General features: G+C 29.1%; 57 protein-coding genes (1 of these 57 running past the window's edge). 29 read left to right on the forward strand and 28 right to left on the reverse strand.

Annotated elements, in window-relative coordinates; all coding sequences use genetic code 11:
* Positions 1-166: 166 nt before the first annotated feature.
* Together metK and J418_RS16580 are read left to right on the forward strand one after the other, a co-directional pair.
* Positions 167-1,363 (forward strand): methionine adenosyltransferase, encoded by a 1,197-nt coding sequence (gene metK, locus J418_RS0107275; protein ID WP_017750459.1) that lies wholly within the window; start codon positions 167-169, stop codon positions 1,361-1,363.
* A 568-nt stretch (positions 1,364-1,931) separates the two neighbouring features.
* Positions 1,932-2,090 carry a hypothetical protein gene (locus J418_RS16580; protein ID WP_017750461.1) on the forward strand — a complete coding sequence of 53 codons (159 nt, stop codon included), beginning with the start codon at positions 1,932-1,934 and terminating at the stop codon, positions 2,088-2,090.
* A gap of 241 nt (positions 2,091-2,331) precedes the next feature.
* Here the strand turns inward: J418_RS16580 and J418_RS0107290 are convergent, their stop codons facing one another.
* Entirely contained in the window at positions 2,332-2,562 is a 231-nt protein-coding gene (locus J418_RS0107290; protein WP_017750462.1) for a hypothetical protein, read from the reverse strand.
* A gap of 5 nt (positions 2,563-2,567) precedes the next feature.
* A complete protein-coding gene (locus tag J418_RS16935) occupies positions 2,568-2,702 on the reverse strand; it encodes a hypothetical protein (RefSeq protein WP_017750463.1) in 135 nt (44 codons plus the stop codon).
* A gap of 974 nt (positions 2,703-3,676) precedes the next feature.
* On the opposite strand from J418_RS16935, the gene J418_RS0107300 reads away from it, so the two are divergent.
* From J418_RS0107300 to J418_RS0107310, 3 genes are all read left to right on the forward strand, one after another.
* Positions 3,677-4,972, forward strand: coding sequence for a cation:dicarboxylate symporter family transporter (locus tag J418_RS0107300; RefSeq protein WP_017750464.1), 1,296 nt, complete (start codon positions 3,677-3,679; stop codon positions 4,970-4,972).
* 134 nt (positions 4,973-5,106) lie between these two features.
* Complete coding sequence (locus J418_RS0107305; protein ID WP_017750465.1) at positions 5,107-6,078, forward strand: ROK family protein; 972 nt, start codon at positions 5,107-5,109, stop codon at positions 6,076-6,078.
* 28 nt (positions 6,079-6,106) lie between these two features.
* Positions 6,107-6,442, forward strand: a complete 336-nt coding sequence (locus J418_RS0107310; RefSeq protein WP_017750466.1) for a YnfA family protein — start codon at positions 6,107-6,109, stop codon at positions 6,440-6,442.
* 56 nt (positions 6,443-6,498) lie between these two features.
* Here the strand turns inward: J418_RS0107310 and J418_RS0107315 are convergent, their stop codons facing one another.
* On the reverse strand, positions 6,499-6,828 hold the full coding sequence (locus J418_RS0107315; protein WP_017750467.1) for a hypothetical protein: 330 nt from the start codon (positions 6,826-6,828) through the stop codon (positions 6,499-6,501).
* Positions 6,829-6,955: 127 nt separating this feature from the next.
* On the opposite strand from J418_RS0107315, the gene J418_RS0107320 reads away from it, so the two are divergent.
* The 3 genes from J418_RS0107320 to J418_RS0107330 all read left to right on the forward strand — a co-directional run bounded on the left by J418_RS0107320 (position 6,956) and on the right by J418_RS0107330 (position 10,380).
* Entirely contained in the window at positions 6,956-7,873 is a 918-nt protein-coding gene (locus J418_RS0107320; protein WP_026093839.1) for a patatin-like phospholipase family protein, read from the forward strand.
* A 79-nt stretch (positions 7,874-7,952) separates the two neighbouring features.
* Positions 7,953-9,371 carry a cysteine--tRNA ligase gene (gene cysS, locus J418_RS0107325; protein WP_017895256.1) on the forward strand — a complete coding sequence of 473 codons (1,419 nt, stop codon included), beginning with the start codon at positions 7,953-7,955 and terminating at the stop codon, positions 9,369-9,371.
* A gap of 139 nt (positions 9,372-9,510) precedes the next feature.
* The gene (locus tag J418_RS0107330) at positions 9,511-10,380 is read left to right on the forward strand and encodes a potassium channel family protein (RefSeq protein ID WP_017750470.1); all 870 of its coding nucleotides are present in this window, start codon (positions 9,511-9,513) and stop codon (positions 10,378-10,380) included.
* 15 nt (positions 10,381-10,395) lie between these two features.
* Here J418_RS0107330 and J418_RS0107335 read toward each other — a convergent pair whose 3' ends face one another.
* Positions 10,396-11,154, reverse strand: a complete 759-nt coding sequence (locus J418_RS0107335; protein WP_017750471.1) for a tRNA threonylcarbamoyladenosine dehydratase — start codon at positions 11,152-11,154, stop codon at positions 10,396-10,398.
* Between the two features lie 257 nt (positions 11,155-11,411).
* Between J418_RS0107335 and J418_RS0107340 the strand changes: the two genes are divergently transcribed.
* The 8 genes from J418_RS0107340 to J418_RS0107375 all read left to right on the forward strand — a co-directional run bounded on the left by J418_RS0107340 (position 11,412) and on the right by J418_RS0107375 (position 19,980).
* On the forward strand, positions 11,412-12,824 hold the full coding sequence (locus tag J418_RS0107340) for a glycosyltransferase family 2 protein (protein ID WP_026093840.1): 1,413 nt from the start codon (positions 11,412-11,414) through the stop codon (positions 12,822-12,824).
* A gap of 85 nt (positions 12,825-12,909) precedes the next feature.
* Positions 12,910-13,617, forward strand: coding sequence for a pseudouridine synthase (locus tag J418_RS0107345; RefSeq protein WP_017753298.1), 708 nt, complete (start codon positions 12,910-12,912; stop codon positions 13,615-13,617).
* Between the two features lie 141 nt (positions 13,618-13,758).
* A complete protein-coding gene (locus J418_RS0107350) occupies positions 13,759-14,634 on the forward strand; it encodes a MurR/RpiR family transcriptional regulator (RefSeq protein ID WP_017753299.1) in 876 nt (291 codons plus the stop codon).
* Positions 14,635-14,718: 84 nt separating this feature from the next.
* Positions 14,719-15,948 (forward strand): BaiN/RdsA family NAD(P)/FAD-dependent oxidoreductase, encoded by a 1,230-nt coding sequence (locus J418_RS0107355; protein WP_017895257.1) that lies wholly within the window; start codon positions 14,719-14,721, stop codon positions 15,946-15,948.
* Positions 15,945-16,313 (forward strand): chorismate mutase, encoded by a 369-nt coding sequence (gene aroH, locus J418_RS0107360; RefSeq protein ID WP_017753301.1) that lies wholly within the window; start codon positions 15,945-15,947, stop codon positions 16,311-16,313. The genes J418_RS0107355 and aroH overlap by 4 nt, the downstream gene beginning before the upstream one ends.
* A gap of 74 nt (positions 16,314-16,387) precedes the next feature.
* The gene (gene cmk / locus J418_RS0107365; protein WP_182915953.1) at positions 16,388-17,080 is read left to right on the forward strand and encodes a (d)CMP kinase; all 693 of its coding nucleotides are present in this window, start codon (positions 16,388-16,390) and stop codon (positions 17,078-17,080) included.
* Positions 17,081-17,089: 9 nt separating this feature from the next.
* Positions 17,090-19,006: a bifunctional 4-hydroxy-3-methylbut-2-enyl diphosphate reductase/30S ribosomal protein S1 gene (locus J418_RS0107370; RefSeq protein WP_017895258.1), complete on the forward strand. Its 1,917-nt coding sequence runs from the start codon at positions 17,090-17,092 to the stop codon at positions 19,004-19,006.
* A gap of 107 nt (positions 19,007-19,113) precedes the next feature.
* Entirely contained in the window at positions 19,114-19,980 is an 867-nt protein-coding gene (locus J418_RS0107375) for a GNAT family N-acetyltransferase (RefSeq protein ID WP_017753304.1), read from the forward strand.
* A 71-nt stretch (positions 19,981-20,051) separates the two neighbouring features.
* Here the strand turns inward: J418_RS0107375 and J418_RS16585 are convergent, their stop codons facing one another.
* The gene (locus tag J418_RS16585; protein WP_017753305.1) at positions 20,052-20,210 is read right to left on the reverse strand and encodes a hypothetical protein; all 159 of its coding nucleotides are present in this window, start codon (positions 20,208-20,210) and stop codon (positions 20,052-20,054) included.
* 215 nt (positions 20,211-20,425) lie between these two features.
* On the opposite strand from J418_RS16585, the gene miaB reads away from it, so the two are divergent.
* The 6 genes from miaB to J418_RS0107410 all read left to right on the forward strand — a co-directional run bounded on the left by miaB (position 20,426) and on the right by J418_RS0107410 (position 28,946).
* Positions 20,426-21,748, forward strand: a complete 1,323-nt coding sequence (miaB, locus tag J418_RS0107385; RefSeq protein ID WP_017895259.1) for a tRNA (N6-isopentenyl adenosine(37)-C2)-methylthiotransferase MiaB — start codon at positions 20,426-20,428, stop codon at positions 21,746-21,748.
* 30 nt (positions 21,749-21,778) lie between these two features.
* Positions 21,779-24,388 carry a DNA mismatch repair protein MutS gene (gene mutS / locus J418_RS0107390; RefSeq protein WP_017753307.1) on the forward strand — a complete coding sequence of 870 codons (2,610 nt, stop codon included), beginning with the start codon at positions 21,779-21,781 and terminating at the stop codon, positions 24,386-24,388.
* Positions 24,389-24,407: 19 nt separating this feature from the next.
* Positions 24,408-26,261 carry a DNA mismatch repair endonuclease MutL gene (gene mutL / locus J418_RS0107395; protein ID WP_017895260.1) on the forward strand — a complete coding sequence of 618 codons (1,854 nt, stop codon included), beginning with the start codon at positions 24,408-24,410 and terminating at the stop codon, positions 26,259-26,261.
* Positions 26,262-26,286: 25 nt separating this feature from the next.
* Positions 26,287-27,234 (forward strand): tRNA (adenosine(37)-N6)-dimethylallyltransferase MiaA, encoded by a 948-nt coding sequence (gene miaA / locus J418_RS0107400; RefSeq protein ID WP_017753309.1) that lies wholly within the window; start codon positions 26,287-26,289, stop codon positions 27,232-27,234.
* 109 nt (positions 27,235-27,343) lie between these two features.
* Positions 27,344-27,586, forward strand: coding sequence for an RNA chaperone Hfq (gene hfq / locus J418_RS0107405; RefSeq protein WP_017753310.1), 243 nt, complete (start codon positions 27,344-27,346; stop codon positions 27,584-27,586).
* Between the two features lie 76 nt (positions 27,587-27,662).
* The gene (locus J418_RS0107410) at positions 27,663-28,946 is read left to right on the forward strand and encodes a methionine gamma-lyase family protein (protein ID WP_017753311.1); all 1,284 of its coding nucleotides are present in this window, start codon (positions 27,663-27,665) and stop codon (positions 28,944-28,946) included.
* A 9-nt stretch (positions 28,947-28,955) separates the two neighbouring features.
* On the opposite strand, the gene lexA is transcribed toward J418_RS0107410, so the two are convergent.
* On the reverse strand, positions 28,956-29,564 hold the full coding sequence (gene lexA / locus J418_RS0107415; RefSeq protein ID WP_017753312.1) for a transcriptional repressor LexA: 609 nt from the start codon (positions 29,562-29,564) through the stop codon (positions 28,956-28,958).
* 143 nt (positions 29,565-29,707) lie between these two features.
* On the opposite strand from lexA, the gene J418_RS0107420 reads away from it, so the two are divergent.
* On the forward strand, positions 29,708-30,178 hold the full coding sequence (locus J418_RS0107420; RefSeq protein ID WP_017895261.1) for a hypothetical protein: 471 nt from the start codon (positions 29,708-29,710) through the stop codon (positions 30,176-30,178).
* Between the two features lie 32 nt (positions 30,179-30,210).
* On the opposite strand, the gene J418_RS0107425 is transcribed toward J418_RS0107420, so the two are convergent.
* The gene (locus tag J418_RS0107425; protein ID WP_017895262.1) at positions 30,211-31,212 is read right to left on the reverse strand and encodes a tyrosine recombinase XerC; all 1,002 of its coding nucleotides are present in this window, start codon (positions 31,210-31,212) and stop codon (positions 30,211-30,213) included.
* Between the two features lie 700 nt (positions 31,213-31,912).
* Here J418_RS0107425 and J418_RS0107430 point away from each other — a divergent pair.
* The 4 genes from J418_RS0107430 to J418_RS0107445 all read left to right on the forward strand — a co-directional run bounded on the left by J418_RS0107430 (position 31,913) and on the right by J418_RS0107445 (position 35,910).
* A complete protein-coding gene (locus J418_RS0107430) occupies positions 31,913-32,812 on the forward strand; it encodes an acyl-CoA dehydratase activase-related protein (RefSeq protein WP_017753315.1) in 900 nt (299 codons plus the stop codon).
* Complete coding sequence (locus J418_RS0107435) at positions 32,809-33,906, forward strand: acyl-CoA dehydratase activase-related protein (RefSeq protein ID WP_017753316.1); 1,098 nt, start codon at positions 32,809-32,811, stop codon at positions 33,904-33,906. The genes J418_RS0107430 and J418_RS0107435 overlap by 4 nt, the downstream gene beginning before the upstream one ends.
* On the forward strand, positions 33,887-34,855 hold the full coding sequence (locus tag J418_RS0107440; protein ID WP_017753317.1) for an acyl-CoA dehydratase activase: 969 nt from the start codon (positions 33,887-33,889) through the stop codon (positions 34,853-34,855). The genes J418_RS0107435 and J418_RS0107440 overlap by 20 nt, the downstream gene beginning before the upstream one ends.
* A gap of 197 nt (positions 34,856-35,052) precedes the next feature.
* Entirely contained in the window at positions 35,053-35,910 is an 858-nt protein-coding gene (locus J418_RS0107445) for a YitT family protein (RefSeq protein ID WP_017753318.1), read from the forward strand.
* A 74-nt stretch (positions 35,911-35,984) separates the two neighbouring features.
* Here J418_RS0107445 and J418_RS0107450 read toward each other — a convergent pair whose 3' ends face one another.
* The 21 genes from J418_RS0107450 to J418_RS0107550 all read right to left on the reverse strand — a co-directional run bounded on the left by J418_RS0107450 (position 35,985) and on the right by J418_RS0107550 (position 56,025).
* Positions 35,985-36,206, reverse strand: coding sequence for a DUF3006 domain-containing protein (locus J418_RS0107450; RefSeq protein WP_017753319.1), 222 nt, complete (start codon positions 36,204-36,206; stop codon positions 35,985-35,987).
* 88 nt (positions 36,207-36,294) lie between these two features.
* Positions 36,295-37,080, reverse strand: coding sequence for an SDR family NAD(P)-dependent oxidoreductase (locus J418_RS0107455; RefSeq protein WP_023625246.1), 786 nt, complete (start codon positions 37,078-37,080; stop codon positions 36,295-36,297).
* An 83-nt stretch (positions 37,081-37,163) separates the two neighbouring features.
* The gene (locus J418_RS0107460; RefSeq protein ID WP_017753321.1) at positions 37,164-37,682 is read right to left on the reverse strand and encodes a DinB family protein; all 519 of its coding nucleotides are present in this window, start codon (positions 37,680-37,682) and stop codon (positions 37,164-37,166) included.
* A 200-nt stretch (positions 37,683-37,882) separates the two neighbouring features.
* The gene (gene trpA / locus J418_RS0107465; protein WP_017751600.1) at positions 37,883-38,671 is read right to left on the reverse strand and encodes a tryptophan synthase subunit alpha; all 789 of its coding nucleotides are present in this window, start codon (positions 38,669-38,671) and stop codon (positions 37,883-37,885) included.
* On the reverse strand, positions 38,664-39,845 hold the full coding sequence (gene trpB, locus J418_RS0107470) for a tryptophan synthase subunit beta (protein ID WP_017751599.1): 1,182 nt from the start codon (positions 39,843-39,845) through the stop codon (positions 38,664-38,666). Before trpB ends, trpA begins: the two co-directional genes overlap by 8 nt.
* On the reverse strand, positions 39,842-40,441 hold the full coding sequence (locus J418_RS0107475) for a phosphoribosylanthranilate isomerase (RefSeq protein ID WP_017751598.1): 600 nt from the start codon (positions 40,439-40,441) through the stop codon (positions 39,842-39,844). The genes trpB and J418_RS0107475 overlap by 4 nt, the downstream gene beginning before the upstream one ends.
* 24 nt (positions 40,442-40,465) lie before the next feature.
* Positions 40,466-41,254, reverse strand: a complete 789-nt coding sequence (gene trpC / locus J418_RS0107480; protein ID WP_017751597.1) for an indole-3-glycerol phosphate synthase TrpC — start codon at positions 41,252-41,254, stop codon at positions 40,466-40,468.
* Between the two features lie 5 nt (positions 41,255-41,259).
* On the reverse strand, positions 41,260-42,270 hold the full coding sequence (gene trpD, locus J418_RS0107485) for an anthranilate phosphoribosyltransferase (protein WP_017895263.1): 1,011 nt from the start codon (positions 42,268-42,270) through the stop codon (positions 41,260-41,262).
* A complete protein-coding gene (locus J418_RS0107490; RefSeq protein ID WP_017751595.1) occupies positions 42,260-42,841 on the reverse strand; it encodes an anthranilate synthase component II in 582 nt (193 codons plus the stop codon). The genes trpD and J418_RS0107490 overlap by 11 nt, the downstream gene beginning before the upstream one ends.
* Positions 42,842-44,272 carry an anthranilate synthase component I gene (gene trpE, locus J418_RS0107495; RefSeq protein ID WP_017751594.1) on the reverse strand — a complete coding sequence of 477 codons (1,431 nt, stop codon included), beginning with the start codon at positions 44,270-44,272 and terminating at the stop codon, positions 42,842-42,844.
* A 444-nt stretch (positions 44,273-44,716) separates the two neighbouring features.
* Positions 44,717-45,070 carry a stage V sporulation protein AE gene (gene spoVAE / locus J418_RS0107500; RefSeq protein WP_017751593.1) on the reverse strand — a complete coding sequence of 118 codons (354 nt, stop codon included), beginning with the start codon at positions 45,068-45,070 and terminating at the stop codon, positions 44,717-44,719.
* Between the two features lie 32 nt (positions 45,071-45,102).
* Complete coding sequence (gene spoVAD, locus J418_RS0107505) at positions 45,103-46,104, reverse strand: stage V sporulation protein AD (protein ID WP_017751592.1); 1,002 nt, start codon at positions 46,102-46,104, stop codon at positions 45,103-45,105.
* A gap of 1 nt (position 46,105) precedes the next feature.
* A complete protein-coding gene (spoVAC, locus tag J418_RS0107510) occupies positions 46,106-46,585 on the reverse strand; it encodes a stage V sporulation protein AC (protein WP_017751591.1) in 480 nt (159 codons plus the stop codon).
* Positions 46,586-46,732: 147 nt separating this feature from the next.
* On the reverse strand, positions 46,733-48,148 hold the full coding sequence (locus J418_RS0107515) for an FAD-binding oxidoreductase (protein WP_017751590.1): 1,416 nt from the start codon (positions 48,146-48,148) through the stop codon (positions 46,733-46,735).
* 49 nt (positions 48,149-48,197) lie between these two features.
* On the reverse strand, positions 48,198-49,409 hold the full coding sequence (locus J418_RS0107520; RefSeq protein ID WP_017751589.1) for an electron transfer flavoprotein subunit alpha: 1,212 nt from the start codon (positions 49,407-49,409) through the stop codon (positions 48,198-48,200).
* 56 nt (positions 49,410-49,465) lie between these two features.
* Positions 49,466-50,254 carry an electron transfer flavoprotein subunit beta/FixA family protein gene (locus tag J418_RS0107525; RefSeq protein ID WP_017751588.1) on the reverse strand — a complete coding sequence of 263 codons (789 nt, stop codon included), beginning with the start codon at positions 50,252-50,254 and terminating at the stop codon, positions 49,466-49,468.
* A gap of 57 nt (positions 50,255-50,311) precedes the next feature.
* On the reverse strand, positions 50,312-51,586 hold the full coding sequence (gene larA / locus J418_RS0107530) for a nickel-dependent lactate racemase (RefSeq protein WP_017751587.1): 1,275 nt from the start codon (positions 51,584-51,586) through the stop codon (positions 50,312-50,314).
* Positions 51,587-51,625: 39 nt separating this feature from the next.
* A complete protein-coding gene (locus J418_RS0107535; protein ID WP_017751586.1) occupies positions 51,626-53,152 on the reverse strand; it encodes an L-lactate permease in 1,527 nt (508 codons plus the stop codon).
* 676 nt (positions 53,153-53,828) lie between these two features.
* Positions 53,829-54,536: a FadR/GntR family transcriptional regulator gene (locus J418_RS0107540; protein ID WP_017751585.1), complete on the reverse strand. Its 708-nt coding sequence runs from the start codon at positions 54,534-54,536 to the stop codon at positions 53,829-53,831.
* Positions 54,537-54,557: 21 nt separating this feature from the next.
* Entirely contained in the window at positions 54,558-55,202 is a 645-nt protein-coding gene (locus J418_RS0107545) for a ribonuclease H-like domain-containing protein (protein ID WP_017895264.1), read from the reverse strand.
* Between the two features lie 97 nt (positions 55,203-55,299).
* Positions 55,300-56,025: an HAD-IB family hydrolase gene (locus J418_RS0107550; RefSeq protein ID WP_017751583.1), complete on the reverse strand. Its 726-nt coding sequence runs from the start codon at positions 56,023-56,025 to the stop codon at positions 55,300-55,302.
* 176 nt (positions 56,026-56,201) lie between these two features.
* Here J418_RS0107550 and J418_RS0107555 point away from each other — a divergent pair, with 176 nt between their 5' ends.
* Both J418_RS0107555 and feoB read left to right on the forward strand, forming a co-directional pair.
* Positions 56,202-56,423: a FeoA family protein gene (locus J418_RS0107555; protein WP_017751582.1), complete on the forward strand. Its 222-nt coding sequence runs from the start codon at positions 56,202-56,204 to the stop codon at positions 56,421-56,423.
* Positions 56,424-56,548: 125 nt separating this feature from the next.
* Positions 56,549-57,671, forward strand: the 5' portion of a protein-coding gene (gene feoB / locus J418_RS0107560) for a ferrous iron transport protein B (RefSeq protein ID WP_017895265.1). It continues 641 nt past the right edge of the window; the window shows 1,123 of its 1,764 coding nt (coding positions 1-1,123); its start codon is at positions 56,549-56,551; the stop codon falls past the right edge of the window.

Below are 57,671 nucleotides of genomic sequence, written 5' to 3' on the forward strand. Positions count from 1 at the left end.
TCAAGCACTTGCAAAAATTTGATAATATTAAATATGCTAATTTAACTAGATAAAATATGTTAGATAGGGGATAGGGGTATTAAAATAAACTTCCTGTGATTTGATTTTATACAGGAAGTTTATTAACAAAATCTGTTTAATAAGAATGAAAAGGAGATGGATAAAAATGAGTAAGTTATTCACATCAGAATCAGTTACAGAGGGACATCCTGACAAGATTTGTGACCAGATATCAGATGCAGTACTGGATGCTATTCTTGAGCAGGATAAAAATGGAAGAGTGGCGTGTGAGACAGTTGTAAATACGGGACTTGTACTTTTGGTAGGGGAGATATCAACTAAAGCTTATGTAGATATACCAAAAATAGTGAGAAAAACAATAAGTGATATAGGATATAATCATTCAAGATTTGGTTTTGATGCATCCAACTGTGCAGTAATAACATCAATAGATGAACAGTCTTCAGATATTGCACTAGGAGTTGATGAATCACTTGAATCCAAAACAGGCGAAAAGGACAATATTGAAGCAATAGGAGCAGGAGATCAAGGCATGGTATTTGGATTTGCAACGAATGAAACAGAAGAATATCTACCTCTACCGATAGCTCTGGCACACAAACTTTCAAGAAAACTTGCAGAAGTAAGAAAAAATGGATCCATACCATATCTTGGGCCGGACGGAAAGACTCAGGTAACAGTAGAATATGAAGAAAATAAACCTGTAAGAGTAGATACTGTGCTTATATCTTCACAGCATGAAGACGGAATAAGCCATGACAAAATTGAAAGAGACATAATAGACAAAGTTATTAAAGCAACATTACCAGAAAAATTTATAAATTCTGCTACAAAGTATATTGTCAATCCAACGGGAAGATTTGTAAAAGGAGGACCTGAAGCTGATTCGGGACTTACAGGAAGAAAAATAATAGTGGACACTTATGGAGGATATGGCAGACATGGAGGAGGAGCATTTTCAGGGAAAGATCCAACTAAGGTTGACAGATCAGGAGCCTATGCAGCAAGATGGGTGGCAAAGAATCTAGTAGCAGCAGGAATAGCAGATAAAATTGAAGTTGAAATAGCATATGCAATAGGAGTAGCAAGACCAGTATCCATAAGTATAGATACTTTTGGTACAAGCAAGATAAGTGATGAAAAAATAGTAGAAACTATAAACAAGATATTTGATTTGAGACCGGCTGCAATTATAAGGGATCTTGATTTGAGAAGACCTATATATAAGAGTACTGCCGCATATGGACACTTTGGAAGAACTGACATAGATCTTCCATGGGAGAAGCTTGACAAAGTTGATGAAATAAAAAAAGAATTGAGCAATGATGTTGTATATTCTTGATTAAAATTTAAGAAAAAGAAATAGAAACAAGCTTAACCTAAAATAATCTTGTTTCTATTTCAAATAAAAAACTCAACCTCTGGTATATCCAGTCAGTTACTTCTAGTTTTAGTATATTTAGTTGGTATTACACTGCCTCTAGTATATCTAGTCAGCAATTTAAATAGATTATATAACAACAAACTGCAGTATTGTCCATAATATATAATTACAAACTATACTGCAGTAATATGTTTTTAAATATTTAACATAGTATTTGATATATACATACAACAACAGTAACTTTGTAATTCAGGGATGATTATGTTATTTTTTGAATAAAGTACTATATTTATTTTTTTCATTTTAACATCCCTCCCTTAAATAATGTAGTGTATAATTTATATACATAAAGAGGCTAAATTTTATATACTAATAAAATTTAGCCTCTAGTTTTTCTAGTCAACTATTATATACTTATATAATAGTTTAAATTAATCAGAATGTCAATATTAAAATTTACAGTGATTTGCTTATTTGATTGGACTTTATAAAATTTACACATAAATTATAATAAAGGATAAAGAATATGCCAGGTTTTTTAGAAAAAGATAACTTAATTAGAAAGCAGCTAGAACAATATTTGAAGTATTTTGAAAATAAAAGTATAAGTATAGAAAGTAAATTGTTGTTTTATGATAAAGAGATATTCTATAAAAAGGATATAAGTATAATAGATTCAATTTAAAAAGATAATAAATTTGAATTGAAATTAGATTTCGTAAAAAAGCTGTACTAAGGATGTTTGCTGAGGATTATAAAGCTATTTCATTGTACGGAAGTAGCTTTTTATTTTATGATTATTATTAATGAAGTTTGCTGTTGTAGTATTTTGTTAAATTAAAAAGCAAAGCACCTAGAAGTAAGTGCCTTGCCATTACTGAATAAAGAAATTGAGGGATTTCTTTATTGAATCATTAAAAAATTATCTATGTTATTATTAGCAACAACAGCAAACGGGAGCATTGTTCATACACATTACAGCATTTTTGTATTATTTTGCACATCATATTATCTCCACTAGTCCATGTCATCATCATATTGCATTCAATCATTTTTATACCGTTCATCATCATTGAGATACTTGTCATTTCACCACTCAACATTGAGCAAAGATTTTGCATCATTGCAACAGCAGTTTCATCTTTAGTCGTACACATAATTTTCATTCCATTTTCATAGTTGCACGTGGAATCATCATCATGTTCATCTGTGACATGGGCATTGACATATCCATACCTATATTGTTATTCATCATCACTCCTTTTCCCATCATCATATTCATTTTTGTCATTTCCAATTTTAATTTCTTCTAAAAATTTAATTGATTTGAAGTATAGTACTTTTCTTACCTCTAGTGTATCCAGTCAGTATACGTTATACTTCGATTATTTATTTTCTTCTTAAGTACAATTTACCTCTAGTATGTCTAGCAGGTCATCTCTAGTATATTTAGTTAATGTAATATTATACTTTTCTATTATTTATTTCATAGACTAAAAATATAATTACCTCTGGTATATCCAGTAGGCTATCTCTAGTTTCTCTAGTCGATAATATCATACTTTTTATATCGTTAAGCCTCTAGATTTTCTAGTCAGCCGTTTTAATTCAAACATAAAAAACTGCAGCAACATTTATATTCATAAAATATAAATACTACTACAGTTAGATGATAAATTTACAACAACACATACAACAACTACAATCATTTTTTTTGCTCATATATATTTTAACTGATAACATATACGTACACCTCCATACAAAATAATTATAGTTTAATTTCTCATGACTTTATTATATGTAATTTTAAAATTTATGTCAAATATAAGATTTCTGTAAATCTTATACTATATATTTATATTGGGACATTAATTTTGATTTAAATCTTAAAGCTTTTTTATTCTGTATATATAGACACTTTTTAGATAAAGAAGAATATCTTAAGCCAATATATTAAAAATGAATAAACGAGTTTAATTCTATTTAATGATTTATCAGAAAATTATGTATTAACAATAATTTGATTAAATATATGAGTGTTAAAAAATAATATTTATAATTTTTAGTAGTATTCTGTAGTTTTCAATAGTTTAAATAGTAATATTAGATTATATAACTTCTAACATATGATTGATTGAATAAATAATACAAATAACTTTCAAAATATACATAGAAGATCAAATTGGAAATTTGAACCACAATGCAATGATAAAATGAAAGTATTTCAATATGTAATTTTAAATTTTTATATATAATGGAAGGAAATGTAATATGAAAAAAATTAAATTTGGATTAGCAACTAAAATTATAATTGGATTAGTACTTGGTATTATAGTTGGAGCAGTATTTTATGGGAATCCTAATGTATCCACCTATCTTCAACCTATAGGAGATATATTTCTAAGACTTATAAAGATGATAGTAATTCCAATAGTTTTTTCATGTCTTGTAGTAGGTGTAGCCGGAGTAGGGGATATGAAACAGCTTGGAAAATTAGGTGTGAAATCAATAGTATATTTTGAGATAATGAGTACAATTGCAATAATAGTTGGTTTGTTAATAGCAAACATATTTCATCCAGGTACAGGTATAAATATGAATGGACTTTCTAAATCAAATATAAGTGGTTTTGTAAATACTGCAAAGACAGTATCACATAATGGATTTAAAGATACTATTGTTGGAATAGTTCCAGATAATTTATTTACTTCACTTAGTAATGGAGACATGCTTCCAATAATATTTTTTGCAGTAATATTCGGACTTGGAGTTGCTGCAATAGGAGAGAAAGGTAAACCTATACTCAAATTAGCAGAAGGAATTTCAGAAGCTATGTTCTGGGTAACGAATCAAATAATGAAAACTGCACCTATTGGTGTTTTTGCACTTATTGGAGTAACTGTATCTAAATTTGGATTACAATCCTTAATTCCACTTGGAAAATTAGTCATAACAGTCTATGGAAGTATGATCTTATTTGTTATTATAATTATGGGAATAGTTGCAAAGTTATTTGGAAATAATATAATTCATATAATTAAAGTGTTAAAAGATGAACTCATATTGGCATATACTACATCCAGTTCAGAAACTGTTTTGCCTAGAATTATGACTAAGATGGAGAAATATGGATGCCCATCCTCTATAGCATCTTTTGTAGTTCCCACAGGATATTCGTTTAATTTAGATGGATCTACACTATATGAAGCAATTGCTGCTTTGTTTATAGCACAAATGTATGGAATTCATCTATCTTTGTTTGCACAGATAAATCTTGTAATAGTACTTATGATAACCTCGAAGGGGATAGCAGGAGTTCCTGGAGTATCTTTTGTAGTACTTTTAGCCACATTAGGAAGTATTGGTATTCCAGTAGAAGGATTGGCATTTATAGCTGGCATCGATCGTATTTTAGATATGGCTAGAACTGCAGTAAACGTAGTTGGAAATTCTTTGGCTGTTGTAGTTGTTTCTAAATGGGAAGGAATTTATGATGATGAAAAAGGACGCAAATACTTAAAATCTTTATCTGAACAAAAAACTGAGTATGTAGTTGGTCAAGAATAATAGATTTAAATATTACCTATAAAAATATATTTTTATAGGTAATATTTTTTATATAAAATACTAATTATGATATAATATTAATGAATTTTGTTTAGGTTAGTTATAGATATTAAATTATGATTTGGAGGAAATATATGAAAAAATATGTTATAGGAATTGATCTAGGAGGAACTAAAATAAGCGTTGCTTCCTCAGACCTGGCAGGAAATATAATTTATAAAAAAACAGTTCCAACAAATGCAAGTGAAGGTGAGAATAAAATATTAGATAGAATTATATCTCTTGTAGATGATACCCTGAAAAAATCTAATTTGACCAATGAAGATATACTATGTATAGGTATAGGTTCACCTGGACCTTTGGATACTAAAAAAGGAACAATTATAACTACTCCCAATCTTCCATTTAAAAATTTTGATTTAGTTAAACCAATAAAGGACAGGTTCAATATACATACGGTTTTAGATAATGATGGTAATGTAGCTGCCATAGGAGAGCATGAGTTTGGTGCAGGAAAAGGCACGAGAAATATGGTATTTATAACAGTTTCTACAGGTATAGGTGGAGGGGCTGTATTAAATGGTCAAATATATAGAGGAAATACTAGTAATGCACTTGAAATTGGACATGTAACCTTAGAAAAAGATGGAGTAAAATGTAATTGTGGAAATTGTGGATGTGTAGAATCTTTAGCATCTGGTACAGCAATAGCAAGATCGGCAACTAAAGCTGTTGAAGAGGCAAAATCAAGAGGGGATAAAACTTCATTATATAAATATGATAACATAACTTCAAAAGAAGTTTTTGATGAAGCAAAGAATGGAGATAAATTGGCACTAGATGTAATAAATAAAGCTTTAAATTATCTTGGAATATTCATAGCTAATATAATGAATGTATTTGATCCTGAAGTTATAATAATAGGTGGAGGAGTTTCTAAAGCTGGAAGTATGGTATTTGACAAAATTAGAGAAATTGCCTCTAAAAGAAGCTTTACTACTATATATGAAAATACAAAAATTGTTCCTGCAAAACTTGGTGGAGATGCAGGAATTATAGGTGCAGTAGCACTTGCTATTACTGAAGGAAAAATATTTATAAAATAATATATATTATAGTTGGTGATTATATTAAATGTATATTATAAAATCAATGATTTATTTTATAATGGCTGGAGTTTGTGAAATAGGTGGAGGATATCTTATATGGTTATGGCTTAGAGATGGCAGGAGTTTTTGGCATGGTATTTTTGGAGCAGTGGTACTAATAATTTATGGTATAATACCAACCTTTCAACCTAAAAATGTTAATTTCGGTAAGGTATATGCTGCATATGGTGGAATCTTTATAGCACTTTCGATATTGTGGGGTTGGAAGGTGGATAAAGTGATTCCAGACAAGTTTGATATATTAGGTGGAGTAATTGCAATCTTGGGAGTTATTATAATAATGTATTTTCCTAGAAACTAGCTATAAAAGTAAATAATTTAAAAAAGGTAATGAATTCTAGTGAATTCATTACCTTTTTAATGTGATATTATTCCACCTGTTTCATATATAAGATTTTTTAACATGTCTATTTTTTCCTCTGAATCTGTATTTATTACTACCTTATAATTGGAATTCAATACATCATTGAGGCTCCCCATACCATCACCTACATTATTGGAAATATATGAACTATTAGAAAAGGAATGTGAGCTTGCTATTGCATCTGAAAAATTATAGTTATAATTTTCAAAATCTATATATTTATCGTTTAAATCAACCGCCGAATCATTGAAACCGGCATTTTTAAATTGATCTACAGCACTGTTTGCATTTTTAATTCCATTATAATAAACTTCAATTCTCATAAAAACACCTCTTTATTTTTTCTTTATATAGTATCTCTCAACTTTTTAAATAATATACATTTTAGGAGTAGATTTATATTTTTATTTACATATTTATATATTGATGGATATAAAAAGAGGTGATTTTATGAAAATAGATGTAGTCTTTGAGGGAGGAGGAGTAAAAGGTATTGGATTAATTGGAGCCATATGCTGTTTTGAAGATTATGGATATGAATTCAATATGTTAGCAGGAACTTCAGCAGGTTCAATAATAGCAGCACTTCTCGCAGTTGGGTACACAGGAAGAGAATTGAAGTCAATAATGTTAGAATTAGATTATAATATGTTTTTTAAAAAGAAATCACTTTATCATATGAATATAATAAAAAAATCTATTAATTTATTCAAAGATAAGGGTATATATTCAGGAGATCAATTCGAAAATTATATAAATAAACTTATTTTAAAAAAGGGTAAAAGTACATTTAAAGATATAGAAATAGAAGGTGTGTCACCGCTTAAAATAATTGCTTCAGATGTAACTGAAAAAAATATTTTAATACTTCCAGATGATTTAATTAAGTACGGAATAAATCCTATGGATTTTGAAATATCTAAGGCAATTAGAATGAGTATAAGTATACCTTTTTATTTTAAACCTGTAAAATTTTATCATAATGGTGGATGTAGTTATGTAGTAGACGGTGGAATATTAAGCAATTTTCCTATATGGATATTTGATACGGATATAAAACCTGTGAGACCAACTATCGGATTTAAATTAGTAGATGTAAATAAAAAATATACTTCTTCTCCAAGGATGGATTTTATATCATATTTATTTGATATCATAGGTACTATGATAGATAAAAATGAAGAAATATATGTTAAAGATAAGGATGCAGTAAGAACTGTGTTTATTCCAACACTTGGAGTAAAAACTACAGATTTCAATATATCTAAAGATATGAAAATAAAACTATTTAATTCTGGATATAAAAGTGCAAAAAAGTTTTTGAAATTTTGGAACTTTGATAAATATATAAGAAAATATTATATGTAAACTTGTTGAATTATTCTATTAATATGATATTATCTATAATAAGGGTTTTTATGGTATGCCTAGCGAGGAGGAAATTAATATGGATTTTTATATTTATGATACTATGACTAGAAAAAAGGCTAAATTTGTTCCATTGGAAAAAGGAAAAGTAAAAATGTATACTTGCGGCCCTACAGTTTATAATTATGCTCATATAGGTAATTTAAGAACTTATATATTTGAAGATATATTAAAAAAGTCTTTGGAATATTTTGGATACAAGGTAAAACATGCTATGAATATAACAGATGTAGGACACCTTGAATCAGATGCAGATACTGGTGAAGATAAAATGGAACTTGGAGCAAAACGTGAAAATAAAAGTGTATGGGAAATTGCTAAATTTTATGAAAATGCCTTTTTTAGAGATTGTGAAAAGCTTCATATAAAGAAGCCTGATATAATATGCAAAGCTACAGACAACATACATGATATGATCAAAATGATTAAGATTTTGCAAAATAAGGGATATACTTATATATCAAATGGCAATGTATATTATTCAATTGATAAATTTAAAGATTATAATAAGTTGGCCAATTTAAGTATGAATGAGCTAGAAGCAGGAAGCAGGGTTGAAATAGATAAGGGAAAGAAAAATCCAATGGATTTTGTACTTTGGTTTACTAATTCAAAATTTAAAAATCAGATAATGCAGTGGGACTCACCATGGGGAAGAGGATTTCCAGGATGGCACGTTGAATGTTCAGCAATGTCTATGAAATATTTAGGAGATAGAATAGACATACACTGTGGTGGAGTAGATCATATACCTGTACATCATACTAATGAAATAGCTCAATCAGAAGGTGTGGTAGGTCACAAATGGGTTAATTACTGGATGCATGGTGAATTTCTCGTATTAAGTAATGGAAAGATGTCTAAATCAAAAGGAGATTTTTTAACTGTATCCAGTATTGAGGATAAAGGATTTTCAGGATTGGATTATAGGTATTTTTGCCTTCAATCAAGATATAGAAAACAGCTTTTATTTAATTTTGATGCGTTAAAAGATGCAGCGCTTTCTTATAAAAAATTAAAGGATAAGGTTTCAAATATAATTTTAAAGTCTAAACAAGATAAGTATAATGAAATAGATGAAAATATAATTGAATATTATAAAGAGAAGTTTTCTAAGCAGATTGGGGATGACTTAAATACTCCAAATGCATTTACAATTCTTCAGGAAGTCATAAAGACAGATAAGTTATCAAATATGGAGAAGAAAATATTAATAGAAAGTTTTGATAATGTTTTTTCTCTTGAACTTGTAAACCATAAAAACAGTAAAAATAGTGAGGTAGATGAAATAATTATAAATAAATTAATTGAAGATAGGAACCTGGCAAGAAAGTCTAAAAATTGGGTTGAAGCCGATACAATAAGAGATAAACTTAATTCCATGAATATAGAGTTGATTGATTTAAAAGATGGAACCAAATGGAGAATAAAAAATTAATGTTAAAAAAACGGGATGTTATAGTAGTTAAACATTCCGTTTTTTTAATCTAATAAAATAATATTAATTTTTAGAATACTATAGATAATAATATAATAAAATCATTGTATAGAGATAAAATAATAAACTTGGAGTATATATGAGGATATATAAAAAACATAATTGTGTGTATTTATTACTATATGTATATATATTTGTATTAATATTTTTTGGAATTATATATTGGAATATAGCTAATCATTCACGGGGAGAATTTTTTATATTCCAAAATGATATAAATTTAGATACAAAGACAGCTATGTTCAAGAAAAAAATGCACATAAAATTTTATAGTAAGGATTTAAATGACAGTATAAAAAAATTGATTATTTCAGAGGAATATAAGAGACCTATTGTAAAACTAAATATATTAAACAATTCTATATATGATAAGGCTACTTTTGTATTTGACAGAGTTCTTGGAGACAATTGGGCAAACTACTATTATTTGATTATGGCAAGTAAAGGAATTACTCATATGAGTATAATGGACATGGGAGAAAATAAGCTAAATGGAGCTTTTGATAGCCATAAAATAAAAATATGTTTTTATAAATTAAAAGATGATAAAGAAGATAAGTTTTCAAGTTATAAAAAAAATTATTCAAGAAAACTTAAGAAGATAAATACCATATATATATGGGTAAACAATTATAGCATAATAAATAAAGAACATTTTGAAGATGTATATTATTATTACCCAATAAATTTTTATTTTCAGGAACTTATAAAAAATTCTATTTGTTTTCCAGATGAAAGTCCATTTATATTGAGACAAGTATCTGGTGGAAACTTTACATATCCAATATGGAATTTTATATATTTTAGTGCAGTTACTATAACTACTCTTGGATATGGTGACATACTTCCAAATTCAACTTCAGTACGTATAATAGTTATGATAGAAACTGTGTGTGGAGTTATTATAACAGGAGTGCTTACATCATGTATATTTTTAGATAAGAAATAGCAGCAAGGTATACTGCTATTTCTTATCTATTATGGACTTGATTACTTCTCCACCTATTATCATACCAGCTACAGGTGGTACAAAAGAAATACTTGCAGGAATTTGACGTTTAGCTAGACATTTTTTTGAACCACCTACACATACACAGCCTTCTCTACAGGTTACAACTTCATCTATTTTAGGCTTTTGAGGAATTTCCTCAGAATATAATACTTTTAAATTCTTTATACCACGTTTTTTGAGTTCACGCCTCATGACTTTAGCTAATGGGCATATTTTAGTTTTATATATATCCTCTATTTTAAACATTGTTGGATCTAATTTATTCCCTGTTCCCATACAACTTATTATATCTATATTATGAGCTTTACACCACATAATAAGAGATATTTTAGATGATATTGTATCTATGGCATCTATTACATAATTCGTGTTCTTAGGTATAATACTATCTATATTATCTTCTCTTACAAAAGTTTGATAAGTTTCTATATTACAATTTGGATTTATATCCAATATTCTTTCTTTTAACACTTGAACTTTAGGTTTGCCTATGGTTTTAAAGTTAGCTTGTATTTGTCTATTTATATTTGTTAAGCAAACAGTATCATCATCTACTATTACTATATGGCCTATTCCACCTCTAGCTACAGCTTCTAGTGAAAAACTGCCAACACCTCCAAGTCCAAATATAACCACTGTGCTCTCCTGTAATTTTTTTAAAGCATTTTTACCAATTAATAGTTCAGTTCTTGAAAATAAATGCTGTTTCATTTCAAAATTTAAATCTCCTTTCCATATAAACATACTATATTATAATACCACAATACTATAAATTTCAAAGTAAATCTAATATATTAAAATTCTAATAAAATATGAATAATTGGATAAATTAATACTATATATTGAAGTGAAAGAAAATTTAAAATTTATATATTTTACAGTGCTATAATATATAGTAATAACTAAAAAATTGTGTTAATATTATTATGACAATTTAAATAGAGAATATAAAGGGAAGGATTTTTATGATGAAAGAAGTTATTCATTATACTACAGCTATTTTTCAAATAGGCGTATTTATAGTAATGGTTTATTATTTAATACTTTCTTTATTTGGAATTTACAAAAAAAAGGATGAGGGGGCTAAGAACTGTCCACCTAAGAAGACTTTCGCTCTTCTGGTTGCAGCACATAATGAAGAAATGGTTGTTGGCAAAATAGTGGAAAGCCTACAAAATATTGAGTATCCTAAAGATATGTACGATATTTTTGTTATTGCAGATAATTGTACTGATAAAACTGCCGATATAGCAAGAAAATATGGTGTAAATGTCTGTGAAAGAAAAGTTCCAGATAAAAGAGGAAAAGGATACGCTTTAGAGTGGATGTTCAACAAAATATTTAAAATGGACAAAGCTTACGACGCTGTAGGTATTTTTGATGCAGATAATCTTGTATCAAAAAATTTTTTAAATGAAATGAATTATAAACTTTTAAAAGGATACAAAGTAGTTCAAGGTTACATAGATAGCAAGAACCCAGATGATTCTTGGATAACTGAGTCCTATTCTATATCGTTTTGGACGGTAAATAGATTATTTCAACTTGGAAGAGCAAACCTTGGTCTTTCAAATCAAATTGGCGGCACTGGTTTTTGTATAGAAACAACTATTCTTAAAGAACTAGGATGGGGAGTTACATGCCTTGCAGATGATCTGGAGTTTACAAGCAAGCTTGTTTTAAATGGACATAAAGTTGGCTGGGCTCATAATGCAATTGTATATGATGAAAAGCCGCTTACGTTAAAACAATCATGGAATCAAAGAAAAAGGTGGATGCAAGGTTTCGCAGATGTAGCATCAAGATTTTTCTTCAAGCTTATAAAAAAATCCATAAAAGATAGAAGTTTTACTGCATTAGATTGTGCTCTTTATACGATACAACCACTAGCAACACTTCTTATGGGATTAGCTGCATTTTTAACATTAATTCAAAATAACAATGAACATGGTCTAAATATATTTGTAATAAATCAATTATTTACTCAGAATGCAACTACAAAAATTTTATGGCAAGTATTTAGCATTTCACAATTTTTGTTGACTCCTTTTATAATGGTTTTAGAAAACAAACTATCAAAGAAGATGCTTTTGGTATTCGCACTGTACTCACTTAATGTAGTAGTTTTATCTCATATATACGAATCTCCTACTCTATATCAGGTTATTATAGGAAATGCAGTTTATATAGGTATATTTATAATAGCATTAGGTATAATTGGAAGAAAGAAATCAATTAAATTATTTGTATGGTATCTTTTGTATGGAATATACACTTTAACTTGGATACCAATTACGATACAAGGTATCTTGGACAAGAATAATAAAGAATGGAGTCATACAAAACACATTAGACAAATAGGAATTCAAGATGTAGAATAAGCATAAAAGAGTTGATTGATATTCTCATAATTAGGAGAAAGTTGATCAACTCTTTTATTAATAACTTTATTGTGTAGGTGATAAAATGATAGAAAGATTACAAAAATATATGGCTCACTGTGGAGTGGCTTCTAGAAGAAAATGTGAGTACATTATATTGCAAGGTAGGGTTAGAGTAAATGGTCAAGTTATAGACAAATTAGGGTTTAAAGTTGATACTGAGAATGATTTAGTAATGTTGGACAACAATAATATAGTTCCGGAACAGAAAAAAGTATATATAGCTTTGAATAAACCTGAAGGATATGTATCAACTGTAAGAGATGAAAAGAATAGGAAGACTATACTTGATTTAGTGAAGGTAGATGAAAGAATTTATCCAATAGGAAGATTGGATTATGATACATCAGGTTTAATATTACTTACTAATGATGGAGATATATACAATAAGATAATTCATCCTAAATCTGAAAAAAACAAAGTATATATAGCGGAAGTTTCAGGGGTGATATCTAATGAAGATATTAATAAATTTGAAAATGGATTGAATATAGGTAACTATATAACAAGCAAGGCAAGTTTAAAAATACTGAGATTGAATAATAATAGTTCTGTTGTAAATATAATAATACATGAGGGAAAAAACAGACAAATACGAAAGATGTGTAAAATTATAGGACATCAAGTTATAACTCTTAAGAGGATAAAAATAGGCAAAATAGAGCTTGGCAATCTTAAAAAAGGTGAATGGAGGTATTTGACAGATACTGAAATAAAATATATTTCTATGTAAAAAATATATACATATTAGATATTATGTAAATTAAAAATAAAAGTAAACAAAATGAAAGTTAAGTTGATAATATGTTCAATAAATGTTAAAATGAAATAAAAGTTGCATAAAAATGGAGGTAAGAGAAAGGGCTGAATATATATGGAAGATGTAAATAATATAGATTTAATGAGAACTATTCAAATTAAATTTCCAAGACTGAGTAAAGGCCAGAAGTTAATAGCGGAATACATATTAAAGCATTATGATAAAGCGGCATTTATGACTGCTGCTAAATTAGGTGTAAGTGTAGGTGTAAGTGAATCTACAGTAGTTAGATTTGCAAATGAACTTGGATTTTCTGGATATCCAAAATTGCAAAAAGCTCTCCAAGAACTTATAAAAAATAAATTAACTACAGTACAGAGAATTGAACTTTCCAATGATATAGTAAGTCAGGAAAGCCCTTTAAAAGGTGTTTTGAAATCGGATATGGAAAACATACGGGCAACTTTGGAAAAGATAAACCATAAAACTTTTGATGATTTAATTAATAGTATATTCAAGGCAAAAAAAATATATATAATTGGACTTAGAAGTTCTACTGCAATTGCAGACTTTTTAGGATTTTATTTAAATCTTATATTGGATAATGTAAAAGTTGTAGGATACGGTATAAGTGATATATTTGAGCAGATGATAAATTTGACTGAAGATGATCTTGTAATTGGAATAGGATTTCCAAGATATGCTGCTAGAACTATAGAATCTTTAACTTTTGCCAAGAGCAGGGGAGCAGAGGTAGCTGCAATAACAGATAGTTTGCTTTCTCCATTGGCATCTGCAGCTGATTATACATTGATAGCTCAAAGTAACATGGCCTCTTTTGTAGACTCTCTAGTTGCACCTTTAAGTGTAATAAATGCACTTATAGTTTCAGTAGGTCTTAAAGAAAAAGAAAAAATATCATCTACATTTGCTGATTTAGAAAATATATGGCAGGAGTACCAGGTTTACTCATTTAGAGAAGGAAATTAATTAAAATATATATAAATTTTTTTATTTTATATAAGTTGCTATATTCAGTAGTAATTAAATTAAAAGAAGTAGGATTGATATATCATGTCAAAAAAAGTAGTAGTAATTGGAGGAGGACCAGCTGGAATGATGGCTTCTATAGAAGCTTCAGAAAAGTTCGACACTATATTGCTAGAGAAAAATGAAAAACTAGGTAAAAAAATGTACATATCAGGAAAAGGACGTTGTAATGTTACTAATGCAAAAGATATAAGTGAGTTTTTCGATTATATCCCAGGTAATCCTAATTTCTTATATAGTGCTCTTTATAGCTTTACTAATCAGAATACAATAGATTTTTTTAATAAATTAAATGTTAAACTAAAAGTAGAACGAGGGGACAGAGTATTTCCAGTATCTGATAAATCTTCTGACATAATTAAAGCTATGGAACAGAAAATTAATGAGAATAAAGTAAATGTAATTCTAAATTCACATGTAAAAAAATTAATATGTAGAAATAATCATATAGATTCACTACAACTTTGGAATGGAAAAAATATAAAGGGTGATTATTTTATATTGGCAACAGGTGGAAAATCATATCCTCAAACAGGTTCCAGTGGTGAAGGATACAATATGGCAGAGAGTGTAGGTCATACGGTAACTGAAATAAATCCAGCACTTGTTCCTATAGAAGTTCAAGAAGAATGGATAAGAGACCTTCAAGGCTTATCTTTAAAAAATGTTACACTTGACATAATAGATTCAAATAAAAAAATATTATATAGTGAATTTGGAGAAATGCTCTTTACTCATTTTGGGATATCAGGACCTATAGTTTTAAGTAGTAGTAGAGTAATATCAAAATTTGAGGAATTATGGGTATTAATAGATTTAAAGCCTGCTCTTTCCAATGATGAATTGGATAAAAGGATACAAAAAGATTTTAACAAATATTGCAATAAGGACTTTAAAAATTCTTTAGATGACCTTTTACCGAAAAAGATTATACCAATTGTCATATATAGATGTCATATAAATCCTGACAAAAAAGTGAATTCAATAACAAAACTGGAGAGACATAATCTAGTTGATTGCATAAAAAAATTTACATTGTCCATAAAAGGATTAAGGCCCATAGAGGAAGCTATAGTCACCTCTGGTGGGATAAGTGTAAAGGAAATTGATCCATCTACAATGCAATCAAAATTGATTGATAATTTATATTTTGCTGGTGAGATTATAGATGTAGATGGATATACTGGAGGATTTAATATACAAATTGCATTATCCACTGGATTTAGTGCAGGAAATGGAGTAAAAAGAATATGATAGCATTAAGAGGAGCTACAACTATTGAAAACAATTCAATAACTGATATTAAAGATGCTTCTATTGAATTGTTTTCGCAGATTTTAAAAAAAAATAATATTAAATTACAAAAAATAATATCTATAGAGATTTCTTGTACAAAGGATATTACTAAAGCATATCCTGGAAAATTTATAAGAGAATATTTTAAATTAGACAAAGTTGCTATAATGCACTTTAATGAAATGGAAGTTGAGGAAAATTTAAAAGGGTTTATTCCACTTTGTATAAGGTTTCTTTTATTGGTGGATGAAGATATAGATAAAAAAGAGTTTGTATATTTAAATAATGCAAAAAAATTAAGAATAGATTTGTTAAATGAATAATGGCATAAAATAAAGGATTTTATCATTTTTTATAGAATAGTATATAGGATAATAAACCTTTAACATTTCCTTTGATGAGAGGAGAGAATTCTAAATTGAATATATCTGTAGCAATAGATGGACCAGCAGCTGCGGGAAAAAGTACTATAGCTAGTTTAATAGCTAAAAAATTTGAACTTATGTACATAAATACAGGGTCTATGTATAGAGCAATTACATTAATATGTATGAAAAATAATATTCCATATCAAAATGTAGAGAAAGTAGTTAGTATTATCAAAAATTTAGATATGTATTTTAATAATAATAGATTGATAATTAATGGAAAAGATATAGAAGATGAAATAAGAAGCTTAGATGTAACTAATAATGTATCAAATTATGCTGCTATTAGAGAAGTAAGAGATATCCTTGTATCTATCCAGAAAAATATGGCATATAAATATAATGTGGTTATGGATGGAAGAGATATAGGTACTGTAGTTTTGAAAAATTCTCCATTGAAATTTTTTTTAACAGCAACTGCAGAAGCTAGAGCCAGGAGAAGATATAATGAATTAAACAAAAATGGCATTTTAGTAGAATATAATGACATATTAAATGATATACTAAAAAGAGATTATATAGATTCAAACAGAAAGGAATCACCATTAAAAAGAGCTGATGATTCTATAGAAATAGATTCATCTGATCTCTCAATTGAGGAAGTTGTGAATATCATATCAAATCATATAAAAGAATACATAGCAAGTTTATGTAGCAATTAAGGTGATAAAATGAAAGTCATATTAGCAGATAATGCTGGATTTTGCTTTGGAGTAAAAAGAGCTGTAGATGAAGTATTAAACGCAAAGAATAAATATGAAAATAATAATATTTATACTTTAGGTCCTTTAATTCATAACAATGATGTAGTAAATAAGTTAAAGGGTAAAAATATATATCCCATAAAATTAGAGGACATAAACAATTTAGACAAAAATGATGTACTTATAATACGTTCTCATGGAGTACCAAAGGACATATTCGATTCTTTATGTAAGAAGGGAATAACAGTAATTAACGCTACTTGTCCATATGTATTAAATATACAGCAGAAGGTTCAAAAATATAGTAAATTGGGTTATTCTATACTTATAGTTGGAGACAGAAATCATCCTGAAGTTATAGGAATAAATGGATGGTGTGAAAATACTGCCATCATATCAAAAAATGGAATGGATTTAATAGATATTCCAAATAGAGTTTGTGTAGTTTCACAAACTACAGAGAAACAAATGAACTTTGAGAAAGTATTAAATGTAGTTATAAAGAATTGTAAGGAATTTATAGCATTTAATACTATATGCAGTGCTACAGAAGCAAGACAGAAGTCTGTAGAATTATTGTCAAAGAAAGTTGATATGATGGTAGTTATAGGTGGAAAAAATAGTTCTAATACTACTAAGCTGTATGAGATATGTAAAATCAATTGTAATAATACAATACACGTTGAAAATTCAGGAGAAATACCTGATAATATAATTCATTCAAAGAAAGTAAAAATTATAGGTGTTACAGCAGGAGCTTCAACACCAGATTGGATAATAAAGGAGGCAATTTTAAAAATGAGTGATGACAAAAATCTAGAATCAAATGAACAGTTATCTTATATGGATGCAAATGATAAACAGATAATATTAGGTGAAAAGGTAACAGGAAAAGTAATATCTGTAAATGAAAAAGAGGTATTTTTAAATATAGGATATAAGTCAGATGGAATATTACCTAAATCAGAAGTTACAAAAGCTGAAAATCAAGATTTAGAGCAATTGATTCAACCTGGAGATGAATTGGAAGTAAAGGTAATAAGAAGACAAAATGAAGATGGTTATGTAGTTTTATCAAAGTTAGAGCTTGAAAGAGAAAATGCATATAAAGAGTTAAAAGAGGCAAGTGAAAACAATGAAATATTAAAAGTAAAAATAAAAGAAGCTGTAAAAGGTGGTCTTGTTGCAAACTATAAAGGTGCAAGAGTATTTATACCTGCATCTCATGTAGAATTGTATCATGTTAATGATCTTTCAATATATGCAGACAAGGAATTAGATATAAACATAATAGAATTTAAATCAGAAAGAAAAGGTACTAGAGTTGTAGGATCAAGAAGAGATATATTGAGAAAAGAAAAAGAAAAACAGGAAGAATCTACATGGAATACCCTTGAAAAAGATAGTACTGTAGAAGGAGAAGTTAAGAGATTGACTAATTTTGGTGCATTTGTAGATGTACAAGGAGTAGATGGACTTTTGCATGTTTCTGAATTGTCATGGGGAAGAGTTTCTAAACCTAGTGATATTCTAAAGGCCGGTGACAAGGTAAAAGTTTATATACTTGATGTAGATAAAGAAAAGAAAAAATTATCACTTTCAATTAAAAAACTTCAGGAGAATCCTTGGACAAATGCAGATATAAAATATCCAGTTGGTAGTGTAGTTTTAGGAAAAGTTGTTAGGTTTGCAAGTTTTGGTGCATTTGTAGAATTGGAACCTGGTGTTGATGCACTGGTTCACATATCGCAGATAAGTCATAAAAGAATAGAGAAACCAGAAGATGTTCTGGAAGTCGGCCAAGAAGTAAAATCAAAGATATTGGAAGTAAACAAAGATGATGAAAAAATAGCATTGAGTATAAAAGAAGTAGATGAGCTTTAATTTTACAATTATATTTATAAGATAATTTAGGTAAAATGCGTGTAGATATAAATACATTATTGGTGCACGCATTTTTTATATAAAGTTATATTTATGGGGAATAGCATATGTATGAGTGTGTAGGATTAGTAAAAAAAAATTTAAGCTATTTTAAAAAATTAAATGATAAAAGAACTTTATTTAATCCATTAAATAAAGATTTTTTTGAGAATTATTATAATTATAATTTTGCAAAACAAATTCTAATGAGAAGAAAAATAAAACTTATAAAAAGTAATTTAAATTATATAGGATATATATGGACTGATATTATAGATAAAAAAATATGTTATATAAATTCTATGAACATTATAAGTAGTAGTGATAAGGATTATTCATCATATAAATATCTAATAAACTTTGTAAAAAAAAATTTACATATGATTTATATGTGCCAAAAAAAAAATAATAATTTTGAAATATTAACATCAATAGGTTTTAATAAAAAAGAGGGAACTTTGATCTTCAATATGGAACTTCATAATGACATTTCTACAATTATTAAAAACAATATAAATTTTCATGTCCTTAAAAGGGGTGTAGATGAACAAATACGCTGCGATATACAAAATAAGGTTTTTGAAGATGAAGGAAGAATACCTCTAACTTTAGAAGATATATATTATGATGAACTTCAAAATTATTATTATGATAATGGTGCCATTTTTATAAAAAAGGATAAAGAATATATAGGATATGGTCAAATTATAATAGAAAATAAAACGACTCCTGTAGTAGTTAACTTTGGAATAATAAAAAAATATAGAGGAAATGGATACAGTAAACTTCTTTTAACATATTTAATTAAAATAAGCTATTTAAAAGGTTTCCAAAATATAAAAATAAAAGTTAAAAGTTCTAATTATATAGCAGTTAATTTATATAAATCAATGGGATTTAAAATACAAAATGAAATATATAATTGGGAACTTTAATAATGATTATATAAGTAACTTATAGAGTATACTAAATGAATTTTTGAATTTAATATACTCTAATTTTCGAATTAATATTTTATAATATTTTCTGTGGGTATATGAATAGATTTTAATTCAAATATACTTGAGGATTTTATTTGTTTAAAATAGGATCTATCACATATGCAATTAGCTCTTAGTTTATTAATACTTTCTTTTGAATTTCCTATGTCTTTTATATCGTACATATTAAAAACCTCCTTAGAAAAAGGTTTCCCTGAAATAATAATTTTTATACAAGATGTATTATACTTATAAAATAGACGTAATATTTATTATGTAAATTAAAGATAAAAGTAAAATAAACAACAAAGTTATAAATTATATAATATTTACACTTATACTTATTAACGATATAATTGTATAGTAAAAATACTACAAATATAAGCATTGGAGATTTAAAATGAATACAAAAAATTTTTTTATAGAAACATGGGGATGTCAGATGAATGAAGAGGATTCTGAAAAACTATCCGGTATGCTTAAAAGTATAGGATATACAAAAACGACACAAAAAGATACAGCCGATATTATAATATTTAATACATGTTGTGTCAGGGAAAATGCAGAACTCAAAGTATATGGCAACTTGGGAATGCTTAGAAAATTAAAAAAGAATAATCCTGAACTTATAATAGCTGTGTGCGGATGCATGATGCAGCAAAAAAATATGGCAAAAGATATAATAAAGAGATTTCCTTTTGTAGATATAATATTTGGTACTCACAATGCCTATAAGTTTCCTGAATACTTAAATAGAGTAAGATATGGAGAAAAATCTATAATTGAAATACAAAACAAAGAAGATGGAATTGTAGAAGGAATACCTATAGACAGAGAAAGTAATATTAAGGGATTTGTAACTATAATGTATGGTTGTAATAATTTTTGTACCTATTGTATAGTACCTTACGTTAGAGGAAGAGAGAGAAGCAGATTACCTGAAAATATAGAAAATGAAATAAAATCCATGGTAGAAAAAGGTTATAAAGAAATAACTTTACTTGGTCAAAATGTAAACTCATACGGCAAAAATCTTAATCCAAAGGTAAGTTTTGCACAATTATTGAGAAGAATTAATAATATAGATGGCATTGAAAGAATAAGGTTTATGACTCCACATCCTAAAGATTTTACAGATGATGTAATAGAAGCCATAAAACAATGTGATAAAATATGTGAACATATTCATCTTCCAGTACAATCAGGTTCTACTCGCATTTTGAAGAAAATGAATAGAAATTACTCAAAAGAACAATATTTAAAGGTGGTAGACAAAATAAAAAGGTCCATTCCCAATGTGGCTATAACTACAGATATAATTGTAGGATTTCCTGGAGAAACTGAATTGGATTTTGAAGAAACTTTGGATTTGGCAAAAAAAGTACAATATGATTCTGCATTTACTTTTATATATTCAAAGAGAAAAGGTACACCTGCTGATGAAATGGGAGAACAGATATCAGATGATATAAAACATGAAAGATTCAATCGATTGGTTGATGTAATAAACAACTCCTCTGCTAAAAACAATAAACTTTATTTGGGAAAATCAGAAGAAGTTCTTGTAGAAGGCTTGAGTAAAAATGACAACACTAAATTAATGGGAAGAACTAGAACAGGCAAACTAGTTAATTTTTTAGGAAACAGTGATAATATAGGCAAGTTGACTAATGTACATATAAACAGTACAAATTCATTTTCACTTTCTGGAGAAGAAGTATAATAAAATTTTATATTTTAAGGGGGAATAATAATGTCATTAACTCCTATGATGCAGCAGTACTTAGAGGTAAAAGATCAATATAAAGACTGTATATTATTTTTCAGGTTGGGAGATTTTTATGAGATGTTTTTTGAAGATGCCAAAACAGCTTCAAAAGAACTGGAATTAGTACTGACAGGAAGAGATTGCGGACTTAGAGAAAGAGCCCCTATGTGTGGTATACCTTATCATGCTGCAGAAAATTATATAGGCAGACTTATAAATAAAGGATATAAAATAGCCATATGTGAGCAGTTAGAAGATCCATCTGAGGCAAAAGGAATAGTAAAAAGGGGAATTATAAAGGTTATAACTCCAGGTACATATACTAACTCTTCATTTCTAAATGAAAATCAAAATAATTATATAGCAAGTTTTTATATAAATTCAGAAAATAATACATTTTCCATATGTTTTTCAGATGTATCTACTGGAGAATTTAACTGTACGGAAGCAACCTTAAATATATCAACTGTTTTAGATGAAATATCAAAATACAATCCTAAAGAAATATTAATACAAAAAGAGATTGACGTTAAACTATATAGTAGAATAAAAGAAGTATTTAGTTTATCTATTACTAAATTAGGAAAAGATTATTTTTCTTACGAAGATTCACTTGAAATTTTAAATAACCAATTTATTGATTTGTCAGTTAAAGATTATAGTAAAACTACAATAATCTGCTGTGGATCACTTTTAAAATACATAATAGATACTCAAAAAACATCTCTTTCACATATAAATAAACTTAATTATTATAATATAATTGACTATATGTTCATAGATGCAAATTCAAGAATGAATTTAGAACTTACTGAAAGTTTAAAAGAAAAAAGAAAAAAGGGATCACTTTTATGGATACTTGATAAAACAAATACGGCGATGGGTGGAAGACAAATTAGAAAATGGGTAGAACAACCTCTCATAAACAAAAAAGAAATAGAGAAAAGACTTAATTCGGTAGAAGAACTTTTAAATAATATATCTATACATGAAGATTTAAAGGATTCATTAAAGAATATATATGATATAGAAAGATTAGTTGGTAAGATATCTTCTAAAAGTGTAAATGCAAAAGAGTTAATTTCACTAAAAAAATCTATAGAAAAAATACCTTCTGTGAAATCTATAATATCCAATTTTAAAAGTCCGCTTCTTTCAGATATGTATAAAAATCTAGATGAACTAACTGACATTTATAGTCTTTTGGATAAAGCTATTTCAGAAGAACCTCCGATATCAGTAAAAGAAGGTAACCTAATAAAAAAGGGATTTAATGATCAAATAGATCAACTTAAAGATATTAAATCCAATGGCAAAAAATGGCTGGCATCACTTGAAAACGAGGAAAAACAGAAAACTGGAATAAAATCTTTAAAGATAGGCTATAACAAAGTTTTTGGATATTATATTGAAGTAACTAAAAGTAATTTAGACTTAATACCGACTGAAAGATATATAAGAAAGCAGACACTTACAAATTCAGAGAGATATATAACTCCAGAACTCAAAGCTATGGAAGATAAAATATTAACTGCCGAAGATAAACTTATAAGTCTTGAATATACTATTTTTGTAAGTGTCAGAGAAAAGATAGAAGAACAGACAGATAGAATGCAAAATACCGCAAGAATAATAGCAGAACTTGATTGCTTAAGTTCTCTTGCATCAGTAGCATTAGAAAATGATTATTGTAAGCCGCAGATAACTTCGTCAGATGAACTCTCCATAAATGATGGAAGACATCCTGTAGTTGAAAGGATGATTGAAAATGGAAATTTTGTATCCAATGATATAAATATGGATACAAATGATAATCAACTGTTACTTATAACAGGTCCTAATATGGCAGGTAAATCTACATATATGAGACAAACAGCTCTTATTGTGATAATGGCGCAAATAGGAAGTTTCATACCCGCTAAAAGTGCAAAAATATCTATTTGTGATAAGATATTCACAAGAATAGGGGCTTCGGATGATTTAGCATCAGGAAAAAGTACTTTTATGGTAGAAATGTGGGAAGTATCCAACATACTTAAAAATGCAACTCCTAAGAGTCTTGTGCTTCTAGATGAAGTTGGCAGGGGAACTAGTACATATGATGGATTAAGCATCGCCTGGGCTGTAATAGAGCATATTTGCAATAATACTAAATTAAAATGTAAAACATTATTCGCAACTCATTATCATGAATTAACAAAATTAGAAAAAACTATACATGGTATTAAAAATTATTCTGTAGCAGTAAAAGAAATGGATGGAGAGGTAATATTTCTTAGAAAGATTATACCTGGTGGTGCAGATCAATCCTATGGTATTGAAGTGGCAAAGCTTGCAGGATTACCTGCTAAGGTTATAAATAGGGCTAAAGAAATCTTAAATGACTTGAAAAGTGAAAAACATAGTGATAAAAGCGAAATTTGTGTTGACAAGGAAATTAAAGAGAACTATAAACCTACAATGCAAATAAATATAGAAGATTTACAAAAACAAAATATACTAAGAGATATAGCTGATATAGATATACTGAATATGACTCCTATGGATGGATTTAATAAGTTATATGATATAATAAAGAAAGTAAAATCCATGTAAAACAAAGGAATGATATATCATGAAAAGAATAAATTTATTGGATATTACAACTTCAAATAAGATTGCTGCTGGAGAAGTGGTTGAAAAACCTTCTTCAGTTGTTAAGGAATTAGTTGAGAATGCTATAGATTCAGGTGCTAAAAATATAACTATTGAAATATCAGATGGTGGAAAAAAACTTATACGAATAATAGATGATGGATCCGGAATACATCCCGATGATATAAAAAAGGCCTTTCTTCCTCATTCTACTAGTAAAATAAAAAGCATAGAGGATATATCTAAAATAAATACCATGGGATTTAGAGGAGAGGCACTTGCAAGCATTGCTTCTGTATCAAAAGTAACCCTTAAAAGTAGAATAACAGGATATGACTATGGCAGGAAGATATCTATATATGGTGGAAAATTAAATAAAATTGAAGATACTGCATGTAATTTAGGAACTACAGTTGAAGTGGAAGATTTATTTTTCAATGTACCTGCAAGGCAAAAATTTTTGAAATCCAGCAGTAGAGAGACTGCCTACGTTTCAGATATAATTCTAAGATTATCCCTTGCAAATACTGATATTTCTTTTAGGTTGTTTAGCAATGGAAAAAAATCAATTAATACTTTTGGTACGGGACATCTTATTGATACTATAAGGTGTCTTTATGGTAAAAATATATATGAAAATATTACACCAATAGAAAAACACAGTGATATAGCTTCAGTATCTGGATATATAGGTAATTCAGAAATTAGCAGGGGAAGTAGAAATAATCAAAGTATATTTGTGAATAAAAGATATATAAAGGATAAATCCATAACAGCAGCTGTAGAAAGAGCCTTTAAATCATTTTTAACTATAAATAAATTTCCCTTTTTTATAATATTTTTAGATATATTTCCTGAATTCATAGATGTAAATGTTCATCCATCCAAGTTGGAAATAAAATTTACTGACTCCCGAATGATATTTAAGTTTATATTTGATGCAGTACATGAATCTCTTAGAGAAAGTCTTAAAGATTCATTTACAATAGATACTGAATATGATTCTGAAAAAGCTAAAATCAGAGAAGAACTAGTTCAATTGCCAATAGATCTAAAACCAGCTGAAGATGCTTTAGATAAAATTGAGAATTATAAAAATGTAACAAAGGTAAAAGAGCAACCAATACATGCATATAGAGAATCAAATAAAGGATTAGATTATAGCTATAATAAAATAGATGAAATTCCTGAAGAAGTTTCAAAAGAAGACAGAGAACTAAGTAGAGAAAATTCGGAAACTGTCAAAGAGCCTAAATTTCCCAAACTTAGAATTATAGGACAGTTTAATAATACATATATAATAGGAGAGGCATTAAATACACTGTTTTTAATAGATCAACATGCTGCACATGAAAAAATATTATTTGAAAAATATAAAAATGAGATAAAAAATAGTAATGTTATTTCTCAATTATTAATATCCCCTATAGTAATAGAATTAAAAAATTATGACTATTCCTGTTATATAGAAAATAAAGATGTATTTAAAAATACAGGATTTAATATAGATATATTTGGTGATAATACAATAAGTATAAGGGAAGTGCCAATAATACTAGGGAAACCAAACATTAAAAATTTATTTATAGATATACTAGACAATTTAAAAAATATGGGTTCAGGAGAAACATGGGAAGTAAAATATTATCATATTGCTACTATGGCATGTAAAGCTGCAATAAAAGCACATGATAAATTATCTCAAATTGAAATGGAAGATTTAATCGAAAAATTAAGATATATTGAAGATCCTTTTAATTGTCCACATGGAAGACCTACTATAATAAAATTTACAACAACAGATTTAGAAAAGAAATTTAAAAGAATACAGTAATATTAATTAAACCTATGGAGGTAAAATGAAAGATTTGTTTATACTGGCAGGGCCTACAGCTGTAGGAAAAACTGATATATCGATAAAACTGGCAAAAAAATTAAATGGTGAGATAATATCTGCAGATTCTATGCAGATTTATAAATATATGGACATAGGATCAGCTAAAATTACAAAATCAGAAATGTGTGGAATTAACCATCATATGATTGATATAGTTGAACCAGACGAAAGCTTCAATGTATCAAAATATAAAAATATTGCCTTGAATTGTATACAGAAAATATATAATAATAAAAAACTTCCTATGCTTGTAGGAGGAACAGGACTTTATATAAATTCTCTCATATTCAATTATAATTTTACTGAAGCAAAAGTTGATGAAAATTATAGAAAACATCTGGAATGTCTAGCTAATGAAAAGGGAAAGGATTATGTTCACAGTCTTTTAAAAGAAGTAGATGGAGATTCATATGAAAAATTATATCCAAATGACTTGAAGAGAGTAATAAGAGCTCTTGAGGTTTATAAACTTACTGGTAAACCTATAGGAAAATTCAATAAAAATACAAATCAATATGATATTCCTTTTAAAATATATTATTTTGTATTGAATATGGACAGAGATAAACTCTATGAAAAAATAAACAGGCGTGTAGATATAATGATGTCAAATGGATTAATAGATGAGGTAAAAAAGTTAAAATCAATGGGATATGATATGTCCATACAATCCATGAAGGGAATTGGATATAAGGAAATCTTAAATTATCTAGATGGAAAAATGTCTTTAGATTCTACTGTTGACCTAATCAAAAAAAATAGTAGACATTATGCTAAAAGACAACTTACATGGTTTAGAAAAGATACTAGAGTAAACTGGGTAAATAAAGATGAATTTAAAAATGATGATGCTGTAATAGATTATATAATCAATAAATTTGCTACTATATCAAACTTGTATAAAAGTTAAATACTGGTATAATATAATTATATTATTTGTAAAGAGTTTCAAAATTCTTGAAGGAATTTTGTTATATTCATAGAATTATATATATATAAGCAACGGAGGGAGAAAAAATATGAGCAAGCCAATAAATAATTTGCAGGATATATTTTTAAATGGAGCAAGAAAAAATAGAGCTTCAGTAATAATATACTTGACCAACGGTTTTCAAATCAAAGGAAATGTAAAGGGCTTTGATAATTTTACGGTTATATTGGATTCGGATGGCAAACAACTTATGATATATAAACATGCCATTTCAACTATTACACCTTTAAAACCAATTTTATTCAACAACATACAAGATGGTGAAGTATAAGAAGGGGTGGGCAATTGCCTATTCCTTTTTTATATGTTACTATAATATTTGATTTATAAATTTGGAGGTAATAAATTTGTTGGACATAACTAAACAAAAGCTTAAAGATACATATAAAATAAATGATAAAGCAATTAATTTATATGAAAGGGCATTTGATGATGTAAAGGATCAATTTGAATATTATGACAATATAAGAGAATACAATCAGATTAAAGTATTAAATGCAATGCAGAAAGAGAAGATAAGTGAATCTCATTTTACTAACTCATCGGGATATGGTTATGATGATATAGGAAGAGATGCTCTTGACAGAGTATATGCTGATATATTTAATGCTGAGAGTGCTATTGTAAGGCCTCATTTTGTAAATGGTACTCACGCCCTTGGTTGTGCATTATTTGGCAATTTGAGAACAGGAGATACACTTATTTCAGTGTGTGGAAAACCATATGACACTCTTCATGGAATAATAGGTATAAATGGAGATGACAATATAGGGTCTCTAAGAGAATATGGTGTTAATTATGAACAGGTGGATTTAAATGAAGACGGAACTATAGACTTTGACTCTATAGAAAGTCATTTGAAAAATAATAAATCTATAAAATTAGTACATATACAAAGATCTACAGGTTATGGATGGAGAAAAGCACTTCTAATATCTGAAATTAAAAATATTATCGATGTTGTAAAAAAGATAAATCCTAATGTAATATGCCTTGTTGACAATTGCTATGGTGAATTTATAGATACTAAAGAACCAACAGATGTTGGAGCAGATCTAGCAGCCGGTTCCCTTATAAAAAACATAGGGGGTGGAATAGCTCCTACTGGTGGTTATATAGTAGGAAAGAAAGAATATGTTACTCAAGCATCTTATAGATTAACTGTACCAGGAATAGGCGGAGAGTGTGGATCAACTTTTGGCGTTATGAGACTTTTGTATCAAGGATTATTTTTTGCGCCTCATGTATCTATAGAAGCTTTAAAGGGTGCTTTATTGTGTTCTAGAATTATGGAACTTGCAGGATTTTCCGTACTTCCTAAATATACGGATAAAAGAAGTGATATAATTCAGGCAATTAAATTTAATGATAAAGAAAAATTAATAAAATTTTGCAAGGGTATACAAAAAGGCTCACCTGTAGATTCATTTGTAGAATGTGAGCCTTGGGATATGCCAGGATATTCCGATCAGGTTATAATGGCAGCAGGTGCTTTTATTCAAGGATCATCCATAGAATTATCAGCTGATGCTCCTATAAGGAAGCCGTATATAGCCTATCTGCAGGGAGGACTCACTTTTGATCATGCCAAAATAGGAATACTTATAGCACTTTCCAATATATATAATTAATTGGAATAATCAATATCTTCTATATATACCAACTAATTTTCCAATAATAGTGCAATCAGGTACTATTATTGGATCCATTGTCTTATTTTCCGGTTGGAGCCTAATATGGTCTTCTTCTTTAAAGAACCTCTTTAAAGTAGCATCATTTCCAATCAAAGCTGCCACTATGTCTCCGTTATTAGCAGAATTATTCTGTTCCAATATAGCAAAGTCTTCATCTAGAATTCCTACGTCCACCATACTTTCTCCATGAATTTTCAGCATAAAAAGTTGATTCGTATTTTTTACATAATCTATGGGAAGTGGAAATGTATCTTCAATATTTTCTACAGCCAATATCGGAGTTCCAGCTGCTATAGTACCTATAATAGGTATATTTATCATTTCTTTTCTTCCTGAAGAATTTTCAATGATTTCTATAGTTCTTGGTTTAGTTGAATCCCTTTTTATAAGCCCTGATTTTTCTAAATTTTCCAAGTGTCTATGGACGGTTGATGTAGATCTTAATCCAACTGCTGCACATATCTCTCTGACAGAAGGAGGATATCCTTTATCTGCTACATAACTTTTTATAAATTTATATACTTCAGATCTTTTACTGCTTCTTTGTTCTGTCATGAAAACACCCCTTGAATTTTATTCATTTGAATTATAACACATATATTATGTAAAAACAAACTTATGTTCTGTTATTGACAAATTTTGAATTTATGTTCTATACTAGTCTCTGAACTAATAATATAGGAAAGGAAAATAATTTTATGAATAGAAGTAATTGTATATTTAGCAGTGAAAAAATGTGTACTAACTGTGGAGAATGTGATGCCTGTGAATTAGATTCAAATAAAAAGTGCAATAATTGTGGCAAATGTCTTGAGATGGAGGGCTATGACATGAGAGCCATAAAAATAGAAGGAATACTAGACAATAAAGATGAAACAGATGATTATGAAAATGAAGTTTTAAAGAAAAGTAGGAGCAATAGTATCAAACATCCAAATGAATATCATTATCATTTACATGACAATACAAATGAGGCTTCAGAAGATACAAAGGACAATGAATATGAAGACGTATTTGACAAATGTCATATCGAGTATATAGATGATATAGATGGTTTGAATGAAATTTTAGAAAATGAAGAAGATTTAAATAAGCTAACACAGGAAGAATATCCAGGACTTATAAAAATAAAAAGCAGAAAGAGTAAAGATGGAGAGCAGGCTAATTAAGCTGAACTCCATCTTTATATAATAGCATATATTTAGCTTTCATCACTTAATGGATTAGATTTAACTGCCTCCCTTAATTTTTCATCATCTACGTGAGTGTATATTTGAGTAGTAGAAACATTCTCATGTCCTAATATCTTCTGTAAACTTCTTATATCTACGTTGCCATATTTATACATAAGTGTGGCCGCAGTGTGTCTCAACTTATGTGGAGTATATTTTTTAGTATCAAGTCCTGCTGCTTTCAAATGTTTTTTTAATATAAGCTCTACAGATCTTTTGTTTATTCTAGTATAATTTTTACTTATAAATAAGGCGTCTTTATCTTTAATTTTGTCATATTCATATTTCCTTACTGTTAAATAATTATTCAGTGATTTCAAGCAAGCTTTGTTTAAATAAATAGTCCGTTCCTTGTTTCCTTTACCTACAACGGTTAAAGTATCGTCTTTTATCTTAGATATATCAATTCCACATAGTTCGGATAATCTCATACCACAGTTCAAAAACAAAGTTATCATACAGTAATCCCGTTCTTTAAATCTACAGTCCGTAGATTCAATAGCCTTTAAGAGCGATTTGCTTTCATCCAGAGATAAATATATAGGATTTCTTTTGTTTATTTGTGGTGATTCCAATTCGGAAGCAGGGTTTTCCGAAATGATTTTAGCTTTTCCATAAAGATATCTAAAGAATGACTTCAACGAAGCTACTTTTCTAGCTCTAGCATAGCTTCCATTATCTCTGTAATTTTCAGTAAAAGATATAAAGGCAAATAAATCATTCAAGTCAATACTTTTTATAAGTTCTGTGTCTACATCTGATATTTTTATATTATGGAAGTCACATTCTTTAGGAACCAATCCTCTATATAATTTTATAAATTTAAAAAACATTGTTAAATCGATCTTATATCCTTCAACAGTATTTTTTGATTTTCCTTTTATTGTTTCAAGGTAATTAAAAAAATTATTCAAGGATTTTGGAAGCTGTGTATTGTAAACATGTTCTAAATTGTATCTGATAATGCTCATTCCCTTCTAAAAAAATCAACAACTTCGCTAAATGGTTATTTAGCGAATATAATATTATATATAATTCTATATATTTAAGTAAATTTCCTGCCTAATAACTTAAATATTTTATTAACAATGTTATGATACTTGTCTAATTATATTGAATATACAAATAATTATATATCATGTATCGACTAAAAACTTGTGAAATTGATATTTGCTATTTTTATATTAGTTGTTGTATTAACTTGTAAAATTATAGTTTCTCAATAATATGTTTAAACTCAATTGACAATATTATCAATTGAGTTTAAACATATATAAAAGACAAAATTATTGGCATACATATAATGTAATTATAGTGGACATTTATGAAATTAAAAAAGTTCCACAATATGGTGATAATTCTGTGACTTCATTTTTCCCTATTCTCCCCTTTTATTTTCTTCCAAAAATTTGATTTAAAAAGAATAGATTTTTATATCGAATTAAGGCGTGATTATTTATGAATCAAGAAAATAAAACTTATTGAATGTAGAATTCTGAGGTGCGATTTATTTTAAAAATATTATTTATAAATAATATGGGATCCTCTTCCCTTTCTTTATACCTTCCAAAATGCTGTTGTAATATATTATATTTATGTATATTTTTCTATAATTAAGGCAAAATATACTAGTATAAACACTTAATATAAAAAGGAGGTTTAATATTTTTTATGATACTTGGTATACCCAATGGATTATTACACTGTAAATACTATCCGTTTATAAATAAATTTTTTAGCGAACTAGGTGCTGAAATTATAACTTCACCAGATACAAATAAACATATCCTAAATCTTGGAACTAAATATTGTGTAGATGAAGCGTGTCTTCCAATAAAAATTTTCCATGGACACGTAGCTTATATAAAGGACAAATGTGATATTATGCTTATTCCTAGAATTATGCAATTAAATAAAAGAGAATTCATATGTCCTAAATTTTGTGGATTACCTGAAATGATAAAAAACGATATACCGAATTTGCCTATAATAATTTCTGATCCAATATACGCCTTTTCTAAGTCTAGTATTAAATCATGGGTTAAACATACAGGACTTATATTTACTAAAAATTATATAAAAATAAATACTGCTTATAAAAAAGCTTTGGAAAGTCAATCTAATTATAAGATTGGATTGAGAGATAAAGGCTTTACAATAAATGTTGCATTAGTTGGTCATCCCTATAATATATATGATAATTTTGCAAACATGAATGTAATAAAAAAACTAAATAATTTGGGAATCGGACTCTTAACTGAAGAAAATCTAAGTGATACGCAAATAAATAGTGAATCCAAAAATCTTTTTAAAAGGCCTTTTTGGACTTTTGCAAGAAATGCTTATGGATTTTCCACCTATATGGCAGAGCATAAAAGGATAGATGGCTTGGTATATATATCTTCTTTTGCATGCGGCATAGATTCTATAGTAATCGAACTTATAAAAGATAAATTAAAAAGTTTTCCCATATTAATATTAAAAATAGATGAGCAAACCGGTGAAGCTGGTCTTGATACAAGATTAGAAGCTTTTTCCGATATGCTTAAAAGAAGGTGTGCTGTATCATGAAAGTAACTTTTCCTAATTTAGGTAATACTTGTTTAGCAGCAAAAGCTATATTTGATGGTTTGGGAATTGATTATGTTCTCCCACCCGAAAGTAATAATAGTATGTTGGAAACAGGATGCTTATATTCTCCAGAAGAGATTTGTCTACCATTTAAAATAATGATAGGTTCATATATAGAAAGTATTAAAAAAGGTGCAGATACAATACTTTTAGTTGGAAGTTGCGGACCTTGTAGATTTGGAGAATATTGTGAACTTCAAATGTCAGTTCTAAAAAATCTTGGTTATGATTTAAATTTCATAGTTCTTGATTCTCCAGGTGATATAGGAATAAAAGAATTTATAAGACGAATATCTCAGATAAATAAAGAAATTCAAGTATCTAATTATGAAAAATTAAAGGTATTATCAATAGGTTTTAAAATAATAAACTTAATGGACTCTATGGAAAAAGATGCTAAATACTTATCGGGGTATGAGGTTAATAAAGGCCAATGCAAAACAATTTTAAAACAATGTAGAGAAAAAGCTTTTAGTACTAATTCTCCATATGAGATGTTATCTGTTTTAAAATATTATAAAAACGAACTTAAAAATGTAATTGTTGATAAAAATAAAAATCCACTTAAAATAGATATAATAGGAGAAATATATACTATAATCGAACCATTCTCAAATTTATTTATTGAAGACAGACTTATGAATTATGGAGTATCGGTATATAGAAATTTAACTCCGAGCTGGTGGGTAAAGAATACTATTTTATCTATTATTGGTTTAAATTCACCTTCTATAAAAAAATATTCTAAAAAGTATCTTCCTTTAAATATAGGCGGTCATGCAAGGGAATGTGTTGGAGAGGCCGTCATGGCAAGTAAAAAGAATATTGATGGTGCAATTCAAATTTTCCCTATGGGATGTATGCCTGAAATTGTTTCCAAATCAATATTACCTACCGTATCGAAGAATGAAAATATACCGATACTTTCATTAGTTGTAGATGAATTAACCGGAGAAGATGGTTATATTACAAGAATTGAAGCTTTTTTAGATTTACTTGAAAGGAGAAAAAACAATGTATTATATGGGAATTGATGTTGGATCAGTTAGTACAGATATAGTAATTGTAGATGAAAATATAAATTTAATTGAATCAATATATTTAAGGACAAAAGGAAGACCTATAGATGCAATTCAGGAGGGTTTTAAATTATTATATAATAAATATAAAAATTTAAAAATAAACGCAGTAGGTACTACAGGAAGCGGTAGAAAAATAGCTGCTTCCATAGTTGGCGCAGATATTATAAAAAATGAGATAACCACACATGCTGTAGCTTCATTAAATGTAAATAAAAACGTACGTACAATAATTGAAATTGGAGGTCAGGATTCTAAAATAATACTCTTAAATAACGGGATTGTATCTGACTTTGCCATGAATACAGTTTGTGCAGCTGGAACAGGATCTTTTTTGGATAGGCAGGCTGAAAGACTAGACATTCCAATTGAACATTTTGGAAATTATGCATTAAAATCAAAATCACATGTTAGAATAGCTGGTAGATGTGCTGTATTTGCTGAATCAGATATGATACATAAACAGCAGCTTGGTTATAGTAATAGTGATATAATAAAAGGTCTTTGTGATGCTTTAGTCAGGAATTATTTAAGCAATGTTGCAAAGGGAAAGGATATACAAGGAGATATATTCTTCCAAGGTGGGGTTGCTGCAAACATTGGAATCAAAACTTCATTTGAAGAAGTTCTAGGATGCAACGTAATAGTACCACCCAATTATAAAGTTATGGGTGCTGTAGGCTCTGCGATACTTGCAAAAGAATATATAGAAAAGTCCAAAAAAATTACTAATTTTAAAGGCTTTAATCTGGCAAATACTAATTTTACCTCAAAAAGTTTCGAATGTACTGGGTGTTCTAATAGGTGTGAAGTTGTAAAAATACTTGGAAGCAATGAAATAGTAGGTTTCTTTGGTGACAGATGTGGAAAGTGGAATGATAAAAATTCTAATCTTTCGGCCTAATTTTTACTTTAATTAAGCAGATATGCAAAGTTAAATGACTTTGCATATCTGCTTTCTATTTTATTTACTAATTGACAGTTTGTAAATATATAATATATAATATTTAGTATATAATATTTTAATACATTCATAGTATTTTAAACAAAAATTATATAGTATTCTAAATATAAAAATATTAATATAAAGGATGTGATCTAATGTCAATAAAATATCAGGGATTTTTTTCAGCAGTGAGAAGAGTAATATTTATGTTTATTGGTACTACATTAGCAGCAATAGGCTTAGAAACTTTTTTAATTCCAAATAATGTAATAGATGGAGGGGTAACTGGTATATCCATTATGTCTAGCTATATTACAGGTTTACCACTTGGATTGTTTATATTTATATTAAATATACCATTTTTAATAGTCGGATATAAGCATATTGGAAAAACATTTACCCTTTGTACCCTGTTTTCCGTAACATCATTGTCTGTTATGGTATCTATTGTAAAACACTTAAACCCTGTAACAAATGATACACTTTTAGCAGCTATATTTGGAGGAATACTTATAGGAATAGGTATAGGACTAGTTATAAAAAATGGTGGATCAACAGATGGTACTGAAATTATTGCTATAATTTTTGATAAACGTACATCTTTCTCTGTAGGAGAAATAGTCATGTTTATAAATTTGTTTATATTAGGTAGTGCAGGATTAATATTCGGATGGGATAGAGCTATGTATTCTCTATTAACATACTATATTGCATTTAAGGTAATTGATATTACTGTTGAAGGATTAGATGAATCAAAATCTGTTATAATAGTTTCTGATGAATATCAGCAAATAACAGATGCTCTTTTAGCTAGATTGGGAAGAGGTGTTACTCTTTTAGAAGGAAAAGGAGCTTATTCTAATGTTCCTACTAATGTAATCTATGTAATAGTTTCTCGTTTGGAATTATCTAAACTTAAATCCATCGTAACTGGTTTTGACAAACACGCATTGGTAAGTGTATCAAATGTAGATGTATCAGGAAAAAGTCTCAAAAAGAAAACTATACATTAATTAATATTATATACAAAATGAAGATATTTAAACATCTTCATTTTGTATATTTACATGCATATATATAATCCATTTTATTTCCACAAATCCTTAGTAATATTCTTAGTTTTATTTTTTCGCTTTTCAGTTTCTTCTTTGTCTATAAATATACCATTTTGCTCTATTATTAATACACTGCCCTCTTTGGCATCTCTTGGTATATTTATACGTTTTATATCCATCATACTTTTGTCTTCTTTTTCACAGACCGCATATGGTCCTTCAAAACGATCTATTATAACTTTTATAGTGTCCACTCAATATCCCCCTCAATATTATTACTATGTTACCATTATATTACTATAATTATATACTTACAAGCTTAAATTAGAACAAATAAACAAATCAATTAATAGTTACACTCTCTTGAATCTTCCTAACTATTTTTGCACTTATATACCCTGGTAATAATTTAGAAAAAATTATAGCTGTTTTGTTAAAAGTACCTGGAATTATAACTCCCTTTTTCTTTTTTAGTCCTTTATAAGCTATTTCAGCTACTTTTTTCGGAGACATTGAATTTTTTATATCTTTTTTTCCTGCATTTTTTGAAAACGATGTAAGTGTAGCTCCAGGACATAATACTGATACATTAACTTTATAATTTTTTAATTCATTTCTGATAGCTTGAGAAAATGATAATACATATGCTTTTGAAGCATAATATGTAGATATATATGGCCCTGGCTGATATGCTCCAGTAGAAGCAACATTTAATATATTGCCTTCGCCATTTTTCACCATTTCCTTAGAAAAAAGTTTGGTTAAAATAGTAAGACTTCGTATATTTGTATATATAATATACAAATCTTTTTCTATATTTGTATTATGAAATATTCCACAGTAACCTATTCCTGCATTATTAATTAATGTATGAACTTTTATTTTTTTCTCTTTAATTTCATTAAATATATCTTCTGCAGCGGTATCTTTATTTAAATCTTTTATAATAATTTTTATATCTACATGAAAAGTATTTATTAAATAATTAGATAGTTGTATTAATTTGGTTTTGTTCCTGGCAATTAATATTAAATTAAATCCGTTTCTAGCAAAAATTTTAGATAGTTCATAACCTATTCCACTAGATGCTCCTGTTATTAATACTGATTTTTTATTATTTTCTATAATTTTTCACTTCTTTCGTTTTTGTTTACTTTTTATTTTAATTAACATAATATTTATTATATAAATTAAAATTATTTTACAGTTAATCAATAAAAATATAAATTGTACTCGCCAGTTGGAATTTCATCTTCCAATCCTAAAACCCTAGACCATAATCCTGTTTCAGCAATAATAAATCCAATAATTATTCCCATATGGCTGTGTAAATGTCTATGTTGTGCAAAAATTAATGTAAATCTTGTCCACTCACAGTTTTTAGGCTTTGTAAGAAGTATATCATCTGTTAAACTATTAAGGTACTGATTTATTCTCTTTTCAATCGATCTAAAATAGTGTTTTAATTCATTTCTTGATAATACTTTATCTGTTTTAATATCCAAATTATTCAGATCCTTAATATGAAATGATGGTTCCAAATAATTTCTTGGATTTATATACCACTTATCTAAGGAATGTAATGTATGGTATATATGCTTCCATAAAGGCATTTCACAATAGTTTTTATTCCAATATTCATCAGATATACAATCTATAACATTATTTATACTCCATAAAACACGTTTTGTTTGATCTTTAATTATTTCAGTATAATTTGTTTCATTCATTAGCATATACACCTTTCTAAATAATTATTTAAAATTTTTGTTTTGTATTAGATAAATTATATCATTATCTATATATTAATTTATGTTTTATTATTTTTTAGTTTACTTTTAATTTTAATTTACATAATATTTATTATATAAATTAAAGCTATGATTTTATAAATTAATTACAAAATCATAGCCCTGATAACATCGAATACCTATAATACTGCCTTCACAGATTTGACAAACGCTTTTACATTTTCAAGCATTTCTTCCCTATCTTCAATTTCATCAACTTTCTTTACAATGGCACTTCCTATAATAATACCATCGCAATATTTTTTGAGATTTTCGGCCATTTTTGCATTGGATATACCAAATCCAATAGCTTTGGGAATATCCGTGCAGTTTGATACTATCCCCATATACTCATCCATATTTGTACTTATCTCACTCCTTGCACCAGTAACTCCATTGCTTGAAACACAATATATAAATCCACTTGCATTACTAACTATCTTTTTTATCCTTTCCTTTGAAGTTGGTGCTATCAATGGAATAAGTGCAACTTCATATTTATCAGTAATTTTAAGAATATCTTTTCTTTCTTCTATGGGTAAATCAGGTATTATTATTCCATCAATTCCAACTTCTCTGCATTGACTTATAAATTTTTCTATTCCATACTTAAATACTGAATTATAATAGACCAGATATACCAATGGTACTTCTGTATTAGATCGTATACTTTTTACACAGTTCATTATTTTTAATATAGTTGTACCATGTTTAAGAGACCTGGCAGAAGATTTTTGTATTGTAGGTCCATCTGCTATTGGATCTGAATAAGGTACACCTAATTCTATTATATCCGCTCCTGCTTTTTCCATAGAATATACAAGTTCTGCTGTAGTTTCAAAATCTGGATCCCCTGCAGTTATAAAAGATATCATGGCTTTCTCATTTTTTGCTTTTAATTCCTTAAACTTTGCATCTATTCTATTCATCTAAATTTACCCCCATTACTTTAGCTATAGTATTCATATCCTTGTCTCCTCTTCCTGATATGTTTACAATCATAATTTTATCATTTGATAGTGTTGGAGCTAATTTTATAGCATATGCAAGAGCATGAGAACTCTCAAGTGCAGGTATTATTCCTTCTACTCTTGATACTTCCACGAAAGCATTTACTGCTTCTTTATCATTAGCTGTTACATATTCAGCTCTTCCTATATCATGAAAATATGCATGTTCAGGTCCCACACCTGGGTAATCCAGGCCAGCAGAAATTGAATACGCTGGAAGTATCTGTCCATCATCATCCTGAAGAACATATGTCATCATCCCATGGATAACTCCGACAGAACCTTTTGTTATACTTGCTGCATGTTCATCAGTGTCAATTCCTTTTCCAGCCGCCTCTACTCCAATAAGTCTTACATTTTTATCTTCAGAAAATGGATAAAATATACCCATGGCATTACTTCCACCACCTATACATGCAACAATACAATCAGGTAATCTTCCTTCTTTTTCAAGTATCTGTTTTCTAGCTTCGTCTCCTATAACTCTTTGAAAGTCTCTAACCATAGTTGGATATGGATGTGGCCCCATTACTGTTCCTATTACATAAAATGTATCTTCGATTCTTGTAACCCAGTTTCTCATAGCCTCATTCACTGCATCTTTAAGTGTCCCGGTACCTGATGTAACTGATGTAACCTTGGCGCCAAGTATTTTCATTTTAAAGACATTAAGTGCCTGTCTTCTTATATCTTCTTCACCCATAAATATTTCACATTCCATATTAAACATTGCAGCTATGGTAGCTGTAGCCAATCCGTGCTGTCCAGCACCAGTTTCTGCAATTACTCTTTTCTTTCCCATTCTCTTTGCTAGAAGTACCTGACCTAAAGCATTATTTATCTTATGAGCCCCTGTGTGATTGAGATCTTCTCGTTTAAGATAGATCTTTGCTCCTCCTAATTTTTTTGTCAGATTCTCAGCATAATACAGTGGCGATTCCCTTCCTACATAATCCTTTAAATAATACTTGTATTCATTTATAAAATTTTCATCATTCTTAGCCTTATTATATTCCTCTTCCAGTTCAGTAATTGCATTCATTATAGTTTCCGGCACATACTGTCCCCCAAATTTTCCAAATCTTCCAATCACTTTACGTTCCTCACTCTCTCAATAAATTCTTTTATTTTATTTAAATCTTTATATCCTGATGTTTCAACTCCACTTGAAACATCCACAATATCAGGTTTTACTATATTTACAGCTGACTCTACATTTTCCGAGTTAAGTCCTCCGGCAAGTATCAAATCACGTTCAAACTTAAAACCTCTTGTAATATTCCAATCAAAGCTTTTACCGCTTCCTGCTACTTTACCATCTAAAACCAACCCATCTGCATATTTATAATTCAAATTCAAAACATCACTTTTATCAATTATTTTTAAAGCTTTCCATAATCTAAAATTTTTAAAATATTTCATATAATTATTATCTTCTAAACCATGAAATTGAATTATGTCAAGTTTAAGTGTTTTAGAAATATTGTATACATAATTTATTGGTTCATCTACAAAAATTCCAACACTTTTAATATTCTTGTCCAAATTAAATATAAGCTTTTTGGCTTGTTCTAAATTTATCTGACGCCTGCTTTTAGAAAATATGAATCCAGCATAATCAGATCTGTATTTATTTACATAATCAATATCTTCTATTCTTCTTAAACCACATATTTTAACTTTAACCAATATTGACTTCTAACCTCCAATCCATCAATTATTTTTAATATCATATATGAATTTTTTCATGGTATCAACATTATCAAGTTTTCTCATAAATCCTTCCCCTATTAAAACCCCATTTATAGGAAGACTTCTTATATATTTAAAATCTTCTAAAGTCTTCATTCCGCTTTCAGAAATTATAACAGTATCTTCCTTTATATATTTAATCAAATTCTCAGTATTTTTTAAATTCACTGTAAAATTTTCAAGATTTCTGTTGTTTATTCCAATAATTTTAGGACCTATATCAAGTGCCGTATCCAGTTCACTTTTATTATGAACTTCTACAATACAATGAAGTCCAATACTGGATGCCAACTTATAAAATTCTCCGAGTTTTTCCCCTAGAACTCTTACTATCAAAAGTATTGCATCTGCACCTAAAAGTTTTGATTCATAAATCTGATATTTGTCTATAATAAAATCTTTTCTAAGTACAGGCTTTGAAACTATATTCTTAACTGACTCTAAATACGTATCTTTTCCCTTAAAATAGTTCTCTTCTGTAAGTACTGATATTGCATCTATATCCAATTGTTCATATATTCTTGCTATATGTTCAGGATGAAAATCTTGAACTATAATACCTTTTGAAGGGGAAGCCTTTTTTATTTCACCTATAATTGATATATACTTTTTTAATAGTGACTTTCTAAAGTCCCTTGAATTTAAATTGTTTGATTTATCAATTTCACTTATAATATCTTTAAGTGTTTTATTTTTCTTTCTAATCTCAAGATCTTTACGCTTTACTTCAACTATATTATCAAGTATCAAGATAATCACTCCCTGCTGTAGTTTAACATCTCTTGTAATTTTTCATAGGCTTTGTTTGAATCTATAATTTCATTTACATTATCAATACCTTGTTTTATATTTTCAACTTTTTTACCTACATAAAGAGCTGCTGCACTATTCAATACTACTATATCTCTTTTTCTGCCTTTCTTACCCTTTAATATATCTAAAATTATATCTGCATTTTCTTTTGGAGTTCCCCCTGATATATCTTCATAACTTGCTTTTTCTATTCCATATTCTTCAGGATCTATTGTGTAATCTCTTACTTTTCCATCTTTTAATTCACTTACATATGTCAATGCAGTAGTTGTAATTTCATCCAATCCATCTGCTCCATGAACCACCATGGCTCTTTCACATCCCAAATTCATTAAAGTTTTGGCTATATGATGTGTAAGTTCCTTTTTATATACTCCAAGTATCTGACCCTTTACAAATGCAGGATTGGTAATTGGCCCCAATATGTTGAATATTGTCCTTACACCAAGCTCTTTTCTTATACCAGCTACATTTTTCATGGCACTGTGATACATTGGTGCAAACAAGAATCCCATACCTATATTATCAATAGCTTTTTCAACTTTTGATTTATCCAGTTCTATATTAATGCCAAGCTCCTTTAAAACATCTGCACTTCCACTCTTGCTAGATACAGCTTTATTACCATGCTTTGCAACTTTTATTCCAGCTGCAGCTGCTATAATGGAAGCTGCAGTTGATATATTGAAAGTTTTTCCACCATCTCCACCAGTTCCACAAGTATCAATTGCATATTCAGATTTAAGCTTCACAGGAACAGCCATTTTTCTCATTGCTCTTGCACAACCTGTTATTTCGGAAATTGATTCTCCCTTCATCTTAAGAGCCATTAACAATCCAGATACAATAGAAATAGGCTCTCTTCCGCTCATTATACTATTCATTACATTTTCTGCTTCATTCTCAGATAGGTCATTTCCTGATACAACCTTTTTTATAGCTTCATTTAACATAACATACCTCCTGCAAAAAATTCTTTATTATATCATGTCCATATTCAGTTAATATTGATTCAGGATGAAACTGCAGTCCATATATAGGATAAGTTTTATGCTTAATACCCATAAGCACACCGTCTTCACTTTTAGCAGTTTTGATAAATTCAGATTCTATTGAACTTTCTTCAACAATTAATGAGTGATATCTCATAGATCTTATTGGACTTTTAATTTTCTTAAAAAGCTTATCGTCTATATGCTCTACCATTGATGTCTTGCCATGCTTTATTTCCTTTGCCCTAATTACCTCACCGCCAAATGCTTTAGCTATAGCCTGATGTCCAAGGCATATTCCAAGAATCGGTATATGACTTCCATATTTTTTTATTACATCAATGCATATTCCAGCATCATCGGGTATTCCTGGACCTGGAGATATTATTATTCCCTGAAGATCTTTGTATTTTGCAATATCATCTACCTCAATCTCATCATTTCTGACTACCTTTATATCTTTATAAAGTTCTCCTATATATTGATATAGATTATAAGTGAAAGAATCATAATTATCTATCATAAGTATCAACTATATCACCTCCGTAAGTGCTTTCGCTTTATTAAGTGATTCATGGTATTCTTCTTCTGGATTTGAATCATATACTATACCTGCACCAGCCTGTATATAAGCGTATTTATCTTTAAGAACCAATGTCCTGATTGCAATACATGTATCCATATTTTTATCGAAGGAGAAATATCCTACTGCACCAGCATACAAAAGTCTTTTTCTATTTTCAATTTCATCAATTATCTCCATGGCTCTTATTTTAGGTGCTCCTGAAACTGTTCCAGCTGGAATACATGATGTAAAAGCATCAAAACTAGATATATTTTTTTTCAATTTACCTTCAACTTCTGAAACTATATGCATTACATGAGAGTATTCTTCTACTTCCATAAACTTTGTAACCTGTACGGTTCCAAATTCACTAACTTTTCCTATATCATTTCTTCCAAGATCAACAAGCATAACATGCTCTGCTTTCTCTTTTTCGTCATTTGTAAGCTCAGCTTTTAATTTTTCATCTTCTTCTTTATTTGTGCCTCTTCTTCTTGTACCTGCAATAGGATTGGTACTTACTATACCATCGTGTACAGCTACCAGTCTTTCAGGTGAAGAACCTACGATTTGAAAATCTTCAAAATCCATATAAAATAGATAGGGTGATGGATTTTCATATCTTAATTTCCTATATATATCAAAAGCCTTCAAATCAGTTTTGCACTTGAGTCTTTGAGATATTACCACCTGAAATATGTCTCCCTTTTTTATATATTCCTTGGCCTTTTCTACATTTTTGCAAAATTCATCTTTAGTATAATTTGAATGGATTTCTGCTTTTTTAACTATATTTTGAATATTGTGAATACATGTGGTATTAATAATTTGTTCATAAAGTCTCTTAAAGTGGTCATTAATCTGCGAATATTCAATATCATCTTCTGGAAATACATTATATACTAAAATAATCCTATGCTTTAAATGATCATAACATATGAATGACTTGTAAAACATAAAATATGCCTCAGGTATTTTTAAATCATCTATATTATTATCACTTATATTTTCATATTGTTTTATTACATCATAACCTGCATATCCTATTGCTCCTCCAGTAAATGGTATATCAAGAATATTGTTATTGTAATTTATGTCCATAAATTTTTTTACAAGCTCAATAATTTTTCCTTTGACTTTTTGAGTTTCCTCTTTTTTTTCTATACATATTTCATCTTTAAAACTTTTCATCTTTATATATGGATTAGAGGCTATAAAAGAATATCTTCCCTTCTTTTTGTCAAATTCCACACTTTCCATTATAATTTTATTTTTACCCTCTAAATTATAAAATACATTTATTGGTGTTATTTCGTCTCCATTCAATTCATAAGTAACTGGAAATGCTTCTTTATTTTGTCTTAATGCTTCAAATTCATTTTTTTGCATACATATCAAATTTATTACCTCCCAATAGAAAAAATAAAAAAAGACACCACATCCCTAAATGGGACGAAATGTCTTATCGCGGTACCACCCATGTTAATTTTATATTAAGATTAAAAAAGCATTTCTTCCATTAGGAAGAAATGCAAAATTTCTATTAAGCCACCCAAATATAAAACTCAACTCATAAAGTACAGAAATCACTTTCGATACTTTGCCATTTTTAACGGTAGGCAACCCGGTTTACAGCTACTATAATTTCACCTGACACCTTGCAGATCCATTCAATATAAGTTTTAGCATCTAGATCTCATCATCCTAGACTTTCTGAAAGCTATAACATAATACTTACTACTTCTGTTCATAGGTTTTATTTCTTTACTTGATAGATATTATTTTAAAACCTTTTTTATGATTTGTCAACATTATCGATGAAAATTTTTATGTAATAGGCATTTATCCTTTAGATTTAAATAATAAGGAAGCTATAAATCCAAAAATTATAGCAGCAGAAATACCTGCACTTGTTACCTCAAAAGTTCCTGTCAATACACCAATTATACCATATCTTTGAGCCTCCATAAGAGCTCCCTTTACCAATGCATTTCCAAAACTGCTTATTGGAACTGAGGCACCTGCTCCTGCAAATTTTATAAGTGGTTCATATAATCCAAGGCCTCCAAGTATGGCTCCTATAACTACAAAAGTAGTCATAGTATGTGCCGGAGTCAATTTAAATACGTCCATCATTATTTGTCCTATAACACATATGCCTCCTCCTACTAAAAATGCCCAAAGAAATTTTTCCAAAATAATACACCTTCTTTTCAAAACTAATATAATTATTTCTCTATTGAAACAGCATGAGCAATACTAGGTATACTTTCTTTTTGTTGATAGGACATAGGTGACATTAACGCTCCCGTTGCAACTACAAGAATTTTATTTATATTTCCTCTTTCAATTTCCTTTAAAAAGTGTCCATAAGTTACAACTGCTGAACAAGCGCATCCACTGCCACCTGCAAAAACTGGTTGATTGTCATTGTATATAAGCATTCCACAATCCTTAAAACAACCCTCTTTAAAATGAAATCCATCTTGTTCTAAAATTTCTTCTGCTATTTTATGGCCTATTTTTCCCAGATCTCCTGTAACCACAATATCATAATATGAAGGATCCCTATTAAGTTCCTTAAAATGAGTTTCAATAGTATCCACTGCAGCTTGAGCCATTGCCTCTCCCATATTAAATGGATCAGATACACCCATATCCACTACTTTTCCTATTGTTGCTGATGTCACTTTAGGTCCTATTCCTGACTTTCCTAAAACTACTGCTCCAGCTCCTGTTACAGTCCACTGTGCAGTTGGAGGCTTTTGACTTCCATATTCGGTTGGATATCTAAATTGTTTTTCTACTGCTGCATTATGGCTGGATGTACCTGCAAGTACGTATTTTGCAGATTCAGTATCTACCAGTATAGATGCAGTAGCAAGACTTTCCATGGAACTAGAGCAAGCACCAAATACCCCTAAATACGGTATTGAAAGAGTTCTTGCAGCAAAACTGCTAGTTATTATTTGATTCATGAGATCCCCACTTATAAAAAAATTTATATCTTCCTTTTTTACATTTGATTTAGTTATAGCCACATTACAGGCTTCTTCCAATAGTTTTTTTTCAGCTTTTTCAAAACTGTCCTGACCCATCCATATATCATCAAAAAGTCTATCGAACTCAGAACTTAAAGCTCCTCTTGCTTCAAAGGGCCCTCCTACAGCGGAATGTCCTAATATTACAGGATTTGATTGAAAGATAAAAGACTGTCTCCCTGAAAGCATTTTACATACCACCTAACCATTTAATTACTATACTTAATATAGATACTACAAATGCAGAGAACACTCCAAAAGTTATAACGGCTCCCGCAACTTTAAACATATTACTGCCAACCCCAAGAACATATCCTTCTGTTCTATGCTCTATAGCCGCAGAAGCGATTGAATTTGCAAATCCAGTAATAGGAACACTAGTTCCTGCTCCCGCCCATTGGGCAATATGATCAAATACGCCAAATCCCGTTAATAGTGCTGCTATAATTATAAGGATAGCTGAAGCAGGATTTCCTGCAGTTTCATCAGTAAAACTAAAGTATTTTATAAACATGAATTGAAGTGCCTGATCAAATATACATATGAGCCCTCCTATAAGAAAAGCCCTCATACAATTTTTTAATACTCTTCTTTTCGGTATTTTAGTTTCCGCAAATTGCTGAAATTTTTTCTGCTCTGGAGTTAATTTATTATTTTTATTTGAACTCATGATATATGCTGTCTTGTTTTCACAGCTTCCTCCCTTCTTTTGTTTGAATTGATACTAAAAATAGTTTAACCATATATTTTTTTAAATATACGAATAAAAGAGTCTTTGTGAAAGTTCACAAAGACTCTTTTAAGAAACTATATAATTTTATTCGCACACTTTACCTGGATTTAATATATTTTTAGGGTCAAAAGCTAATTTTATATTTTTCATTAATTGCATATAATCATTACCATATTGACGGAATAAATATTTCCTCTTAGCATATCCTATACCATGTTCTCCAGAAACAAGTCCATCTAATTCTTGTGATTTTTTATACATTGCATCAAATACATCACTTAATTTTTTATCCCATTCTGCTTTTGAAAGATCGTCTCTTAAAATATATACGTGAAGATTTCCATCTCCTGCATGTCCAAAGCTTCTTATTCTTATATTGAACTGCTTTTGAGCATCATTTGTAAATTTAACAAACTCAGCCACTTTATTTCTTGGAACTACAACATCACATTCGTCCATTTCTGTAGTAGTTGCCTTAACTGCTTCAAGGAATGCTCCCCTTGCAGACCATACTGCTTCTTTTCTTTCATCAGTATCTGAAATATATACATCAAGAGCTCCTTCTTCTAAGCATATATCTGCAACTTTTTCATAATCTGACTCTATTTGTTCTTTACTGTTTCCATCAAAAGTAAGTAACAAATATGCATCCGATGAATTGTCCGGGAATTTTTTACCTAAGAATTCTTCTGCTGCAAGTATAACTTCTCTTTGCATGAATTCTATAGCCGTTGGTATTGATTTTGACTTTATTATCTTAGGAACTGTATTTATAGCTTTTTCCAAATTAGGGAATGGTACTAAAAGACTTATTGCCTTTTTTGGAAGAGGAAGAAGCTTTAATATAGCTTTTGTAATAATTCCAAGAGTTCCCTCAGATCCACATATAATATCTTTTATACTATATCCTGAACTGTTCTTTACAACTTTTCCTCCAGCCTCTATAACTTTACCATTTGGCAATACTACTTCAAGTCCTCTTACATAATCTCTTGTTACACCATATTTAACCGCTCTCATTCCACCTGCATTAGTACTTATATTTCCACCTATAGTAGCTGATTTTTCACCTGGATCTGGTGGGTAAAACAAGTCATGATCTTCTACAAATTTAGCTATTTCCATAAGCAGTACGCCAGGTTCTACTGTTAAAGTAAGATTTTCTTCATCTAACTCAACTATTTTATTCATCTGAGTTAAATTTATCATTATTCCTCCTTCAACCGGAACGGATGACCCAACAAGTCCTGTTCCTGATCCCCTTCCTACAACTGGAATGGTATTCTCATAAGCATAAGCCATTATCTTTGAAACTTCTTCTGTAGTTAAAACATTAACTACTGCATCAGGATATTTGCTAACTCCTCCTAATTCATCGTGGCTAAAATCATCATTTATGTCCTTACCGGTAAAAACCCTATCTTCTCCTAGTAAATCCTTTAAAAATTTTATATCTTTGTCATCCAATTTTTTATATTGTTTAGTATATGTTAATTCCATATTAATAACCTCCAAACTAAATTTTTAGTTAAAATCTTCATGCCGGATTTTACATCACCTTACATTGAACACCTTGATCATTTTTTATATCTTCTATAAGTTTTGGTATTACTTCATATAAATCTCCTATTATACCATAATGAGCTACATTAAATATAGAAGCTTTAGGGTCGTTATTTATGGAAACTATAACGTCTGAATTATTCATTCCAGCAGCAAATTGAACTGCTCCTGATATACCACAAGTTATTATAAGTTTTGGTTTAACTGTTCTTCCACTAAGTCCAATCTGAAGCTTTGCATCAGCCCAACCAGCTTCTACTAGCGGTCTGGTTACTGCTACTTGAGCTCCGAGTAAATCTGCAAGTTCTTTTATCATGTCCATATCTTTTTCAGATTTAACACCTCTACCAACTGCAACTATAACATCTGCATCTGAAATTCCTACTTCAACTTCTTTCTTAGTTACTTTTAGTACGTCAATTCCAGACTTAAACTTGTTTTTGTCCATATATTCTACATTTATTTTTCCAGAAATTTCATCTGATCTACAAGGTGCATCCATAACTTTATATCTTACAGTAGCAAGCTGTGGTCTGTGGTTAGGATTAACTATTTGTGCCATTATATTACCACCGAAAGCAGGTCTTATTTGTACTAAATCTGTATTTTCCTTCATATCAAGTATTGTACAGTCAGCTGTAAGTCCAGTTCTAAATCTAGCTGCAACTCTTGGTGCAAGAGATCTTCCAACTGTTGTTGCTCCAACAAGCAATGTTCCTGGTTTTACTTTATTTATGAAATCTTCCATAGCTGCAGTATAAGGTTCTATCCTGAAATCTTTAAGTTCTTCATAATCATATACAAATACTTCATCAACTCCATAATGAAGAAGTTCCTGTGCTTTGTCCTTTATATTGTATCCTACAAATACAGCATATACAGGTTGTTTTATCTTACCAGCAAGTTCTCTTGCTTTTCCTATAAGTTCATAAGTAACTGGATGTATATCACCCTCTACGTGATCTACATACACTGCTACACCTTTCCAAAGACTTTTATCTATCTGCTCAACTTTATCTTCTACAAACTCCATTACGCCTTTAGGACCTTTTTTAACACAGAGCCTGCACATTTTACATGCTGCAGTAACTTCAATCTTTCCATTTTTCTCTTCCATAGCTCCAAAAGGACATATATTAACCAATTCTTTTATAATTTCTGGATTTAATTTTTCTTCATGAACTACCAATCTACCCATATTAATTCCTCCTAAATTTATAAATATTTATAATTTATGATTTGTACTGAGTTTTATTAAACAAATTTAAGTTCTTTAAGTTTGCTCTCCAATCTATCAGCAAGTTCCTCTCCAGTACCTTCCCATTTTTCCTGGTCAGTATTTACTTCTGGTGGAAATATTCTTTCAACTTGTGTTGGTGAACCATTAAGTCCATATTTATTTTCATCTTTATCTTCAAAATCTTTTAGAGCCAACATTCCAACTTTTCTATCCTTAGTTTCTAATTTCTTCTTGTAAGATGGAAGCCTTGGTTGATATATATCTTTTTCTACTGTCAAAAGACAAGGAAATTTTACATCTGCTATCTCTACTGTATTAGGCATATCCATTTTAACAACTATAGATTTATCTTTAACTTCTTCAATGCTCAATACGTTAGCTATATGAGGCATTCCAAGATATTCTGCCATCTCAGGTCCTACTTGTGCAGTATCTCCATCGGTAGTCTGCTTTCCACAAAGTATTAAGTCTACATGTCCCATTTTTCTTATACCTTGAGATATAGTATAAGATGTTGCCAATACATCTGCTCCTGCGAACTTTCTATCTGATAAAAGTGTCCCTTCATCTGCACCCATCATATAAGCTTCTTTTATTACATCTGCAGCTTGTGGTGGTCCCATGCTGATTACTTTTATTGTTCCACCTTTTTCAGCTCTGATTCTAAAAGCAGTTTCAAGTGCAAATAGATCATATGGATTCATCTTAGAATCTATTCCATCCCTCTTTAATACACCTGTTACTGGATCAACTTCAACTTTTGATGTTCCTGGAACTTGTTTTATACATACTAATATATCCATTTAAACTACCTCCAAAAATTTATTTTTTATGTGAATGTTATAAAATCAGTTGAATGATTAACTTACAATTACAGCAACTCCATCTGGTATAACTGCTACTTTAGCATCTTTACCCATAATGTCATAAGCTTTATTTAATGCTTCTTCAAAAGTGTTTGCCTGCTGCATGTGCATATTTTTTATGAGTTTTGGATCACACATATCAGTTACCATAATGACAGTATGCTTGTCTAATATTCTTGCCAATATTTGAGATTCCCATTGATCTGGTACTGTTTCATTTCTTGGCACTTTAGAAACTTCATCCAAATATTCTCTAGGAGATTTAGCATTAGCTAGGTTTTTATAAAATCCCTCTCCTCCATGTCCATCATTACATGCAGCCACCATTATAATTACTCCACCATCTTTACATGTAGCCTCAGCTGCTGTCATTCCTTTAACTGACTGATATATATTTTGATCTAATGGATATCCTCCATTAGTAGAAATAGCAATATCTGATTCAACCTTATTTACTTTAGATAAATTCAAAACAAATTTGCAACCATCTTCATGAGCTAGTTTGCTATGTCCTGCAAAAGCATTTATTATTTTTTTATTTCCATCTATAACTACATTTATTATAAAAGCTAATTTTGCTTTTTCTGCTGCATACAGCATATCCTTATGGATAGGATTGTTTTCCAATTTTCCAGTTCTAGAATATGGACTTGCTATAAATTCAGCACAGTGATTTGCCATGACAGTTTTTGCAGAAGCTATTCCGGGAAGTATGCTTTTTCTACCTCCTGAAAATCCGGCAAAGAAATGTGATTCTATAAAACCTTCTGCAATTAATAATTCTGTCTCTACTGCAGTCTTGTTAATTATAAGTTCACCTCCAGATGGAAGAGTTCCTATTTTAACTAAACTTTTATTATCACGGGAATCATGTATTATTATATTTTCATTTTTTACTATTTCTTCTCCGAATTTATTTATAAGTTCTTCCCTAGTAGTAAGTCTATGAAATCCTGTAGCAATCAAAATTTTTATATCAATATTAGGATTAACTTTTCTTATTCTCTTTAAAAGTATTGGCATTATAATTTTGCTTGGAACCGGTCTCGTATGGTCACTGCTTATTATAACCATATTTTTCTTGTTTTTAACTAAATCCTCCAATTTTGGAGAACCAATTGGATTATCCAATGCTCTTTCAACTATTTCAGATTCAGTAAGATTAGTTTTATAATCTTCTGCCTTAGACTCAAGGACTGTAGAAAGATTCTTGTCATCTATTTCTATATCAATTAACTTTTTATTATAAGGTAATCTTATATTAGCCACTATAAACTTCCCCTCTCACTCTAATATAATTTTCATAAATTATCTAAATCCAAATATAGGTCCGGCAAAGTATGCCATAATACCTAAAACGACTACATAAACTATGCAAAACTTTAAAGTAGAATTCAATATCTTACCTTCTGAACCAACAAGTCCTGTAGCCGCTGTTGCTACAGCTATACTTTGAGGTGATATCATCTTTCCAGCTGTTGCTCCACCTGTATTTGCTGCTGCAAGCCAGAATTCATTTAGATGAAGTGATCTTGCTACTTCTACTTGCAATCCACCAAACAACACGTTAGCTGATGTATCACTACCAGTTACAAATGTTCCAAGTGCACCTATTATAGGAGCAATAAGAGGATAATAACCTCCAGTTATAACAACTAAAACTGCTGATATGGATTTTATCATTCCACTGTAACCCATTACTTTAGCCAGTGCAACTATTGCGACTATAGTAATAGCAGACTTGTACATTTGCTTAAATGTATTTCCCAATACTCCAGCTATTTCACCAAACTTAGCACCTTGAATAAGTCCACCAATGAATGTGGCTATTATAATAAGTGTACCTGGTGTAGATACCCAACTAAATACATATGGTGCTGCACCTTTTCCTGAATAAATTTGTACCGATGTCTTTATTGAAGATAATGCTTTGTTTATCGGTGGGAAAAGTGCACTACTAAGTATTACAAATACAAATACTAATATAAATGGAAGCCATGCTAAAACAGCTTTCTTGACTGGTATCTTCTCAGAATCCTTCGAAGCTGTATTTTTATAGAATACCTTGGCAACTCCTATAGTTACTGCCATACAAATTACAGAACCAAGTATTGCTGGAAGTTCAGCTCCTAAATATTTTGCTGCAAATACCTGTGGAAGAGCAAACGAAATACCTGAGGCCAGTGATATTCCCAAAACACCTTTTATTGCCTTAACGCTTTTACCCGTAAGCATTACAAGTATAATTGGAACAACAATAATCAAAAGTGACAATTGAAGACCTACAGCATAGCTAAGTTGTGTAACATCAATATTGGCAACCTTTGCAAGAGTTGTTACCGGAATTCCTATAGCTCCAAAAGCAGTAGGAGTTGTATTGGCAATCAAACATATAATTGCTGCAAAAATAGGATCAAATCCAAGAGCTGCAAGTATACTAGCCGGTATGGCAACTGCTGTACCGAAACCTGCTATTGCCTCCATAAATCCACCAAATGCCCAAGCTAAAATAAGTACCAATATTCTTCTATCAGTAGTAATGTTTGTCATCATTTTTTTGATTACATCCATACTTTTAGTATAAACTGAAAGATTATAAGTGAACACTGCAGCTATAATTACAATTATAATAGGCCATAACGCAAGTGCTAATCCTTCTACTGCTGCAGTAATAGCATCAAATGCTGGCATTTTCCATAAAATTATTGCCAATAATATAGTAACTATTAATCCAATAGGACAGGCTTTATGTCCTGGCATTTTTAAAACACCTAGAGAAACCATCAACCATACTATAGGTATTAATGCAATAAAAAATAACAAGTACATATTCATCTTTATTCCCCCCAAATCTTTAATATGGTACTATGGTAGTACCACCTTTTCTTTAAGTCTAGCACAGTTCTTGGGGTATTTCTATAATTGTTTTTTTATTAACATCGTTTTCACAGCCTGTGTTTCTCCTATAGAATAGAGTTTAATAACGTTTACATAGATTTTTGCTTCATAAAATTTTTTTATTTTTTCTGTAAAAAGTATTATAAGGCTATATATTTGTTAAAATATTAACGAATGTATTTTAACAAATTATCTCATATTCCAAAGCTAAACTTTAAAAACTTGCTGCGGGAAATAAAGTATCTTTATTTAATTATCAAGTCTGCAAATTTTATTACAAAGGATTTGGTATGATGGTATTACCAGCTCCTTCATGTATATAGTATCATACATTTTATAATATTTCTATAATAGTTATAAAGATAACACTTTTAAAATGTTATTTTGTCTTTAAATGTCAAATGAAAATATTTTCAATTAATACTATACTTTTTATGTATCATTATATAGTCCAGTGATTCATCTTAATTTATATTTTAAATTTTTCCAAACGATAATTGATATGATTTATCATTTGATAATCGGCATGAAAAATAAAACATCTAATTTTAAAATATATATGTTAAAATACTCTTAATGGTATACATGTTAAAATTAAATGATATATTTTTAACTATTTATTGACGGTTCTCCTCATGTATTCATTAGTGAAATCTAAATGCTTCTTCATCTCTTCGGAAGCTCTAACTTCATCGCCATCCCTTATTGCCTCATATATCAATTCATGTTGATTTGCAAGAACTATAACATTTTCTTCATCAACTAATATTTTCTTTCTAGCATCTTTTAAAAAAGAATCCATAAGTGACGACATTGCATTTAATATATTCACTATAAGTAAATTTCCAGAAGCCTTTGCAATTTTATAGTGAAACTCCTTGTCAAATCTAACATTATCTTCTTCATTTCTGCAAACTTTAAAAGCATCTGCAATATCTTTTAATCCTTTAAGTTCAGATTCATTTATTTTTTTTGCAGCAAGTACTACTGTACCTGTTTCTATTATTTTTCTAACATCAAGTATTTCTTCAGGATTATTTTTCTGAAGCATATACATTATGGATATAGGTTCCAAGAGTGTATTCTCAAAGTTCTGATTTATAAAATTTCCTTCTCCCTGTCTGCATTCTATAAGCCCCATAATTTGTAAAGATCTTATAGCTTCCCTTACAGAAGTTCTACTTACTTCCAAATGTTCTACCAATTCTCTTTCAGACGGAAGTCTATCACCTTTTTTCAAGGTACCATCAACAATCATACTTTTTATTTGATCTATTACTTGTTCATAAACTTTTGTACTTTTTATTGGACGAAAAACCATAATCAAGCTCCCCCTATTCTGTTAATTTTTAAATACACTTTTCCAATTTACATAAATATCAAACAAACTTACTACATCCTGTTCATTATATAATAGTATTTTTTCTTTTTTCTTCTCGGGCATTCTATTTATATAATCATTATCCTTTACTATTTTACTAAAAGTCTTTGCTAAATTAGATCCACTTATAACTTCGCTTTCTCTTACAATCCCAAATTCCTTTTCCAATGCTTTTAAACCAATCGAAGAATGAATCTCTTTTTCATATTGCCTTTGTAAATCAATATGAAAAAAGTGTTCATTTATATCAAAATCTAATTTGTACTTCTTAAAAAGATAATTTATAACAGTAAAATCATTATTGCCTGAAAAAGTAACAATATACCTTTTACCATTGTTCCACATATTTATAAAATAATCTTCAGCCATCTTCAATATTGATTTTGCATCAGTTTTATTCTCTATCATATATTGAGTAACTTTTAACTCTTCAATATCCTTATCATAGAAACAGCATCCAAATACTCCTATACATATTGGTTTCTTATATATATAATGTTCTAAGTCAAAAAATAAAGCGTCTTTAAAAACACTTAATCCCTTAATTTCCAGGGCCTTTTGAGCTGAAGGCTGCTTGATAAATATACTATCATATTTTTTTATCACTTTACCACTCTTTTCTAAGTCTTTTACTATACATACCTTACATTATATCATCTTTAAATATTAAGCTGATAAATTCACTTTAAAAAAACATCAAAATTTAGATTGAATTTATATGTGAAGGATTCAAACGATATATCATATCCTTTCTCTCTATGACTATAGTTATTTTATCTTTTAGAGCTTCATTATTGACTGCTTCTCTTACAAGTTCTCTAGTAGGATTCACACAAACAGGATGACCTACTAATCTTAACATGTCAAAATCACCAGCAGTATCTCCATAACTGTAACTCTCCTGTAAATTTATGTCATACTTTTTTGCTAGTTTATTTATAGAATTCATTTTACTTTTGCTATCCCACATTGGAATAACTTCTCCAGTGTATATATTATTACTATCAATAATATATTTTGCTCCTATACAATCATCAAATCCATATTTTTTAGACATTTCCCTAACTAATTCTATTGGGCTTCCAGATATAGTTATTATTTTATGTCCATTTTTTTTATGCCATTTTATCCTATCCCTAGTATAAGTATATACCCTATCCCCTTTTTGCTGTATAACATTTCTTGCAATAAATTCTACTTGAGACTTGTGGAGTCCTTTTATGGCTTCTATATAAATATCTGCCATTTTTAATAAGTAATTATCATAATTTCCCTGTCTTTTATCCCATTTTTCATATTCAGGTTTTACTTCTTTATACCATCTATCTGGTGGTATAATTTCATATTTTACAAGTTTTTTAAATACTTCTGTCATAAGTCCTTCCCTATAAAGTGTTCCATCTATATCAAAAAATGCTACTTTTACCATCATATTTCTCTCCCTTTTCCTATTTAATTCAAGATAATTAATATATAATATTCTATCATAAATAATATGTGCTTTTAAGTAGAATATATAATTGACACATTATTATAAAGATGTTATCATACAATTAGGAAATTGATAATGGATTTCATTGTAAATTGATACTTGAGGTGATCTAAATGAATATTTGTGATTTAAAACCAGGTCAAAAAGCAATAATAAAAAGCATATGTTGTGATGAAAAATTGACTAAAAGGCTTTTGGCTCTTGGTTGCATAGAAGGAACTAGTTTAAGTTTGGAAAGATCTGCTCCTTTAGGAGATCCATTAGTTATAAACTTAAGAGGGTTCAATTTAGCTATTCGCAAAAAGGATGCAGAAAATATTTCAATTACAGCTTAATTCCAAAAATTAAATGAACATTTTAAGCATGTTAATAAATGCCATGGTAAATAATGTGAGTTTTTTATTATTACCATGGTATTTTGTACTGTAATTAATTAACAACAAAAATCAGGAGGTAAAATATGATTACGACAGCTCTGTTAGGCAATCCTAATGTAGGGAAAACTTCTTTGTTTAATCATTTAACTGGCTCAAATCAATATGTAGGTAATTGGCCTGGAGTAACAGTGGAGAAAAAGGAAGGATATTTTAAAAATATAAGAATTGTAGATTTGCCTGGAATATATGCAATGGATACTTACTCCAATGAAGAAAAAGTGTCTAAAAACTTTTTAATGAATGAAAATCCAGATGTAATAATAAATATAGTAGATGCTTCTAACTTGGATAGAAATTTATATCTTACTACCCAGCTTAAACAATTCCATAAACCAATATTATTGGTTTTAAATATGATGGATGTAGCACATTCCAATGGATTACATATTGACCTAAAAAAATTGGAGCATGAACTTGGAGTAATTGTAGTACCAATAATAGCTACCAAGAAAAAAGGTATTGATACTCTTAAAGATATATTAATAAACAATAAATTTACATATGATCAAGCTACTGAAAATAGTTTTAATTTCGAAACTGAAAAGCAGGCTTATTCTTTTATAAATAATGTGTTAAACAAATGTACTACTAAAACAAAAAGTGAATCTAATTCATATACTAAAATTATAGATAAAATTGTACTGAATAAATTTCTAGCTTATCCAATATTTTTAATTACACTTTTTTTGATTTTCAAATTTACCTTTAGTTGGGTTGGACAACCAGCGTCAGATGCATTTGACAGTCTTTTATCGAATATTTTAACACCTTATTTAAAAGGGCTGCTTGCAAGTACAAGCCCTTGGTTTAGTTCTCTTTTGATAGATGGTATATTAGCTGGTGTCGGATCAGTTATAGTATTTTTCCCTATAATATTCTGTCTATTTTTAGGCATATCCTTTTTAGAAGACAGCGGTTATATGGCTAGAGGAGCCCTTATAATGGACAAACTTATGAGGAGAATGGGTCTTTCAGGCAAAGCATTTATTCCTCTCATAGTAGGATTTGGATGTTCAGTTCCGGGAATTATGTCCTCCAGGACTTTGGAAAGTGAAAAGGATAGAAAATTAACTGCCCTTTTAATACCACTTATGTCCTGTAATGCAAGGCTTCCAATATATGCTTTGTTTGCATCAGCCTTTTTCA

Source organism: Clostridium tyrobutyricum DSM 2637 = ATCC 25755 = JCM 11008, assembly GCF_000359585.1.
GTDB classification, from domain to species: domain Bacteria; phylum Bacillota; class Clostridia; order Clostridiales; family Clostridiaceae; genus Clostridium_B; species Clostridium_B tyrobutyricum.

Bases quoted from the DNA above. Each gene is read 5' to 3' on its own strand.
- metK (WP_017750459.1), top strand. From the start codon at position 167: ATGAGTAAGTTATTCACATCAGAATCAGTTACAGAGGGACATCCTGAC.
- J418_RS16580 (WP_017750461.1), top strand. From the start codon at position 1,932: ATGCCAGGTTTTTTAGAAAAAGATAACTTAATTAGAAAGCAGCTAGAA.
- J418_RS0107290 (WP_017750462.1), bottom strand. From the start codon at position 2,562: ATGTGTACGACTAAAGATGAAACTGCTGTTGCAATGATGCAAAATCTT.
- J418_RS0107300 (WP_017750464.1), top strand. From the start codon at position 3,677: ATGAAAAAAATTAAATTTGGATTAGCAACTAAAATTATAATTGGATTA.
- J418_RS0107305 (WP_017750465.1), top strand. From the start codon at position 5,107: ATGAAAAAATATGTTATAGGAATTGATCTAGGAGGAACTAAAATAAGC.
- J418_RS0107310 (WP_017750466.1), top strand. From the start codon at position 6,107: ATGTATATTATAAAATCAATGATTTATTTTATAATGGCTGGAGTTTGT.
- J418_RS0107315 (WP_017750467.1), bottom strand. From the start codon at position 6,828: ATGAGAATTGAAGTTTATTATAATGGAATTAAAAATGCAAACAGTGCT.
- J418_RS0107320 (WP_026093839.1), top strand. From the start codon at position 6,956: ATGAAAATAGATGTAGTCTTTGAGGGAGGAGGAGTAAAAGGTATTGGA.
- cysS (WP_017895256.1), top strand. From the start codon at position 7,953: ATGGATTTTTATATTTATGATACTATGACTAGAAAAAAGGCTAAATTT.
- J418_RS0107330 (WP_017750470.1), top strand. From the start codon at position 9,511: ATGAGGATATATAAAAAACATAATTGTGTGTATTTATTACTATATGTA.
- J418_RS0107335 (WP_017750471.1), bottom strand. From the start codon at position 11,154: ATGAAACAGCATTTATTTTCAAGAACTGAACTATTAATTGGTAAAAAT.
- J418_RS0107340 (WP_026093840.1), top strand. From the start codon at position 11,412: ATGAAAGAAGTTATTCATTATACTACAGCTATTTTTCAAATAGGCGTA.
- J418_RS0107345 (WP_017753298.1), top strand. From the start codon at position 12,910: ATGATAGAAAGATTACAAAAATATATGGCTCACTGTGGAGTGGCTTCT.
- J418_RS0107350 (WP_017753299.1), top strand. From the start codon at position 13,759: ATGGAAGATGTAAATAATATAGATTTAATGAGAACTATTCAAATTAAA.
- J418_RS0107355 (WP_017895257.1), top strand. From the start codon at position 14,719: ATGTCAAAAAAAGTAGTAGTAATTGGAGGAGGACCAGCTGGAATGATG.
- aroH (WP_017753301.1), top strand. From the start codon at position 15,945: ATGATAGCATTAAGAGGAGCTACAACTATTGAAAACAATTCAATAACT.
- cmk (WP_182915953.1), top strand. From the start codon at position 16,388: ATGAGAGGAGAGAATTCTAAATTGAATATATCTGTAGCAATAGATGGA.
- J418_RS0107370 (WP_017895258.1), top strand. From the start codon at position 17,090: ATGAAAGTCATATTAGCAGATAATGCTGGATTTTGCTTTGGAGTAAAA.
- J418_RS0107375 (WP_017753304.1), top strand. From the start codon at position 19,114: ATGTATGAGTGTGTAGGATTAGTAAAAAAAAATTTAAGCTATTTTAAA.
- J418_RS16585 (WP_017753305.1), bottom strand. From the start codon at position 20,210: ATGTACGATATAAAAGACATAGGAAATTCAAAAGAAAGTATTAATAAA.
- miaB (WP_017895259.1), top strand. From the start codon at position 20,426: ATGAATACAAAAAATTTTTTTATAGAAACATGGGGATGTCAGATGAAT.
- mutS (WP_017753307.1), top strand. From the start codon at position 21,779: ATGTCATTAACTCCTATGATGCAGCAGTACTTAGAGGTAAAAGATCAA.
- mutL (WP_017895260.1), top strand. From the start codon at position 24,408: ATGAAAAGAATAAATTTATTGGATATTACAACTTCAAATAAGATTGCT.
- miaA (WP_017753309.1), top strand. From the start codon at position 26,287: ATGAAAGATTTGTTTATACTGGCAGGGCCTACAGCTGTAGGAAAAACT.
- hfq (WP_017753310.1), top strand. From the start codon at position 27,344: ATGAGCAAGCCAATAAATAATTTGCAGGATATATTTTTAAATGGAGCA.
- lexA (WP_017753312.1), bottom strand. From the start codon at position 29,564: ATGACAGAACAAAGAAGCAGTAAAAGATCTGAAGTATATAAATTTATA.
- J418_RS0107420 (WP_017895261.1), top strand. From the start codon at position 29,708: ATGAATAGAAGTAATTGTATATTTAGCAGTGAAAAAATGTGTACTAAC.
- J418_RS0107425 (WP_017895262.1), bottom strand. From the start codon at position 31,212: ATGAGCATTATCAGATACAATTTAGAACATGTTTACAATACACAGCTT.
- J418_RS0107430 (WP_017753315.1), top strand. From the start codon at position 31,913: ATGATACTTGGTATACCCAATGGATTATTACACTGTAAATACTATCCG.
- J418_RS0107435 (WP_017753316.1), top strand. From the start codon at position 32,809: ATGAAAGTAACTTTTCCTAATTTAGGTAATACTTGTTTAGCAGCAAAA.
- J418_RS0107440 (WP_017753317.1), top strand. From the start codon at position 33,887: ATGTATTATATGGGAATTGATGTTGGATCAGTTAGTACAGATATAGTA.
- J418_RS0107445 (WP_017753318.1), top strand. From the start codon at position 35,053: ATGTCAATAAAATATCAGGGATTTTTTTCAGCAGTGAGAAGAGTAATA.
- J418_RS0107460 (WP_017753321.1), bottom strand. From the start codon at position 37,682: ATGAATGAAACAAATTATACTGAAATAATTAAAGATCAAACAAAACGT.
- trpA (WP_017751600.1), bottom strand. From the start codon at position 38,671: ATGAATAGAATAGATGCAAAGTTTAAGGAATTAAAAGCAAAAAATGAG.
- trpD (WP_017895263.1), bottom strand. From the start codon at position 42,270: ATGTTAAATGAAGCTATAAAAAAGGTTGTATCAGGAAATGACCTATCT.
- spoVAD (WP_017751592.1), bottom strand. From the start codon at position 46,104: ATGCTTTCAGGGAGACAGTCTTTTATCTTTCAATCAAATCCTGTAATA.
- spoVAC (WP_017751591.1), bottom strand. From the start codon at position 46,585: ATGAGTTCAAATAAAAATAATAAATTAACTCCAGAGCAGAAAAAATTT.
- J418_RS0107515 (WP_017751590.1), bottom strand. From the start codon at position 48,148: ATGGAATTAACATATACTAAACAATATAAAAAATTGGATGACAAAGAT.
- J418_RS0107520 (WP_017751589.1), bottom strand. From the start codon at position 49,409: ATGGGTAGATTGGTAGTTCATGAAGAAAAATTAAATCCAGAAATTATA.
- J418_RS0107525 (WP_017751588.1), bottom strand. From the start codon at position 50,254: ATGGATATATTAGTATGTATAAAACAAGTTCCAGGAACATCAAAAGTT.
- J418_RS0107535 (WP_017751586.1), bottom strand. From the start codon at position 53,152: ATGAATATGTACTTGTTATTTTTTATTGCATTAATACCTATAGTATGG.
- J418_RS0107540 (WP_017751585.1), bottom strand. From the start codon at position 54,536: ATGGTTTTTCGTCCAATAAAAAGTACAAAAGTTTATGAACAAGTAATA.
- J418_RS0107550 (WP_017751583.1), bottom strand. From the start codon at position 56,025: ATGGTAAAAGTAGCATTTTTTGATATAGATGGAACACTTTATAGGGAA.
- J418_RS0107555 (WP_017751582.1), top strand. From the start codon at position 56,202: ATGAATATTTGTGATTTAAAACCAGGTCAAAAAGCAATAATAAAAAGC.